Here is a 57,671-nt window from a genome sequence, read left to right on the forward strand (position 1 = left end):
ATGGTTGAAAATTCTTTGTGTGATTGGATGTGCCCTAAAATGTTTCCCAACTGTTCATATTCATCCAGTTTTCTGCGGGGCACGTAGCCTCCTATGTCATCATCATAATAGGATTCAACCATATCGATTCTGCGATCCAGGTTAAAATCACCATAAAAAATTCGCAATGGATGATCTTTTGATTTTACCTGGTTGGGACTGTTTTTACCAATATTCGCAACGACCAGATCCGGATAACCATCATTGTTAAAATCTCCGGCAGAAATTCCCTGCCATAATCCTTTGTACTGATGTAAACCCAAATCGCTTGTTTTTTCTGTGAAAATACCTTGCTGATTTTGGAAAACTTTCAGTGTCCCCCATTCCGTAGATATTATCAAATCTTGTTGGCCATCCAGGTTATAATCCATAAAGATGGCACCGGTCACAAGCCCAATGTTTTTTAAGATGTCTGAATTGGCTGAATCCTCTTTTAATTGCCCATTTTGCATGGTAAAAAGTCGCGAGGTAGCATCTGAGGGGTATTGACCCGGTAAAAACCTTCCGCCAATAAAAAGGTCAGGAGAACCATCACCGCTATAATCTGCCGCAGCCAATGGTCCCGATGTAGATAAAATTCCCGGAATACTATCAACTCGAACAGTTTGATTTTTATCTATTTGAATGTGAAGCGCAGACGGAGCACGTGAAGTACCAATCTCGTAATTGGCTATTCCGATAATCAGATGTGAGCGATCTTCTTCATTCCAGCCAATAATTCCGGTTTGATCCCCCTCAGCCCCAATTTTTAAAAAATCATTGGAGACCGGTTGAAATTGTCCCTCATTCAGATCATAATTAAAAATTCCTGTTTCTCCACCCTTTCCAGACCCAACGATCAATTCTTCCACACCATCAAAATCAATATCCACCCAGGCGAGCCCCGGTCCATATTGACTAAGTTTTTGTGGAAGTAAAGGTTGAACCCGGAAATCATCATATTCATCTTCATGATGACGATGCTTCAACGATTCACTTTCATCTCTAAAGTATGTAGTTGAATCTTGGTTATTTTGAGCATCATCCGTAAAAATAGGTGTTTCGGTTTTCACTATTGTTTTTTGATCGATCTCGTAAATTTTATTTGCGGAAAGCGTGTCTAACTTACTCTGAGTTCCATCCGGCCAGGTAATTGTTAATTGATGCTTACTCTCAGGAGTTGCGGCAAAGACCATCATTGGATCTGAACCAGAGAGATAATCCCCGCCACTCATAATTTCACTTGTCTGATCACCGCCGGGTCCGCCTGAAAGTTTAACTTTTGCGCCGATAGCTTGTGTATTCGGTGATTCCCCCCTCAGTCGAATAGCAATTCGGGAGTTTATTGTTTTATTCTTAAAGATCGCCGGTTCATCATTTAACCGACTTATAATCACATCAAGAACTCCATCATTATTTAAGTCTGCCGTAGCCATCCCCATGGAGATATCTTGCTCATTGAACCCCCAATCGCTGCTTACATCCGTAAATGTAAGATCTCCGTTATTTCTAAAAATCTTGTTGTTTTGCCGCAAGCGTGGAAATTGATCGATATAAGGAATCGTAATTTGACCCTGGGTCTCAATCAACCGGTTTAATCTTTCTTCCTGGGCATCCAGGTTTTGAAAATCATGGGCAAAACCATTCGCTATGAGGAGATCTTCATGGCCGTCCAGATCCAGATCCAAAAACCGGATCGCCCACGACCAATCACTTGCTTCCAGTCCACTGTAGTAAGAAATTTCAGCATATGTATTATCTCCTCTGTTCAGATACATCGAGTTGCGATTATACCTGGGGCGTAATTTATTCACACCATTTTGTAAAGGATAAGGTTCAATTGGAAGACGAGTGATGAGACGTTCGCTGTGATTACTATTCAGCATTTCCACCGTAAAAATATCCGTATGGCTGTCTTTATTGATATCAGAAAAATCCACAGTCATAGAATAGAAACTGGAATTTCGGATGGCTAGGCTGTCAATTGCTTTAAAAATTCCGTCTCCCTGATTTATCCAAATTCTGTCGGGGGTCCAAAAATCATTGTTTACATATAAATCCGGCAGGGAATTTCCATCCAGATCCTGGAATTTTGCACTTAATCCCCAATCAGGAGAAAGCCCCAAAGGAGTTCCGTCAGATGCAAGAAATCTATTTTCTAAATCGTCCACCTTTTTAAAGGTTCCATCTCCATTATTTAAATAAAGTTCATCCTGTCTGCCAATTTCGTGCCTCTCGGGATGATGCCCTTCTCCCCTGTCGATAATTGTAAAATAATCATCGTAGGGAGGAATGAGCTGACCATTCTTGATCGTATTTTCCCATGTAATCTCCTGGGCCTCAAAAACATCCAAAACATTCGTTTCCCTGTAATTGGTGATATACAGATCTAAAAATCCATCCCTATCAACATCTGCCAATGCCATGGTCATGCTTCCTTTGGCGGATTCCAATCCACTATTTTCCTGCAAAGTAAATTTCCCGGTTCCATCATTCAGATAAAGCGCATTCGCTGTGTTTACCGTTGTTATCAGCAGATCTAAATCCTCATCCCCATCCACATCTGCAAAGACGGCGCCGCTGGAGAGATGTTCTTCATGGGCTACACCGGCTTCATCGGTAACATCTGTAAACAGAAATCCTCCCACATTCAAATAAAGTCGATTAGGTCCGTCGATTCGGGTAAAATACAAATCCACGTGTCCGTCACCGTTTACATCTCCTGCGGCCACTCCGGATCCATTCATCAAAATTCGGTTCTCAGACATGCGATTATCAGCCAAATCATTTCGAAAGGTTATTCCGGTTATATTTGATGGAATTTGTTCAAGCCCAACGGGCGAAGATTGATCCATTTCCAGTTCAGCCCATCGATACCCTTTTTCCTGATTCCATGAAAATTCACGAATTGGTTCGGATTTTCTGCAACTGGCTAATAAAAGCAAGAGCAGAGCAAAACAGAAAAGATTTAAATGGTTTGGTTGTATTGAGAACAATTTTTGACTCGATAGAGAGTGGCACTGGTTTATTTCTTCATGCATCACAATGGTTTAAAGAAGACAGGTGAGGAACATTCATTCAGATCACCCGATACTTTTTAGTATATCAGGCCCAGCTCATGCTTTGTTTTTCATATTTCTTAACATAATCGCTGGGGCAAAGACCCGTTATTTTTTTGAACTGACGGTTAAAATTCGACACATTATTAAAACCGCATTCGTAGCAAATCTGGGAGATATTAAAATCTGAATTGCGGAGCATTTTGCAGGCATTCGATACACGAAGTTCAATTAAGAACTGAACAAATGTTTTTTGAGTATGTTGTTTAAAGAAATGGCAAAATGCCGCCTGGCTATAATTTGCAACTTTAGCTACATCTTCGAGCTTGATGTCTTTATGGAAGTTATCGAGGATATAATTGATAACTCTATTAACTTTTTTGTTTTTCTGGTCGCTGGCGGGAACCTGATTGCTGATCGTTGCGAGGTATTCAAAATCTTTACTTGCAGACAAATCATTTAGGATGGACAAAATCTCAAGTAAGCGGGCAAGTCCGTTCAGGTCTAATAAATCAAAAATTCTGTCACTAACCGATTCAACTACATGAGGATTAAACTGAATACCTCGTCCGGATCTTTCAAGCAGAGATCTGATTTCAGATGTTTCTTCAATGCTAAAAAAGCCCTTTCCTAAAGACTTCTCATGAAAGAATATGGAAATTGTTTTACATTCAAGTTGTTTTGCACTATCAAAATACATGGGATCGCTTTTAAAAACGTGCGATTGGTTGGGGCCAATCAAAAATAAATTTCCTGGTTGATAGGAAACAAAAGAATCCCCGGCAAACAAATCCCCAGTACCTTCTACGATATAAATGAGTTGCATTTCGGGATGATAATGTAGTTTATCATACATATGAGGACGTTCTTCAAATTCAACAATAAAGCCCTCTTTTCCAGTTTTAGGCAATCGGAAGAAAATTGATTTGTCTTGCATAGTTAACTCCATTTGTAAAATTTCTACACATATCTTATCTCAAAGAATCGATTTTTCAGCAGATTTGCATAAAATTGTATCAATATTGTAAAATAGTAATAGAATTCATGAAGATTGTACAACCTTCGGCCATTGAGATTTGATCAGCTATTTGATGTTTATCATTCTCAATTTGGAAAGCTTTGCAAAATTTTTTGTTGATTTAGAGAATATTGTCTGAATAAGTTAAAATCGTATAAGATTTAAATGTTTTTATTCATTTCTTTTCAAAAGCTTTTAATTCTTTCTAATAGGAAAACATCAAAAGACGAAATTTTACAGTACAACAAGAATTTCAAGATTCTTGAATTTTTTAAACCAAATCAGATATATAAATGAAAGTAAACTGGAAAGGAGTCTATCCCGCAATTACCACAAAATTCTTTAAAGACGGTTCGATAGATATAGACACATTTAAAAAAAATATTAATACTCAAGTTAAAGCAGGCGTACATGGAATTATTCTGGGTGGCTCATTAGGAGAAGCCAGTACATTAAGAAAGGAAGAAAAATTTGACCTGGTTGATAAAACACTGGAAATTGTTGATGAAAAAATTCCGGTGATTATGAATATAGCTGAGAAATCAACACCGGAAGCTGTAACTGCAGCGAAAGGCGCAGAAAAGCTTGGAGCCTCAGGGCTTATGCTACTCCCCCCTATGCAGTATAAAGCTGATGACCGGGAAACTGTAGAGTTCTTTAAATCCGTCGCCTCATCAACGGATTTACCCATTATGATTTATAATAACCCTGTTGATTACGGTATTGAAGTTACGCTCGACATGTTTGAAGAACTTATTGAGTTTGATAACATTCAGGCTGTAAAAGAATCTACCCGTGATACAACGAACATCACACGATTTATCAATCGATTCGGAGATAGAATTAAGGTACTCTCCGGTGTGGATACGATTGCCCTGGAATCTATGGTATTAGGCGCTTCCGGATGGGTAGCAGGACTTGTCTGTGCATTTCCAAGAGAAACGGTTGCTATCTACCAACTTGTTAAAGAGAATAAAATTGAAGAAGCATTGAAAATTTACCGATGGTTTATGCCGCTTCTGGAACTGGACATCCATCCAAAGCTTGTACAGTATATTAAACTTGCTGAAGTTGCTACAGGAATTGGTACTGAATACGTCAGACAGCCACGTCTTCCACTTGTGGGCGAAGAGCGGGATCGGGTACAAAATATTATCCAAACTTCTCTCGAGAAAAGATCCTCTATTGAGGAACTGGTTTATAATAATTCAGAGCTAATTGGCCAAAGCTAATCTTAAAATGTTCTCGAAGAGTTATTTCATGAAAAAATCTTTTGAACATTTTGTATTTAATAGAATGAATTTATAAAAAACAGCATGATGGCAGATATAAAGCGTTTTTTCTGTATTGATGCGCATACTTGTGGCAACCCGGTTAGGCTTGTGGCAGGCGGCGGACCTATCTTGCAAGGGAACTCGATGAGTGAAAAACGCCAGCATTTTCTCGCTGAATTTGATTGGATCCGAAAAGGATTGATGTTTGAGCCCAGAGGGCATGATATGATGTCCGGCAGTATTCTTTATCCACCTGTGGATCCCGCAAATGATATCGGCATTCTGTTCATAGAAACCAGCGGATGCTTACCGATGTGTGGCCATGGAACGATTGGAACAGTTACCATTATGCTTCAGGAAGGACTGGTACATCCAAAAACTCCCGGAGAAGTAAGACTGGAAACTCCCGCGGGACTTGTTCAGGCAACCTATCAAAAAGACGGCGATAAAGTTACCTCAGTCAGATTAACGAATGTAACCAGTTTTTTGGAAGCTGTTGATCTGGAGGTAGATTGCCCGGATTTGGGAAAACTTCATGTAGATGTAGCTTATGGTGGTAACTTTTATGCGATTGTAGATCCCCAGGATAATTTTAGGGGCATACAAGATTACAAGGCTGATCAACTCATTAGCTGGAGCCGCGAATTACGTAAACAACTCAACCAAAAGTATGAGTTCGTCCATCCCGAAGATGCCACAATAAATGGTTTAAGTCACCTTCTTTGGACCGGTGAAACATTAGACAAAGATTCAACAGCCCGAAATGCTGTTTTTTATGGAGATAAAGCTATTGACCGTTCTCCCTGCGGAACCGGAACTTCAGCCCGCATGGCTCAATGGTATTCCAAAGATAAACTGAAAAAAGGAGATGAGTTTATTCACGAAAGTTATATCGGAAGTAAATTCACAGGCCGCATTGAAAAGGAGATCAATTTTTTCGGAAAGAAAGCGATTATCCCCAGTATTGAAGGATGGGCTAAAATTACAGGTTATAACACCATCACTATTGATGATGACGATCCTTATGCTCATGGATTTCAGGTTATTTGAAAAATCTCTGCACCTGAAGTGAAGAACTCTATGGTGTGGTATCAAAAAAATCATGGATTATTTTCACTTATAATAAATGAATAACCAACGGGTCATTATTATCGGTGCAGGAATTGCCGGGCTTTTTTCAGCCTATTATCTCAATAAAATGGGAGCAGAAGTTACTGTAATTGATAAAGAATCCGGTAAGGATAATTGCTCCTACGGAAATGCCGGCATGATCGTACCCAGCCATATTATACCTCTCTCCTCTCCCGGAGTTATCAGTAAAGGCTTAAAATGGATGCTCGATGCTGAAAGTCCCTTTTATATCCGGCCACGCCTCAGCCTGGAACTTTTGTCTTGGTTATGGACCTTTAAAAAGTTCTCAACAGCTCAGCATGTAAAAAATTCAGGTCCGGTGCTGAGAGATCTTCTTCTGGAAAGCAGGCAATTGCTCATTGACCTTGAATCCAATGAAAAGCTCAACTTTGGCTTTGAAAAAAAGGGTCTTTTTATGTTTTGTAATACGGAGTACGGGCTCAAAAAAGAGATTGAAGCAGCTCAAAAAGCTCAGGAATTAGGCGTTCCCGCAAAAATACTTTCCGCTGAAGAAGTACGCAAAATGGAGCCAAATATAAAACTCGATATAATCGGAGCTACATATTATCCAAAAGATGCTCACCTGCACCCTGGAAGCCTGATGAATGAACTAAAGGCCTTATTGATCAATAATGGGGTAAAATTGGAGTTTGATACGGAAGTGGTAAGTGCTTCATCCGATCATAAGAAAGTTGCCTCTGTAAAAAGCAAAGATGGAAGAGAATGGCCTGGAGATTCTTTTTTGATTTGTAGTGGAGCTTATTCTGCAGAAACAGCACAAATATTTGGGAAAAATTTAAAGCTACTTGCAGGTAAAGGCTACAGCATCACTTTAAAAAAGCCAAAGAAAAGTCCACAAAATTGTGGAATCCTGTCAGAGAAAAAAGTCACTATAACACCTATGTTTAATTTGCTTCGTTTTGCAGGTACAATGGAACTGACAGGTACGGATAAATCAATAAACCCTAAAAGAATTAATGGATTAAAGAAATCCGTTTGTGAATACCTGCCGGATTTTACAATGAATGATTTCGCTGGCAAAGAAGTGTGGACAGGATTACGCCCCTGCTCGCCCGATGGATTACCATATGTAGGAGCATTTGATGGATATTCAAACCTTTTTGCCTCAACCGGCCATGCAATGATGGGTATGAGCCTTGCCCCCTCCTGTGGTAAAATGGTAACGGATTTAATCCTTCACGGAAAATCTGAATTTGACACTCCATTGATCAATCCAAACAGGTTTGGGTGATAGATAAAATTCATTTTCAAAAAACTTATCTCCTAGTGTAAACCATAACTAAATTCATCGATTATAATGTCTTTATTGATCTCAAATAAACATCTCGTCTATTTTCTACTTCTTTCATCTTTTTGTTTGATTCTCCCTAGTCAATCATTTGCCTTTTCAGATGATGAAAGCATTGAAAACCTCATTCGAATATTTGATCAGGATGAGGATGTATTAAATAGAAAATATTCTGTCAGACATTCAGACGAGTATTTTAATCGCTTTGAAAAATTTTATAACGACTGGCAGAATCGGCTGGATGAATTAAATTATGAGGAGCTTTCCCAACCCGGCAAAGTCGACTATCATCTACTCGTGAGTCATATCAACCGGAGAGTTTATTTTCTGAACAGAGACAAAGAACAGTTTGAGAATGTGAAACAATGGCTTCCCGATTTGAATGGAATCATGCAGTATATCAATACAAGAAGAGTTGGTACAAAACCGGATGCCCAAAATTTGGCAAACGAGATGAATCAATGGGCAATTGAAGTTGAAACGTTACAAAGCAAGCTTCAGGAATCTCCGATGCTCTTGAAAAAGGATGCCAATGCTGCGCATGATGCTTTGGAAGATATCCGTAATGCCCTGGAAGATGCATTTCTATTCTACAATGGTTATGATCCTGATTTTACCTGGTGGATGGAGGAACCTTATCGAAAGTTAGATGAAGTTTTAAAAACGTATTCTGAGTTCATCAATGAATATTTTGATGCTGAAAAAGAGCAAATGGATAACAGCGGTATTGTCGGAAATCCTATTGGAGAGGAAGAGATTCTTAAACGTTTAGAGTTTGAAATGATCTCATACACTCCGGAAGAACTAATTGAAATTGCTGAGTATCAGTTTGCGAAATCGGAAGAAGAAATGCTGAAAGCCTCCCGGGAATTAGGGTATGGTGATGATTGGCACGCAGCTTTAGAGCATGTAAAAGAAGCTTATGTTGAACCTGGCAGAAAGCCGGAACTTATCATGAGGTTATACAACGAGTCTATTGATTTTATTGAAGACCGCGACCTGATCACCATCCCGGATCTGGCCAAAGAAGTCTGGCGCATGCAAATGATGAGTCCTGAACGGCAACTTATAAATCCCTTTTTTACAGGTGGTGAGGTTATTAGTATTTCATATCCAACGAATACTATGGGGCATGAGCAAAAAATGATGAGTTTACGGGGAAATAATCCTCATTTTAATCGTGCTACTGTTCAGCATGAGTTGATTCCTGGACATCATCTACAAGGGTTTATGAATCGCCGTTACAACACGTATCGTTATCCGTTCCGCACTTCATTCTGGGGAGAAGGTTGGGCGCTATACTGGGAGCTTCTGCTTTGGGATCTTGATTTCCCGAAGAGCCCTGAAGACCGGATTGGAATGCTTTTTTGGAGAACTCACCGGTATGCCAGAATTATCTTTTCACTTAATTACCACTTGGGAAATTGGACACCCCAGCAGTGTATTGACTATCTGGTAGAGCGTGTGGGCCATGAATATGCAAATGCTGAAGCGGAGGTACGACGTTCATTTACCGGGAATTACGGGCCCCTTTACCAAATTGCTTATATGATTGGAGGTATGGAAATTTACTCTCTTTATAAAGATTTGGTGGACACTGACCAGATGAGTCCGATAGAGTTTCATGATACTATTTTAAAAGGAGGAAGTATCCCCATTCGCATGGTAAAAGCACTTTTAACCGATGAAGAATTAGAGAAAAATCAAACTTTGAATTGGAATTTTGCTGACTATATTTATGATGAATAATTTTTCTAACTAACTAACCAGAAATAAAAGCACCATGGAAAACACAAATCAACTACAAAATATTAATCGAAAAAAAATCTTCAGGGGGATTTGTCTCGCCCTTTTCCCTACGGGTTTTTCCTTTGTTCTTGTCAGCAACATTCTCTTTCAACTTAAAAGTGAATTTATTCTTACAAATGCCCAGGTTGGGTATATTGGTGGAGCAGCTTTATGGGGAATGGCCGCTTCACTGTTAATTATTGGCCCATTTCTTGAAAAATTTGGTTTAAAAAAGGCCACTATCGGAGCTTTTGTTTGCCATCTTTCAGGTGTTACATTTTTCTTATTCGGGGCATTCTTTGCCGGCGATCCAAATGCTTTCTGGATTTTGTTTTTGGGTGCCATTGGCTTTGGAGCTGGCAATGGTTTTATCGAAGTAGCTGGAAATCCACTTACAGCAGCGCTTTTTCCTGATAATAAAACCACGAAGCTAAACCATTTTCATGCCTTCTTTCCCGGGTCTATGGTTATCGGTGGTTTATTAGGTTGGTTAATGACTCAGGCTGGGTACATTGGCTCTATTAATATTGCTCATTGGACCTGGCAAATAGGGATTATTTATATACCAGTTATCGTCTATGGTTTTTTACTATTACCCGAAAAATTTCCAAAAACCGAAACTGCAGAAGCTGGTATTTCCATGAGCGAACTGTTTAAATATACATTTACTCATCCGTTGGTTTTGGGGCTCATCTTCCTCAAAATGATTACACTTTCTCTTGAAATGGGACCGAGCCGCTGGATTCCTGAAGTGCTGAAATCTGCCGGAGTTCACGGAATGCTTGTTTTTGTGTGGATCAGTGGATTAATGGCTGTTTTGAGGCTTTCTGCAGGCAAATTTGTGGAAACGCTTTCACCAACGGGAATGCTTTTAGGATCTTCCGTTCTTACCGGAATAGGGCTTTTAATGTTTGCGTTTATTGAAACCGGATTGTTTGCACTTATGATTGCTGCAACAATTTTTGCCTGTGGCGTGGCTTTTTATTTCCCAACCATGGTTGGATTGATGAGTGAACGGTTTCCTAAAGCCGGTTCTTTAGGGCTTCTTCTAATGATTGGAATGGGATTTTTTGCTGCAGGTGGAGCAAATGCTATTATGGGAGGAATTTCCGATCAATATCTTCCAGATGCTCTGGACGAACAACAAACTATAGCCATTCTCCAGCAAGTTGAAGAACAATATCCGGAATATATTCAACGTGCAGAAGAAGCTTCAGGAAATACTGACAGGCTCGCAGAGCTCGGATATCGCGAAGTTGACGTTCGAAATGTCTTATTCCATACAGAAGAAGCATTGGCATATTACAGAGATAATGGGGAACTCAGTGGTAATTTAACCGGAAATGCTTTAAGAGCCATCTCAGATTCCAGTATTCCAGGAGAAGAAGAATTGGTTCAACAGGCACTCGGTATCTTACGGCCAGCGGATAATTACGGTGGCAGAATGTCATTTCTTTGGGTAGGTCCAATTGCATTTCTGGTAGCTTTGGTATTTCTGATATTATATATTAATGACAAAAAGAAAGGCGGATATCAGGTTGTGAAACTGGAAAAAAGAGATCTTACGGCCTAAAAAACTCCTGACCAAAAATTTTCTTTTAAAAAAAGCGTCATATTTTCATTATATATGACGCTTTTTTATTTAAGACGAATCTTTTCTTATTCTACCATAAACTCCAGTAATACCATAAATTCGCAAATCAGATATGATTGCTCTCTAATATTTGAACAGATTAAAATAGAATATTCAATCATTCGATCTATCATCCAGAAATAACAGACCAGAACTCCAGCGCAAACAGAAATAAGTACAAACCAAGAGCCACAAAACCAGCAATATTCCAATATCTTTGAACGGATTTGAAATGCTCAATACTTTCCCACTCTTTATTTTTCCAGGCCATTTTATTGCCTTTGAAACCCAAAACAAACATCATAACAACATTAATGACCGGCACAAATGCAAGTAGCGCGATGTATGTTTTGTTCCCAATACCCCAAATGCCGTTAAGGAAAAAAGCTCCCCAATTCCACTGATTGATTTCGGAAGGTACGCTGTCTGAAATGTCCTGATTTGATTTACTTTCCATCAATTTGTCACCCAATGATTGTTTTTATTGTAGATATCTAAAAATTTCTTTCAATTAAACAAATGAGGTCGTTAAAGTAAATGCTCTGAATATTTTATTTATGTGAAGGATTTAACAAGTCGTATCCAAATAGTTCTAATTGAGATGCGGCAATCCGATTGTAAGAATCTATCTGGGATGATGTCAACCGCCCAATCTGTTTTTGATTTATCTGTAAATCCAGCATTTTGGTAATCGCATTCCTGTCAAACCAATATTTCTGGTTAACTTCTCCAAAACTGGGTTTTTCGTTCGCCTTCTCATTTATAATCATTTTTGATTTAAAACGAAGTTTCTGGATTTTAACCGGTTCCACTTCCGTAAACTTATAAAGCTGTTCAGAAACCGAAAACGGATTTTTTAATACCTCCTCAAAACTGACGTAAATAGTGCGGGGATGGACCTGATGTATCTGGCGCATTTTTTGCCCTACTTCTGAATAGAGAGTTGCAGACTTTTCGATATCCATTCCTCTTCTCATGTGCCCGTTTGCTACTGCATAGCCGTTTCGGATTAAAAAAATAATGTAGATGCCGGGATATATTTTACGCAGAAAATTTGCTTCATCAATATCATAATCAACAGATTTCAGGCATAGCGCCGATTGAGAAACTTCTTTACGGGTATAAAGTTCGGTTTCAGTTTTATACTTGTTATCGGACATTTTCAGTGTATCCATTTTGTATCTATAAAGCTGAAGATCAATAATGGAATAACTAAGAGAAGTTTCCAAAACCCCTAACCTTCTGGCAATTGAGATGTACCGATTAAACTTCAGATGCTTATTTTTTTTAAAAATTGTACCCGTCTCATATTTCGGGGAGCATATTGCCGGGTGAGATTGTAAAATATTCCAGAGAATATTCGTGCCTCCCCGGCTGTATCCACATATAAGAATTACCTTTTTATTTAACATTGCCGTTTTTTGTAGACAAATTTTTCTTAAAAGGATTCAGATCTGAGTCCAACATCTGTGCAAATAATTGAGGTTAAATCACCTATTCAGCTAAAGCAGACGAATTCTTGAGTGACTTTTAAAGGAGAAAAGTAGCTTCCAATATAATTCAGAGTGCAAATGATAATATGATTGCTCCAAAAACAAATAGTAACACATTTCCACTATCATCTCCAAAACCTGACCAGTTAAAAATCACTTGATCAATCATGGCCCAAAGTGTCATAAACAACAGAAAAATGAGTGGAACCAATGTATATATATAATTTTTTCCTTTTTGTTTCAGACAGGAATTACGAGTAATATCGATACCCGACAAAAAAGAGAACCAGAGAAATAGCTGCAACAATACTTCCTGACATTAACATAACTCCTTAAATTCATTGATCAACGGAATATCGAACAAGGAATCCAGAATACCGAATTTTCTTTTTGGCTACTTCCCTACTATCTGAACCACAACATGTCGTTTCCGGGATCGGTTATCATGATCTATAACAACAATTTGTTGCCAGGTTCCAACAATACATTTTCCATCTCTGATTGGAACCGTGATTCCCGGCCCCATAAACGTTGCACGAATATGAGAAAAGCCGTTATCATCTCCCCAGGTTTCTGAGTGATGGGATTTCATATTCTTCGAAGCAAAATCCTCAAGCTTTTCTTTGATGTCTTTCACCAGGGCCGGTTCAAATTCCATCGTTGAAATGGACGCCGTAGAACCAACAGCAAAAATGTGGCAAAATCCATCAGAAAAGCCTGTTTCACTGACGATTGAATCTATTTTTGGGGTAAGATTGATGATGTCTGAAAAGCCATTTGTTTGCAAATGTATGTCTTTTGTGATGATGTCCATGTGGATAGAATTACACTTAATATTTCTGTTGAGCCGGTTTAAATAACATTTTCTCAAATGCTTGGCTGATTCGTAACTATCAAGTTTAAGTTATTTAAAATTCTTCTTCTAAGAGGAAAATGAATCAGCTGGATAGATACAAGAAAATGTCGATGGTTTGGCAATCCCACTTTCGACATAGCGCCTGATATTTTGGACAAGAATAATATTACGGTTTATGCAAATCTTTAATTTTACACGTACTCACAAATTTAATGGCGTGGTTGGCTTTCATTTTACGCATTTCTATATGATATCCTTAATCAAAAATAAAATCAGATAGAAAAATGAAAACTTCGAAGCTACTACTATTAATGCTATGGGGACTAACTCTCATAGTTATTTCGAGCTGTGAAGGCCCAACGGGCGAAACCGGACCAGAAGGCCCCGAAGGACCTAAAGGTGAACAGGGTGATCAGGGACCACAAGGGCCCATGGGAAATGCAAATGTAAAACAATACATTTTTGACGGCCATGATTTTACCTTAAGCACAGATATGGTGTTGGAATTCACTGATATCCCTTTTGAAGAGTTTGAAGAAAGCATGTGGCTTGTATATATAAATGTACAGTATTTCGACGGTAAAGAATTTTATGCTGTTCCCGGATTTGGTGAGTTGGGCTTAAGTTATTACCAGGTAATGTATAGCTCCTTTGAAACAGCCTCACAAACGATTCGGGTCCAGTTGATTTCGGGGCCGGGAGAAATCTATAATGGTGTTTTTGTATTTCAGATTCCGAGCAGCAGCACGATGGATATGCAATCAAAAAGCCTGCCTGAGGGTTTAGACCTGTCCGACTATCATGCTGTATTGAATTACTTTGGTGATTCTGTAGAGACTATTGAATACTGACTTTTTAAAAAGCCGGATTTAGGAATATTTTTTTTCAAAATCTGGCTTTTCTTTGAATGTGTTAACAGTAATCTTCTTTTGGTGTGGCTGATTTAATTTGTTTTTATAGAAAAAATTAACGTTCGTTTTTAAAACTAACCCCAAATAAAAAAACGAAGATGAAAAAAAATAATACGAGAGGTTTAGCAGTACTAATAGTAAGCGTTGCAATGATAATTGCAGCGGGATGTGAAGGCCCTGAAGGACCTCAAGGCGATCAAGGCCCTCAGGGACTCCAGGGAGAACAAGGAGCTGAAGGTCCACAAGGACCTGCTGGCGAAGATGGAGAAGATGGAAATGCTAATGTGGTATCAATATCTCTTAATGGTGCTGAAATAACCTGGACCGCGGGAACATATCTTGGAAGAACTGCCAATGTTTACACACATACAGACGAGGCTGTGAACCAAAACATAATTGATCATGGCACCGTTCTAGGATACTTTTCACTCATTGGAGACTGGTATCCGATGCCTTTTTCGTGGGAAAACAATGCCGGTTCTGATACACAGTATTTAACGTTTACCTACACGCTTAATGAAATTACTGTTTATGCGTACAGAACCTCAGGTGTACTAGAGCCAGGTATAACTGAGTACCGGTTTTTACTAATCACAGATAGCACCGTGATGGGAAAATCAACAGGAACAAATATTATCAGTGAACTTGAATCGTCTGGTGTTGATGTAAATAACTATTATGATGTAATGGATTACTTTGGCTTAGAATACTAAACAGTATTTTTAATCAATATCAAAACCTGTCGGAATAAATCTATTTAATGTTCGACAGGTTTTTTTTGTTAAGAATTCGCCATTATCCCACCGTCAATTGTAAATGCACTGCCGGTAATCCATGAAGAATCATCACTGACCAAGAACAGAACAAGTTGAGCAATATCTTTGGGTTGACCCAGTCTTTTCATCAATGTTGCATTTTCAGAATCAGAAACTGCTGTTTCCGGATTTGGAAAAGCAATTGCCGAATCATGCAGAAGAGGAGTATCTACCGGTCCGGGACAAATAGCATTAATCCTGATTTGAGGCCCATAATCTACCGCTGCTTGTTTTGCCAAAGCTAAAACGCCAGCCTTTGAAGCACTATAAGCAGCATGATTGGGAAATGATTTGTATGCTGCAATTGAAGTGTTAATCACCGCAACTCCTTTCCCGGTTTTCTGCATTTCAGAAATGGCATATTTTAGCAAAAAGAAAACTGAATCGAGATTGACGGCCAATGTTTTACGCCATGTTTTCGTGTCCAGCTCGGTGAGTTTTCCCAATCCTAAAAAACCGGCGTTTGTCACAACTCCGTCCAGGTTACCAAATCTTTCAACTGCAAAATCAACCAACTTTTTATTTGTTGATTCTTCGCCAACATCGCCTGCAAGAAATTCCGCTTCTCCAGCTATAGAGCGAATCTTATCAACCGTATCATCTCCCCTTTTTTGATCTCGTCCGCTTAAGACTAACTTTGCTCCCTCCTTTGCAAACTCCAAAGCAATTTCCCTTCCCATTCCACTTGTTGCTCCGGTAATGATGAAGGTTTTCTCCTTTAGTTTCATACTTGCTCAGCTTAAATATTCCACCAATAAGTGAGCTTGAATAACAATGCCCGGCTTTTTACATCAAACGAACCGGGAACATAATTATCGGTGTAAACGATGAACAGGTCTGATGCCGGCTGAAATCTCCATTGCAGCCGGGTATTAATATTTACATTATCAAACTGTTCGTTGTACTGAGTAAAACTGGTAAAGTAGAGGTTCTTGTTGAAGGTGATGTCAAGCCGGGACCCGACAAGCCAAAAATCCAAATCGCCCCACGGTTCCGGGAGGCCAAGATCATTATAGCTTGTACTGAGAACAATATTTACAAATGGCTGAAACCGATACCCGACTTCCGTTTCAATACTCAAGAGAGTTCCATTTGCATAAAATCCGCCATTTTCTACGGCAAAACCATACGTGAAAGCACTCTGGGCTTTAGAATTGAATTCCAATGCATAGCGATAGCCATCATGAACAGAACCTGTTTCCAGGAACAGATCCGAAATTCCGGAGGGATCAAACGGTTCTAGTAGTTCAATGTATGTTCTGCCAAACCAGGCATACATAGAACTCCCGCTTCGAAAATTCACATTATACTCCAGCCTTCCTTCATACTCCGTTGTATTGAATGATTCATCAAAATATATGGATGGATCAAAGCCGGGCCCATGATTTAAAACAATTCCTCTTTTTGGATAAAAAAGATAGTTGATAGCTGGATCCCACCGGATGTAGCCTTTTCTGGGAACGTATCCAACTTTTGCTGTATAATCTTCTCCAACATATTCATGAGCCCACTCTGCTGTTAAATTGCCATCGGAGTAGAGCAGACTTGCAAGATGGCTAACGCTCTTGCCATCATCTCCGGGTGAGAACGATTTCAGAAGCATAAAATCACCCGTCCAGAGATTGTTGGATGTTGCAAGATTGTACTCGATTCCCACATTTCTGTCAAAACCGGGAGTAGTAGAATTACCATCATTTCCTGTATAATCGTCTCCGGTTGATTCCATATTCACAAAAAGAAAACCGAGATTCGATCTTGAGGCAACTCTTCGTTTAAGAGCTACAACTGAAAAGTTTTGAGAGGGCAATTGCTGATTATCAACGGAGCCGGTTTGCATGTTCATGACTCCTAAACGCCAGTCACGATTTAACTGGCCGCTTAGTCTGCCACCAAAATGGATGGGTGCATCCAATCCAATTCTTCTTGAGAAAAATGGACGAATATTCTGATTACCGAAACTGGCAAACAGATCTTCATTTTCAAGAAAAAACTGGCGTTTTTCAGGAAAGAAAAGCTCAAAGCGATCCAGGTCAATAATCTGCTCATCCACTTCTACCTGCGAAAAATCAGGGTTTACCGTAAGGTCAAGATTCATGGATGAACTGAGGCCAATTTTAGCGTTTAACCCGGCATCCCGTTCATAAGATCTTGCATCCTCCTCTTCAAAATCGTGATTGATACCTCCCAGCACATGCGGAATAATTGAAATGTTCGACCCCGCTGGAGGCGGCGGCTCATCCCAGATCAAATAACCGGTAAAAGCAAGAGACACCGAAGGAAATTGCCGGGGAACGGGTGCCCAGCTTGATTTTTCAAACTCCGTGAGATCATACCGGCTGAAATTGATGCCCCACTTTGTATTTTCATCGTTATACCGAATGGATTTAAACGGAATAGCGGCTTCAAAAACCCACTTGTCTTCATAATTGGTAACTTTGGAAATCCACTTGTTGTCCCAACTGAGGTTCATACTTCCTCCGTTGTACATCATGCCGTCCCATTCCGCTCCACCTGCATTTGCGCCGAATGAAAATCCATTTGTTTTATCATCAAATGTATCCATCGCCAGGAGAAAGTTGTCATTCCTCGAAAAGTTAAAATCCCTTCTGAGCGATTCTACAACATTCGGGGGATTGTCCCCGGCCCTGTAATTCTCAACGAGAATGTAGAGATGTTCATCATCGTAAGTCATGCGGACATCCGTACGAAGCTCTGCATAACTGGTATCCATTGGGGTAATCATGTAGAAATTGGAAGCAATCTCCGCATCATCCCATGCCTGTTCACTAATGGCTCCATCAATGCGGATTGCAGATGATGCTTTTTTTATATGAAGCTGATAACCTTCATTGATTTTCTGGGCGTGCAACGGTCCAATCAAACAAAAAAGTAAAAACGTAGCCAGAATTGATTTTGAAATATTCACCCTGCAGACGATAACGTAATTATGGAAAACTCATTCAACAATACTCACTCTTTGTAATGTACTCTTGTAATTGAATGAAATCCAATACATTTAAATACGATGCGAAAATATTGGTTGAAAGTTCAATATTGATTGTGGATATACCACAATATTTTTTCCATCTCTTCCTTTACCACCGATGAAGATGTGACGTAATGATTATTCATAAAGCTGAACAGAAGTTTCCGTCCACTTTTCGTTACAACAAATCCCGACAGACAGTGATTGTTTCTCAACGTTCCGGTTTTGGCAAATACGTATGGTTTACCGCCATTCCGGTGCCCATACCAACTGCTGATGGTGCCCGATTCACCGCCGGTCGGAAACAGTTCAAACATTTTTTCATCACTTGAAAACTCATCGTCAATTTTTTTGAGTAAATGAATGATCGATCTTGGAGTAAACATGTTATACCGCGACAAACCGGAACCATCAACCCATTGAGGTTCGTCCGGAAAATCCTCCATGAATTCAGATTTCACAAACTCAATTACCGTTTCTGAGTTTAACGGTTGTCCCCGTTCAGAGGCAATCATTAACAATAATTGTTCCGCAATAAAATTGTCGCTTGGCTGCAGCATTCTTTTGTAAGCCGTATCGGAAGAGACGCTATACAAAACTTCAGTGTTGGCCGGCTTTATCATATCAATATATTTTACGGGCTTTCCGAGAGTATCCGCCAGCATTTCAGTTACCAATTCCGGTGTGTAATGAAACGGTTTGAGGATATTGTACGAAGTTGTATCAGCATACGAAGCATATTCAAATTGATTTCCGGCCCGATCCCTGATTAAACTCATTTGGCCTTGATTCTCCTGTTCTTCTACCCTCTCCTGGAATACTTTTGGGGTGATTTGATACTCGCCATTTTTTGTTTTGATACGATGGATCTCAATCTCCTCAACCGTAAATTCTACCATATTTCCATACATCGGGAAGGGTGATTTTTCAGCAGAATAATAAGAGTTGTAATCATCCCAGGACCAACCCGGGCCAAGATTTTCATCATTATAATGAGAATCGGAATAGTAGAGGTTTTCGGAGCGGTTTTTTAGAAAATTGTATACCTGATCCGAGCCATATTCCGAATGCAAAAAAGAGGGGTCACCCGTACCCCAGAAAATCAGAGAATCTCCCTGCATTATATATTCCAACGCTCTGAGATTATCCGGCAGCGTTTTCAATCCTGCATAAAATGTAAACAGTTTGGTGTTGGAGGCCGGCGTGAAATATTTATCGTCATTGAGTGCGTAAATCGTTGAGTCAGCAGCGGGATCGTAAAGAGCAAAACCCGTCACATTTGAATTGAACACTTGTGAACTGTCGAACATCATTTCCAGCGGAGAAAGTTGTTGAGGTTTTGAATCTGAGAACTGTTCAGTTGATCGACAGGCTGTTTGAATAAGAACAACAGCAATAAGAAGAGACAACAATTTTGGAGTAAATAGTTTCATCAAAAAAGTAATTGATTCTCGAAAAGTTTACGTAGAGATAAGCAAATAGATCTGAATTTAAAACTTTTCTTTCGTGATGAATTGGTTCTGATTCTGAGAAGAGAGCAATCTTTCGAAATTCACAGATTTTATTAACTTGAAAGAACAGGACTTTGATTTCAGCTACGGTATTTCAGAATCTACCATCCATGAGTCCTCAACCTAACTCCAGAGCTAAATAACAGAATACTATGATCCATAAACTTTCACCTTTTTTGGGAGTATTGCTTGCCTTTTTATGTATGAATGAAGCATCTGCACAACTTCAGGGGACTGATATTTTAAATGAACCAACCGATATTGCCTCCGACTTTGCAGATTTCACGAATACCTATTACCTGGCAGAAGAACTCGCTTCCTTCGACCCAGAAACTGCAAACGGAACCATCAAATATAACCGGTATGAATACAGTACAAGAATGGCATTTAATAATATGCTTGCACGGCTTGTTCCTGTTGAAGCGAATGAATTCCCGGGAACAGAATATGCTGCAAGTCCCGAACTTCCGTTTTCTCTCCAGTTTGTTTCATCAAGAACCATTCGATTGAAAGCGACATCAGGACCACAATTTGCAAACCATGAATCGCTGATGCTGGTCAATGGAGAAGCACCTGATGCCCGGGATGATTGGGAATACTCAGCTGTAGAAGGCGGACATCAGTATAAAAGTGAACACGGCAAAGTGGTAATAACTGAAAATCCCTGGCATGTCTATCTGTATGATGAAGAGGGAAAGTTACTGACGAGTACTGTACACATGTCGGATGTGACCAATACGTTTACCCCTGTTTTGCCTTTTTCTTATGTCCGCAGAGCCAGTGATTATTCACGAAGTATGGCGGCTGTGATGTCTCTTCAGCCCGGTGAGAAAATTTATGGTTTTGGTGAATCATTCACTCAATTCGACAAACGCGGAGAAAAAGTGGTTCTTTGGGTAGATGACGCCAACGGTACGCAAAATGAAACGATGTATAAACCCGTTCCTTTCTACATGAGCAATCGCGGATATGGGGTTTTTATGCATCACTCCACTCCCATTAGCGTTGATGTTGGCAAATATTATAATGCCGTCAACTCAATGATGATCGGCGATGATGAGGCGGACCTGTTTTTCTTCCTTGGCGAACCAAAAGATATTTTGGATGAATACACAGAATTAACCGGAAAAGCATCCATGCCGCCGCTTTGGTCATTCGGATTCTGGATGAGCCGGATTACCTATTTCTCTGAAGAAGACGGACGCCAGGTCATCAACCAGTTACGAGATCTTGAAATCCCCGCCGATGTCCTTCATTTTGACACTGGATGGTTTGGCGTGGACTGGAGAGCTGATTATCAGTTTCCTGAAGACCGATTTCCAAATCCGGAGCAGATGATTCAGGATTTCAAAGATCGTGGATTTCATATCTCCCTTTGGCAATTGCCATACATGACTCCGAAGAATGAATTATATAACGAGCTGATCCAAAACGATCTCGCGATCAAAGACAGAAAAGGAAATATTCCTGTTGAGGATGCCATCATCGATTTCTCCAATCCCGATGCCGTTCAGTGGTATCAGGATAAACTGGAGCCGCTTCTCGAAATGGGAGTTGGAGCCATTAAAGTGGATTTCGGCGAGGCTGCTCCCGAAAACGGACTCTATCACTCCGGCAGAACCGGTTGGTACGAGCACAACCTCTATCCTCTTCGATATAACAAAGCTGTTGCAGACATCACCAAAGATATTAGTGGAAATGGATTTATCTGGGCACGAAGTACCTGGGCCGGGAGTCAGCGTTATCCTGTTCACTGGGGCGGTGATCCGGCTACTACAATCTCAGCGATGTCGGCTACACTTCGTGCAGGACTTTCCATTGGGTTGACTGGATTCACATTCTGGAGTCATGATATCGGTGGATTTACGACAGCAACTCCCGAAGATGTTTATCGCCGATGGACGCCGTTTGGAATGCTGACTTCGCACGTTCGATCACATGGAAATCCTCCAACGGAACCGTGGGAATACAGCGACGAATTTCTTGAAGGATTCCGCAAGGCTGATAATATGCGATATCGCTTAATGGCGTACATTTATTCGCAAGGAAAATACAGCTCGGATCGAGGACTACCGATGCTTCGTGCACTTTTTGTAGAGTATCCGGATGATCCCGGTTCGTGGTTGATTGATGATCAGTATCTCTTTGGCTCCGATATGCTTGTAGCTCCTCTCTTCGAAAATGCTGAAGAGCGAGATGTCTACCTTCCGCCCGGAAACTGGATTGATTATCAAACCGGAGAAACCTACGAAAGCGGTTGGCATACCATTAGGGCTGGTGAAATTCCCATAGTTGTTTTGGTTAAAAGCGGAACCGTTTTACCGCATATTGAATTGGCCCAATCAACAAAAGACATGGACTGGTCGAACCTGGAGCTTCGTGTTTTTTCTGTGGATGGAGAACCAGCTACGGGAAAAATCTATCTGCCGGATAGTGATGAAGTTCAAACCGTTTCTGTGTCTTCGGAAAATGGGGAATGGAGGCTTGTTGATGATCCGTTTGACGGAAATATAGACTGGGAAATTACCTCTAATCAATAATCTTTCTCATGAGCTGAACTCTGTGAGATTTTCAGTGTCTCACAGGTTCATGATAACTTTAGTCAACGTGTTGAACGGATTTGAGTAATTGAGTTGGCGGGTGACCAAATCGTTTTTTGAATGCGTATGAAAAGTGAGAAAAATCTTCAAAGCCGAGATCCAGGTAAATCTCTGAAGGTTTTTCCATTTTTTCTGTGATAAGAAAATAGGCTTGCTGCAGACGTTTTTTAACCAGCCACCGACCGGGAGTTTCATTAAAAATCTTCTTAAAGTCCCTTTTAAAAGCTGATAAGCTTCGACCGGTCAGATAAGCGAATCGTTCCAAGTTTACATTAAAGGCATAATTTTGGTTCATAAACGCTTTGAGATCAATTTTCTCAGGCGTGCCGAAATCAAATAAAATATCAGACAAATCCGGATTAGTTTTCAGTAGAATCAATAATAATTCTTCCCTTTTAATCTTCGAAAACGCTTCATCAATTTCTCCGTGCCCTTCGTAATATGGCATGAGAGATTGGATGTAATTTGGGATTAAATCCGTTTCTTTCAGAGATAAAAAAGCTTTATCTGGAATGGATGAGTTGTGAAGATTCACTTCATGATTTTTTTGGAAATCACGCAAGAAAAGTTCATCCAGCACAATCACCACTTTTTCGATGGTTCCACCCTCAGGCATTTTTTTATACCTGGCGAGATGATTTTTTCTGATGATGCAATATTCCCCCGTTTTCATGTGATACGCCTGATGGCCATCGTAACCGGTTATGGAACCTTTGCCCATATAAAAAAAGTAATGCTCTGAAATAAATTGTTCAGGTGAGATTTCAGGGCCCACATAACATGACTTTATTCGATCCGTTCCGTTCATCATTCGTTATGATTCTGCGAGTTTATTAATGTCTTTTACTTCCAGAATATTCGAGGAATATCCCTTTGAAACGGCTTTAATCATGGCTTGAGCCACTTGTTTTAGCGTACTCACTCCTTTGGGATATACAGCTTTAAAAAACGGATACGTCCACCCGATAAGTTTATAAGCCGTGGGAAGATGTTGCTGGCCGGGCATCGCCTTCATAAACGCCGGACGAAAATTATATACGCCTTTAAAATCCAATTTTATGAGATCATTCTCTGTTTTTCCTTTCACTCTCGCCCACCTCAACCGGCCAGATTCAGTACTATCTGTTCCCGCTCCGGTTATGTAAATAAAAACAGAATCGGGATTTTGTTTTAAAACAACTTTAGCAAAATGGATGGTTGTATCGTATGTAATTCGTTGATAAACTTCCGGATCCGTTCCCACGCTGCTCACGCCGGCACAGTAAAAACAAGCATCATAACCTTTCATTTGTTCATCTTCCGGCGTTAAATCCAGAAATTCGGGTACGATATACTCGTTCAGTTTTGGATGGGTATGGCCAGTCGGTTTTCGGCTGACACTCAAAACCTCATCTACATTTGGGTTTTGAAGGCATTCCAGCAGAACGCCTTCTCCCACCATTCCGGTTGTACCTGTGATAATTACTTTCATTTTGAAATATGATGATTATTCTTGTTCAATATCTGAGTATTTCTTCAAACTTTCAGCCGTGGCTAAAATGGCTTCTTCTTTACTCCGGGGATTCCAGCCCAATACTTTCCTCGCTTTTTGATTGGAAATATGAACAGGCTTCGGAGGTGTGCCAGAATAATCTTCAGGTTTAACATCCAGCAATTCAGCAATTTCTATAAACGACATCGATCCGTCTGCCACTGCCAAAAATCGTTCTCCCTTTGCATCAGGATGAAGCATCGCTTTGAGATGAAGATCCGCGACATCCCGCACATCCACAATGCCAAAAGAAAAGTCATTTTCAAAAGGAATCACTCCTGTTATGATATGTTCAACAAACTGAATAGACGTTGAATAATTGTCGCTTAACACCGGACCAGCAATGGCTACAGGGTTGATCACGGTCAGTTCTGTATTACTTTCTGCTTGATCCATAAAATTCCATGCAGCTTTTTCAGCAATCGTTTTTGATTTTATATAAGGAGTAATATCAGTTTCAGGATCTGTCCAGTCCTCTTCTGTGAAAACATAATCTTCACGAGATATACTGTATCCTACAGCCGCAAAAGATGAGGTCATAACAACCCGCTTAATATTGTTTTTTTGAGCCGCTTTTAACACTCGAAGCGTTCCCTCTTTCGCGGGAATAATTAATTCATTTTCATCCTCCGGCTCAATCATTGGAAAAGGTGAAGCTACGTGCAGAACATACTCACAACCTTCCATGGCGTCATTCCAGTTTTTATCATTCAACAGATCTGCTTCTACAAATTCAAGATTCTCAAACGAGGTGATTCCTACATTCTTCAGCATTTCTTTTACCTGTTCTGCTTTGGCTGATGTACGAACGGTTGTTTTTACGGTATAGCCTTGTTGCAGCAATTGGAGAATGCAATGGATTCCCACAAAGCCGTTTCCACCGGTTACCAACACACGTTTTTTAAATTGATTCATAATGACTCTTAATTTTTTGTTTATTCAAATTATACCTAATGATAAGAGGTCAACAAGAATCAATTTTTGTTCAAAAGCCCAAATTTCTTTGTTGAAAAGTTCAAAATATAATTGAGTGCACGAAGAATTAATTATTTAAAAGTTTATTACAGTTCTGTTATATAAAAAGTATTACACTATTAGTGTTTTATTTTCTGATTTGTTTGAATGAAACCATATTAAGGCCGGTTGTTTTGATGTCTTTCTAAATTGAACACTGACTAACGGATACTATCTTTGGTTAACTCCAATCGCTCTGAACATAAAGTCTCAAAGCAAACCGGTGAAATTTCTCACCACGGTTTGCTTCTTCTTTTTACTTTTTTTTGGGGAGCGAATTTCATTCTAGCCGAAGTAGCATTACGAGAAATGGCTCCTATTTCATTCAGTGTTTCCAGGTTTGCAATGGGAGGAATTGCCATGCTGCTGCTGCTCTACGGACAGTGTTATTCCGATGCCAAACGTACGGGGTCAAGCTTTCAGTTTTTTCCAAAAATCGAAAAAAAAGACTGGATGAGGCTACTTTGGGTTTCTGTTTTGGGAGCCACTCTTGCGCCTTGGCTAGGAATTGAAGGCCTTGGGCTTACACACGGAGCGCGAGCTTCCATTTGGCTGGCTTTAGGGCCTGCGGTCAGTACCGGTTTTGGATATTTCCTCAGTACCGAAAAAATGGGCCGAGCCGGATATTTTGGGGTTTTTCTGGCCGGACTTGGAACCCTGACACTCGCATACGACGGCTTATTCGTCGATAAAGGTTATTGGATTGGCGATCTGTTACTTCTCATCGCATTGGTGCTGACTGTAGTAGAACTTCACCTCATCAAGCCGCTCGCCAGAAAATATGGTTCCATCAGTATGGTGGCATTGAGAACGGTTATCGGAGGAACACTTTATTTTATGATCGCCTCTCCTTCTCTCATCCAGGAAAATTGGCTGACACTTGGCATGTGGACCTGGATTGCCATTCTGGCCGGCGGCGCAATTGGTGTCGGAGTTGGCCAATGGGTTAAAGTGCGCGCGTTACGATCTCTCGGGCCAACTCAGGTTGTTATTTATGGAAACCTGGTTCCTATTGCAGCTTTACTGATTGGCTGGCTCTCCATTGGTCAGAATCCTTCTTCGTATGAAATCGTAGCGGGACTCCTTGTGATCGCCGGGGCAATCTTTATACAAGTAATAGACGATTCGCGTGAAGGTCATGTGCACTCTGTGGAGGATGATGAGCTCTCTGTAGTTTCCAGTGCAAAACAAGATTAATATATTTTACTGACTAAATTCAGGTTGCCGTATTTGGCCGTTTTCAATCCATCTTTCAACTCCCAAAAGACTCCCCCACTATCTTTCATGATTAAATGTCTTGGTTGGTAGTTTTGGAAGGGATGGATATCCCATCAATGAAATGAATTATTAGTTGAAGTCGATTCATTCATCATTTAAAAATCTTTATTCAATCTTCTTTTTTTGACCCGCTATTCGTACCTCTTAGCTAATCGTTCAAAAATTGAATTCGTGTCAAAGTGAGCGTTTTTATTGAATTTTTCCCTACGCATTTTTTCATGCCACAAATGGATTGCGTAGGAATCTGATATCAAGGATTCAATTTCGTTGGCCGGCTCAAAAAAAATCTTTTTCCACTCCTTCAATTTTATGGGATAGAACTTGTTTTCTCGTAGGGAATACTCTTCTAACCCAAGTTTCTTCACATAACCCGTTAAAGCCCTGGGCCCCGTTAATCCCCAGGGAATATGTTCGGTATTATTTTTTCTTACCACCGACCTCAATAACTTTCTTACTGAAAGCTTCCAGCCATCCCAGTGTTTTATTTTAAAGGGATCTTCGCAATATGTGATTAATTCATCGAAGAGATTGTGTTTTTGTTTTCTTGTCCCGATAACAGCATTATTGATGTAGTATTCATCTTGCCACCCGAATACTAAATCCTGATCAAATTCAAATGGTTTGAGGCATAACACGTCCATATCAACCCAAAATGCATCTTCAGAATGATACAACATTTGATACCTGAAGTAATTTGCAAAACCGGCGACACTCCCTCTGCCTGCTCCGATTTTATCCCCGTATACGAATACTTTTGATTGATCAAGAACTTCATTGGCATCCATAAGTGTAACCCCGTCAGGCACATCTGGTATATCCTCATATGTATAAAGTTCAACTTTATGGCCATGGTACAAAAAGGATTTCAAGCAAATTTTCTCAATTCTTGATAACCTTCCGATCCATAATGATTTAATGACAGGTAACACTCTTCTGAACTTAACTTACATCTGCTGTTTTCCCATTCACATATTCTTGTTGATAATAACATTTAAGACAAAAAGATGAGTCTAATATTTTTAAAACTTTCTGATAAAATCAGTTTAGAAGATTAAGGGCCTGACGAGTTGTTAGCTAGATTAATAAAACAGATCAAGAGATATACTTCCTCCGCAAGAATAGCATAAGCATACCATCATCGATTACCAGATTTTACTTAGTGAGGTTGATACAATCAGAAGATTGAAGAAGAAAAAAAGACGTGTGTTAAACTTGCACGAATTCAAAAATCAACATTCAACATTCTCTACTTCACAACCAGATTCACAATCCTCCCCGGCACAAAAATCTCCTTCACGATTGTGGTATCATCCAGGTAGCGCTCTACATTCTCCTGTTGTTTGGCGAGACCCAAAACGAAATCTTTATCTTTCGCTTTGTCTGCCGGAACGGTAATGTTGGCGCGCACTTTCCCATTCACCTGAACAGGCATGTCAATTGTGTCACTTTTCAGGTATTCTTCAACAAGTTCCGGCCACGGTTCGTATGCCAGGCTTTCATTATGACCAAACCGATTCCAAATTTCTTCGGCAATATGAGGTGCAAATGGCGACAGCAATTTCACAAACGGTTCAGCAACAGAGCGAGGAACTCCTCCCTCCCATTGATTGGCTTCATTGACAAAAATCATTAATGCAGAAATAGCTGTGTTAAACCGAAGAGCCTCAATATCTTCCGATACTTTCTTAATAGCTTCATGAAGAACTTTCAATTGTTCTTTGGACGCTTCTTTGTCTGAGATATTAAAAATATCTTCCTGCTCTTCCCCAAAAAACAGTCTCCAGGAGCGGTTCAGGAATCGGTTCACACCTTCAACACCTTTTGTACTCCACGGTTTCACCTGCTCCAGCGGCCCCATAAACATTTCGTACAAGCGCAGGGAATCAGCTCCATAATTGTTTACAACGTCATCAGGATTAATCACATTACCGCGAGATTTCGACATTTTGTGAGCCTTGGCATCCACCACAATCTCGGTGCCTTTCATCACGTGGCGATCACCTTTTTTCTCGACATCTAATTCGGAGAGAGGTTTTCTTATGACATCATCACCACCCTCAACTTCATCAGCACTAATGATTTTTCCGTCTTTTTCGTACGCCGTGTATTCCAGTTCACCCAAAATCATTCCCTGGTGCACCAGTTTCTGAAAAGGTTCTTCCGTTGAAACCACACCGCAATCATACAAGACTTTGTGCCAAAACCTTGCATACAACAAGTGAAGAACAGAGTGTTCTGATCCACCCACGTACAAGTCCACAGGCATCCAGTATTTCTCTTCATTGGGATCAACAGGAGAGCCATCAAATTCAGGACTGATGTATCTCAGGTAATACCAACAAGATCCGGCCCATTGAGGCATGGTATTGGTTTCTCTTTTTGCCGGTTTTCCAGTCTCAGGATCTGTTGTTTCTACCCAATAACTGGCTTTAGCCAATGGAGGTTCACCATCTTTTGTAGGTTGATAATCATCCACTTCGGGCAGCTCAACAGGCAAATCTTCATCACGAACAGCTTTGGGTTTTCCGTCCACATGAATAATCGGAAATGGTTCGCCCCAATACCGCTGGCGCGAGAAAAGCCAGTCGCGCAGTTTAAAATTCACACTTTTTGTACCAACTCCATTTTCCTCTAACCATTTGATGATCTTGGTTTTGGCGTCGGTTACATTCAGTCCGTTCAAAAAATCACTGTTGATGGCAGGACCATCTTCGGTATACGCTTTTCCATCATAATCTTCAGGTGTTTCAACGGTTCGGATAATCGGCAGATCGAATTTCTCAGCGAACTCCCAGTCCCGTTCATCCTGCCCCGGAACGGCCATAATGGCACCGGTTCCGTAATGAGCCAATACATAATCAGCAATCCATATCGGAATTTCTTTGTTATTGGCCGGATTGATGGCATATGCACCGGTAAACACTCCGGTTTTCTCTTTTGTCAACTCCTGCCGTTCTAAATCCGATTTTTGAGCTGCATATTCCTTGTATTCTTCAACTTTTCCTTTTTGATCATCTGTTGTAATTTTCTCCACCAAATGGTGTTCAGGAGCTAAAACCATATATGTTGCGCCAAACAGCGTATCCGGACGCGTGGTAAATACACGGATTTTCTCATCGTATTCATGAACCTGAAAATCGATTTCTGCACCGATGGATTTCCCAATCCAGTTGCGCTGCATTTCTTTGGTTGATTCCGGCCAGTCCAGATCGTCCAGATCATTCAGTAATCGCTCGGCGTATTCAGTGATTTTCAACACCCACTGGCGCATTGGTTTTCGGACGACAGGGAATCCACCTACCTCACTTTTGCCGTCAATTACTTCTTCGTTGGCCAAAACGGTTCCCAATTCCGGACACCAGTTCACAGGCTGCTCATCTTCATAAGCCAATCCCTTTTCAAATAATCGCAAGAAAATCCACTGCGTCCATTTGTAATAATCAGGATCCGTCGTATTCACTTCACGATCCCAATCATAAGAGAAACCGAGCATTTGTAATTGCTCGCGGAAACGCGTCACATTCTTCTCGGTAGTTTCACGCGGATGAGTTCCCGTTTTTACCGCATATTGCTCGGCCGGCAAACCAAAAGCATCATAACCGATGGGATGCAACACATTGAATCCCTTCATCCTTTTATAGCGGGCAAGAATATCCGTAGCAGTATACCCCTCCGGATGACCAACGTGTAAACCCGAACCGCTTGGATATGGAAACATATCCAGAACATAATATTTTGGTTTATTGTGATCGGTTTGGGTCTTAAACGTCTTATTTGTTTGCCAGTACTCCTGCCACTTTTTTTCTATGACTGATGGATCGTAGGAACTCATTAAAATCGGTTGCTAATAGGGTTTATAATTCTTCTTTTTGATAACGGAATAGCTTAATAATATAACGAAATTTGAAGTGAGTACCCACTTGTTCCAATCTTCATTCTTCTTTTGAAGATTTTACCGGTTAGAAATCCTGACATTCGAATGATACACCTTGAAAATTGACAGATACCATCTGTAATTATATCATTGAATTCAATACTTTCATGTTTGTACAAATCAGTTAATGATCATCTTTATAGATAATAATTTTTGAATAGATTCACCGTCTAAGCAGTAAGCCCGTGATGGAAAAAGCCAACACCACTCAATTATTGATTCGCCTGAAAAAAGGCGAAGAAGGCATTTACGACAAGTTATATCCTCTGATCTACGATGAGTTACGCCGGATGGCCTATTCTCATATGAAACGTCAGTCGCCCGACCATACCCTTTCCAGGACTGAATTGGTTCACGAAACCTATTTAAAGATGATTGATCAGGATGTAATCGACTTTAATGACAAAAGTCATTTTTTGGCGATTGCATCTCGTTGCATGAGGCAAATTCTTATCGATTATGCAAGAAAAAAACATGCGGATAAACGAGGCGGAAAGGAAAAAGATCAAACTTACATCGATGAAATCTTCAGCAGATCACAACATAAAACGGCTGAATTAATTGATATTGATTCTGCTCTGGACAGATTAGCCAATATGAATGAACGCCTTTCTGATGTTGTCGTGATGCGATTCTTTGGAAAAATGACCATTCATGAAGTGGCTGAAGCTCTGGAAATATCCGAAAGCACAGTTAAACGCGACTGGTCAAAAGCCAGGGGTTGGCTGTACAAAGAATTGAAAGGACGTTTCAAAGTTTAGTGATAGATTTCTTCAATTATTACGCATTATATAAGGACGCTTCATCTTTATAAACTTCTGCATTTTTTATGAATACATCGAATTGGAAAAGGGTTGAAACCATTGTTGATCAGGTTTTAGAAATGCCCGAAAGTGAACGAAAAACCTTCATTGATAGCAAATGTGGCGATGATGCTGAACTCAAAGGAGAAGTTACTCAGTTTCTACAGTCGATTTATGAATCTGAGGGCTGGCTTGAGGAACAGGACGTTTACAGACAAGAGATGTTAAATGAAATTGCCGAAGAAATTGAGCAGATTTCTGCTGAAAATGTATTCATTGGCAAAAAAGTAGGCTCCTACACAATCCGTGAAAAAATTGCTGAAGGTGGAATGGGAGCTGTTTATTTGGCGGAACGGTCCGATGATGAACTGGATCATCGTGTTGCCATTAAAATTATTCAGCATGGCCGTGCAAGCCGGGAAAATTTGCGGCGCTTCAAACGAGAGCAACAGATTCTTGCCGGCATGAACCACCCTTCTATTGCCCGGTTTTTTGATAGTGGTACTACGGCAAACGGTGTCCCGTATATTATCATGGAGTACATTGACGGAATGCCCATCACCGATTACTGCGAGAAACATCAATGCTCAACACAGGAAAAAATCACCTTGTTTGAGGAGGTTCTTGAAGCCGTCCGATACGCTCATGAAAACTTAGTCATTCATCGGGATCTTAAACCGGGTAACATTTTTATCGACAAAAGCGGAAATGTCAAAATCCTTGACTTCGGTATCTCAAAACTGATTGAAGATGATTCTGAAATTATCACACAAACCGGCGCACGCCTGTTGACACTCCGGTATGCTGCTCCCGAACAAATCCGTCAGGAGAATATCACAACGGCTACAGACTTGTATGCACTCGGTATAATTTTTTATCAACTGCTGGCCGGAATAGGTCCGTTTGATATTGATGAACTATCACGGTTTGAAACCGAACAAGTCATATTGAATGAGGAAGCTCCGCGTCCTTCTTCCCGAATGGATTCACCTTCATTAAAAAGAGAGCTTTACGGTGATTTGGATGCCATTGCTCTTAAATCAATTCGAAAAGAACCGGATCAGCGATACCGCGTAGCCAATGAATTTTTAAGTGATCTGGAAAACTACAAGTATGGCCTTCCGGTTTCCGCTCATGCCGATTCGCTAAAATACCGCAGTAAAAAATTCATTCGTCGCCATCAAAAGGCAATGTATATCGCCTCCGGAGTTTTGACCCTTGTCATTCTACTCACCGCGTATTACACAAACCAGATTGCACAACAGCGCGATTTCGCTCAACTTGAAGCCGAACGGGCTGAAGAGGTCACGAATTTTCTGATTTCGATGCTGGAATTAAACAATCCCAGTGAAAATTCCGGAGATGAAATAACCATTAACGATGCCTTAAACCGGGGCATTCAGCTGTTGGAACAGGATAACCTATCCGCATTGAACAGGGCCACTATTTTGGGTACGATTGGGTCCATTCAATTCAATAATGGTGAGATCGAACAGGCAGGAATCAATTTGCAGAAAGCAATGGCTTTTGTAACTGACTCCCTTCCCCGCCAAACAGAAAAAAGTTTGGCTATTGGAACACAATACTCCGAGTGGCTGGAAACGGTTGGAAATATGGAAGAATCGGACCGTTATTTCCAACTAACCGATTCTCTTTTCCGGGTGCACAAGCTGGATCATTCAATGAGCTATATTGAACATGAATTGAATTACAGCGACTATTTAATGGAAGTTGGCAGGCACGAACAAGCTCTTTCCGTTTTATCTGATTTGGATAACGTACTTGTTCAGAACTTCAACCTGAATTCTCCTGATGAAATCGACATTCTGGCAAATGTCTACAACAATCGGGGGCGCGCTTATAAAAATATTGGGCAAAACCAGGCCGCTCTTGACAATCTTGAACAGGCACTGACACTTAAGCTCAGAGTTTTTGATGAAAATAATACACGAATTGCCACTCTCTACCACAATATGGGAGTTGTTTATGCTACCGTTGCGGATTTTCCAAAGGCCTATGAAATGACTCAAAAAGCGTATGAAATTCGGTTAAAAGTGTATAGCCCTACCCACCAACTTGTTGGCTCTTCATTGCAAGCTTTGGGAAATATTGCTCTGGAACTGGGTAACTACGAAGAAGCGTATAACTATATTCAAAAATCCGTGGAAATCAACAAACAGCAACACGGCGCCACACATTTCAGATATGCTTTAGCCTTACGCGAATATGCAAAAGTTTTAAGCGAAACCGGGCGACATGATGAAGCCAGAGAACAAATTGCCGAAGCCTCTTCCATCATAGAAAACAACTATGGTGCAGCTCATCCCTATTTTGGTTATATGATGATTACCTATGGCGAAGTAGAGTACAACGACGGGGAGTATAAGAAAGCCGGTGAATTTGGAGAAAAAGCCATCACTAATTTTCAACAAAACTTTGATGCTCAACATCCCAATATCGGAAGAGTGTATGCAGCACAGGGAAAATATGCTTTGAAGAATGAGGATTATGAAGAAGCAGATTCACTACTCAAAAAATCTGTTGAGATCCTGAAACAACATTATGATGCATCCAATCCTTTTTTAATAGAGGCGGACTCACTTTTGCTCGTAAACAGACAACTTTTAGAAGATTAGTTTCAATCCCAAACGTTGCATTCCATTTTTCACCTCCAATCTCATCTCCTACCTGCACACGATATAAAATTCGAGGGCCAATAAAGCTATATCCGGTTTGTTGATGATGACTCACTCGCATCTCCAGGATTTCATTCTCTGTATCCTGGCATGCCCCAAATGAAAAAGCAGCGAAATGAACAGAATAAATTTTATCGATTTCATAATTTTCCCATACTTATTAACTCTCCAATCCAACTAATATAATCATTCCATTTTCTTTGTTTTGGAAAATGGCGATGATAGACTTCTCCTTTTCTTTTACCTCTGCTAATTCTTCACAGAAGTTCCCACAATCAATTTTTTTTGAGTTAAGTAAACTATAGCCATCACTTTGGCTGCCTGTCAAAATGGGAGTACATCCACTACAGGTAGTATATATTGGTATCTTAAAAGTTACATCATCAACTTTTGTTTTAGAGACCACTTTAATCAACTCGTAAAAGAATGGAGGGGAATCAATTATTGGAGGATCATATTTTTTCTTCTTTACAATCAGATGATATCTATATCCCCATTCATAGTCGAAGTTTTCAACAGGGGAATAATTACGGGTCCATTTCTTAGTACCGATCTCTGATCCTTCCTGAGTGAAATACTTAAAATGAAATCCTTCGAACCCTCCTATCCACCGGTAATGATCTACATACATTTCCATCAACCCGGTCCCATCTGAACGAAAATTTATAGTTTCTAAAGATCCAACTCTGTTATCCTCACACGAACTCAGAAATAAAAGAGATGTGATTAAAAAAAGACTAATGAAAAAATTTCTCATGATAAAGACGTAAATGAATTTATTGATCGATTCTACCTGATATACACGGCAAGATTGATGAATGCCTATTTCTTTCTGATAATTTCAAAACTTTTTGTTATAAGTTCAGGGATTGAATCACTTTCTCTCAGCGTCTATAATCCGTACATTAAGGTCAAATAAAACCAATAAAGATTATGAGTTCTGCAACAGTACCCGACTTTCATCAAACCATTCCGATTGACCAGATTGGCGTCGAAGAAAGGGTTTCGAGACTGAATAAGCGAAGTATCAAAAAAGAGTCGAAAGTTCAGGGTTTAAAATTGGCGTTGAGTATGATTGACCTCACCACGCTGGAAGGAAAAGATTCCGAAGGGAAAGTTATGCAGCTCTGCAGTAAAGCAAAACAGCCGTATGCTGCCATGCCTGATTTACCCACTGTTGCTGCAATTTGTGTGTATCCGAATATGGTATCCACTGCAAAAAAGGCTCTGAAAGGTACGGATATCAATGTAGCCAGCGTGGCAACAGCGTTTCCCAGCGGAATGGCAACCCTGCAAGTAAAACTGGACGATACAAAATTTGCCGTTGATCAAGGCGCCGATGAGGTTGATATGGTGATTTCCCGCGGAGAATTTCTGAAAGGCAATTACAATTTTATTTTTGATGAGATCTCCGCCATTAAAGAAGCCTGTGGCAATGCCCACCTGAAAGTAATTTTAGAAACCGGCGAGCTGGAAACGTATGAGAACGTCCGTAAAGCCAGCGATATCGCGATGTATGCTGGAGCCGATTTCATTAAGACATCCACCGGGAAAATTTCCCCCGCAGCAACTCAACCCGTTACCCTTGTAATGCTGGAAGCAATCCGTGATTTCTATCGTGAAACCGGGCGAATGGTTGGTATGAAACCGGCTGGAGGAATCCGGAAAGCAAAAGAAGCGTTGCAGTATCTCGTTATTGTAAAAGAAACATTGGGTTCAGCGTGGCTGACTCCCTCCTATTTTCGATTTGGAGCCAGCTCGTTAGCGAATGACCTGTTGATGCAAATCGTTAAACAGGAAACGGGTGTGTACCAAAGCAGTTATTATTTTTCAAATGATTAAATCGCTCGGCGCTAAGCGCTGTGCCTGTGGTGAAATAAACAGTTGACCACTAACAACTATCAAATTTTATGTCTAAGACAAAAGACAAAATATCTACCGAAACGACGAATGGTGCTCCAAAACCGACCTCTCCGAATGCCGATTTGAAATTGGATTTTGCTTCGTTTTGGGAATACAGTTCGGCTCCTGAAAGTAGTGATTTTGTTGAGATCAAAGAAAAATACAATCATTATATAGATGGAGAATTTGTAGAACCGGAGAAAGGGCGCTACATGAAATCCATCAATCCGGCCAACGAAGAAGTTCTTACAGAATTTGCTGAAGGAACCACCGAAGATGTTGATAAAGCTGTTAAGGCTGCGCGAAAAGCGTATGACAAAACCTGGTCGAAAATTTCGGCAAAAGAGCGTGGCAAGTTTGTCTATCGTATTGCAAGAATGATCCAGGAACGATCTCGTGAGCTTGCCATCACTGAAACGCTAGACGGCGGGAAACCGATTCGTGAATCCCGTGATGTGGATGTACCGTTAGCCGCCGCCCACTTCTTTTACTATGCAGGCTGGGCCGACAAATTGGAATATGCTTTTCCCGGACGTAAACCGGAACCGCTTGGTGTATGCGGACAAATCATTCCCTGGAATTTTCCCCTGTTGATGTTAGCCTGGAAAATTGCTCCTGCTCTTGCAACCGGAAATACGGTTGTGCTAAAACCGGCAGAAACCACTCCTGTCACCGCACTTAAATTTGCCGAGATTTGCAGTGATGCCGGCCTTCCGGACGGAGTTGTAAATATTGTAACGGGAGCGGGTCAGACAGGATCAGCTATTGTCAATCATCCCGATGTAAATAAAATTGCTTTTACTGGTTCAACCGAAATTGGAAAAATCATCCAAAAAGCTTTGGCCGGAACGGAGAAGAAATACTCACTTGAACTGGGCGGTAAGGGACCGAATATTGTTTTTGAAGATGCTCCTTTAGATCAGACTGTTGAGGGAATTATCAATGCGATTTTCTTTAACCAGGGCCATGTTTGCTGCGCTGGTTCGCGTCTCTTGGTTCAGGAAGGAATTGCAGAACGTTTGATTGATAAACTGAAAGACCGAATGGAAACATTGATCGTCGGCGATCCTTTGGATAAAAATATCGACATCGGTGCCATCAATTCAAAATCTCAGTTTGAAAAAATAAACGAATATTTAGATATCGGAGTGAACGAAGGCGCAGAAATGTATCAAAGTAAATGCGAACTTCCGGAAACCGGATATTTCTGCAGGCCCACAATTTTTACGGGAGTTGCCCAGAGTAACCGAATTGTTCAGGAAGAGATTTTTGGACCGGTTCTCACCATTCAAACCTTCCGAACTCCGGACGAAGCCATTGAAAAAGCCAATAACACACCGTACGGTTTAGCCAGCGGAATCTGGACAGATAAGGGATCTAAAATTTTCAAAATCGGCCAACAAGTTCGCTCCGGTGTAATGTGGTCGAACACGTACAATAAATTCGATCCAACATCTCCTTTTGGCGGTTACAAAGAAAGTGGAATCGGGAGTGAGGGCGGACTTCAAGGATTGTATCCATACGTAAAGCTGAATTGAAATCTATTTATTGATAACTGTTAACTGATCACTGAAAATGTCTGACAGACTCGAAATTCTAAAAACTTATAAAACATATGTTGGCGGAAAATTCCCCCGGAGTGAATCCGAACGGATCTATCGGGTAGAAGATTCAAAGGGAAATCATATTGCCAATGCCTGCCGTTGTACCAGAAAAGATGTGCGAGATTCCGTTGTAGCGGCACGATCGGCTTTTGGCGGATGGAGTGGTCGGTCGGCCTACAATCGCGGACAGATTCTTTATCGGATTGCAGAAATGCTTGAGGGACGTAAAAACCAATTTGTTAACGAACTGGAACTCCTCGGAGAGAAAAAGAAAAATGCACGCGCGGAGGTTGAACTGGCTATTGACCGCCTGATCTATTTTGCCGGCTGGACAGACAAAGTCAGCCAGGTATTTGGAACGGTGAATCCTGTTGCCAGCTCACACTTTAATTTCAGTATGCCTGAGCCAACCGGAGTGGTTGGGATTTTGGGGTCCGATGAATCACCACTTCTCTCTATCATTTCTCTCATCGCTCCTGTCATAGCCAGTGGAAATACTTGTGTTGTAATAGCTTCTACAAAAAATCCATTATCGGCTGTGAGCTTGGGCGAAGTTTTACATTCCTCGGATGTTCCCGGCGGAGTCATCAATATTCTGACAGGTTATCGGAATGAAATGGTTGAAAATCTTACTTCTCACATGGATGTGAATGCTATTTTTAATGCTGTTGATAATCCCGAAACGCGGAAACAAATCGATGAGAATGCATCTATCAGTGTGAAACGAGTTAAGCATTATGCCCAATCGGACTGGAGTGACAAAAAGCACGAAACACCATATTTGATTCTCGATTTTATGGAAACGAAAACTACATGGCACCCCGTTGGTACGTGATAACAATATGCATTTTATGAATAGATTTATTTCACTTTTTATCATCCTTCTGATTGTTTCTGCCGGTTGCAGTACAACCGAGAAAACAACAAAAGAAAATGGGGATGAAGGCTCAACATCGACTGATCAACCCATCTTTAATCTTGATCCGGATTTAGTAGAAGATTACCTGATGGACGAAATGACCGAGTCGGAAAGAGAACTCTTTGAAACCCGAAGCGCCCTCGCCGATCAGTTTGTAACGGTAGAACAGGACATGCCGGAAATATTTCTTAAAGACGTTGAACAAGACAACGATCTGGTTGATCAATATGCCGGATTCCGGGTGCAGCTATTATCCACAAGAAGTGTTGCCGATGCTGATTCAACCAAAGATAATTTCCGGCTGTGGGCTGATGAAAATATTGAAGGTTATTCTCCTGAAGTATATGTCATTTTTCGTCAACCCTATTACAAAGTGCGGACTGGTGATTTCAGAAATCAGCGAAGAGCCAATCAATTTTCGCGCCTGCTAAAGAATGATTTCCCAAATGCGTGGGTGGTTCATGACCGTATTGAACCGCAGTTTCTTCCGGCAGACACGACTGAAATCAGAAAGGTCAGTTCGCGCTGATCAATCACTATACATTAAAACGGAACAGCATCACATCACCGTCTTGTACGATATACTCTTTACCTTCCTGGCGCATTTTTCCAGCTTCACGAGCTGCTTTCTCTGAACCAAGAGATACGTAATCATTATACGCTATCGTTTCCGCACGGATAAAACCTTTTTCAAAATCCGTATGAATGACACCTGCGGCCTGTGGTGCCTTTGTTCCTTTGGTTATGGTCCAAGCCCTCACTTCTTTTGGCCCGGCAGTGAAATATGTGATCAAACCAAGATTTTGATACGCTGATCGGATGAGACGGTCCAAACCGGATTTATCAAGCCCCATTTCTTCAAGAAACATCTCTTTTTCTTCGGGTTCCAGTTCAGCAATTTCAGCCTCGATTTTAGCGCAAAACATCACAACGGTATCGTCAAATTCACTGGCAATTTTCTTAACCGTTTCAACCCAATCATTCCCATCATTTACATCTTCTTCCGATACATTACAGGCGTATAAAACGGGTTTCTCAGTCAAAAGAAACAGATCTTTGTATGCTTCGCGTTCTTCAGTATCCGCTTCAAATGTTCTTGCAGTTTTACCGTCTGAAAGATGCTCTGACAGTCTTTCAACAATATTCAGATTGGCAACCATTTTTTTGTCACCACCTTTTGCATCTTTCTTAAGTTTTTCAACTCGTTTCTCGACCGATTCAAGATCTTTCAGAATCAATTCATCTTCAATAATTCTGATATCGCGCTCGGGATCTACAGAACCTTCTACATGGATGATGTCATCATCATCAAAACACCGAACTACGTGTACAATCAAGTCCACTTCCCGGATATGAGAAAGAAAGGCATTCCCCTTCCCTTTTCCTTCGGAAGCACCTTTTACCAAACCGGCAATATCCACAAATTCGATAGTGGCCGGAACAGTCTGCTTGGGTTCAACAAGATCAGCCAACGTATCCTGTCTCGCGTCGGGTACGTGAACAAGTCCCACATTCGGATCAATTGTACAAAATGGAAAGTTAGCAGACTCGGCACCTGCGTTGCTCAGTGCATTGAAAAGAGTGGACTTACCAACATTTGGCAAGCCAACAATACCACATTTTAAACTCATTTTATATTCTCAAAAATTTGTATTCAATTTATGATGTCAATCTGTACATCTTCCAGAATGAACGATATAGGAAAATCCATCAATCCAGCGATTTTTGCTGTATAAATTCTTTTTCGGGAAGTACCAGAGCGGTAAGTTTTCCATAACCCAATTCGCTGTAAACGCATCCCGTATCAATTCCAATCATTCCATTTTTCTGGATAGGATAAGGACGGGGAGTATGCCCAAAAATCACCAATTTTTCCCACGGAACTTCGAAAGCATTCAGGTGTTCTCGTCCCCACAAAAAATAACGCATGGCTTTGGCGTCTTCTTTACTTTTTTCCAGGGTTTGATGAGGCGGCACCCCGGCGTGAACAAAAAAGTAATCGTCTGTTTCAAAATAAAGTTTCGTGTTTCTGTAGAACTCGATGTGTTCAGCAGGAATATCCGATATATGCCGCGCATGATTATAAGATTTCAGTGTAACCTCACCACCGTTGTACATCCAGAGGTCCATTTCATCTTTATTTAAGGCGTTCAACAACATTTGTTCGTGATTTCCCCTTAAAAACACACATTTGCGGTCATATTGAACATCCAGAAGAAAATCTACAACCCCTTTTGAATCAGGACCTCTGTCAATATAATCTCCAATAAAAACATGGATAGCATCCTTGTGAGGTTTCAATTGATTCCACAAAGTTTTTAAGGATCGTACACATCCATGAATATCTCCAATAGCTACAATCTTCTGACTCATTTAATGATTTGACTCTTCGATTAAACCTCTTCCTTTTTTTTCGATTTTATTCTCATTCTTTAAATACGTAAGAGCAGCATCCAAAATGCCATTTACAAAATTCCCACTTTTTCTGGTAGAATACTTTTTAGCCAGTTCAATGGCTTCATTGATCGAAACTTTGGTAGGAACTTCTTTAAAAAAAAGTAATTCAGTCAGGGCCATTCTCAAAATCAATTTATCGATGATGGCTAACCTGTCTACTTCCCAATTTTTGATATGCTTGTCGATAATTCTATCGTGCTCCTCCGCATTATCGACTGTAATTAATAATAATTTTTCTGCAAATTTAACGGAATCTGTATCGTCTTTAAGTGCTGTTTTTATAATAACGTTGGTAACTTGCTGAGTCGAATTATTCCCGACTTCCACGGCATACAATGACTTCAACGCAGCTTCTCTGGCAACTCTTCTATTAGACATAATTATTTTAAAATTTCAAAGAACAGTAAAGATACAAAGCTTAGTCATTAGCTGAAAGAAACATCCGGTATTTCTATTGCGTTTCAGTTAAAACGATTGGTATATTTGGAGTCTTGCCCGGGTTCATAGCTCAGTTGGTTAGAGCGCTACGTTGACATCGTAGAGGTCGGCAGTTCGAATCTGCCTGAACCCACTTTTACTTCGAAAATCTTTGTATCACAATCAGTTCTTTTTGGGTACAAACAGATCTCTGTTTTCCATACTGTTTCCGAATTATCATCACAAAGAACTGTCCTAAAAAACGATCTCCGTTTTAGATTGATAAATGATTTGCCATCCTACGAGACACTTGGAGCACTAATCTGGAAAAGAATAAGATTAGATTAAGCATGCTATAAATTGGAATATTAAAACTAAAGATTCAGCTTTTGATTGCTGGTACTTCCCCGTTTATCTTCCAGTTTGAACCGAATTCGATAGAGAATCGAATCATCTTTATTTACTTTTTCAAACGATGCATTTAACTGATTCAAAAGAACTTCATTCAGTTTATTTACAACGATTTTGTCGGCCTGAGTATGGGCAGACCGGGTAAAGATTTTTAAATCTGTAATTAACTCATCTTCTGATTTTTCTACCTGAACGTCAACAATACATTTTTCAATATTATCCGATTTTAAAATTCTGGTCATCAGTTCATTTAAAAGCAATGCGTATGTTAATGCCTGATTTACATTGATAACCGTCTCTCTGATCTGAGTCTTCAGTTCACAAATATTATTATGCAGTTCAAGTATTTCCGGCACAAAATCCTTTACACTTACCCGGCTCATGTTGTCTGATTTATACAATATTTCATGAACGGAGGACATCGACTGAATTCTTTTTTGAGTTCTGGAAAGCACCTGCTGCACAGCTTTTTTTTCACTTTGCATGGACTCAATGTTAATCAATGCAGAAATGATGGCCAGGTTGTTCTTTACGCGATGGTGTACTTCAGAGAAAAGCAGTTGCTTTTGGTGCTCAATAACTTTGTTAGTGTCATTCAACTTGTTACTCAACACTCTCAACTTGTTGTAATTTCTTACAAGCAGTATTGAAATGAGAAAAATGATCAAAAACCCAATAATAACTGCGTTTCTTGTGCTGTTGATTTTTGAAGAAAAGTCACTCTCAGGCACAATCACTGCCAGTAAAAGTTCTTGCGATGAGTTGATCGAGTATGGTTTTATGATTCCCCACCAACGTTCATTTTGGCTATCGAAATGAACAATCTGGTTCTCAGGATGTTCGAGAAGTGCTACCAATGGAGGATACTCAAATTCATCGGGCGGAGTCATCAACATTTCTGCTAATTCTTCGGGAGTAATATCATTATAACTCTGAGGCAACCCTACAATCTTTTTTTCGGGACTCGTTAATATGAAATTTTGATTGTTTTCAGTAAGCCTGATCTTTTGCGAAAATTTCGACAAATCTTTGAGAGTAACATCAATAGCAATTATGTGATGGAGTGTATCTGTTTCCGAGTACGTCCATTCTGAAGCGGCTGTCAAACCAAGATCTCCGGTTATGTATAAATAGGGCTCGGTCCAGTACGTTTCATTCACATGATTCAAAGCTCCGGTAAACCATGGGCGTGTACGCGGATCATTTTCCAACTCTTGCTGCCAGCTACGGATGTGATGGAGTGAATCACTTTGATAGGTCCATGAATCCCATTTTTCAATCATCCCCCATTGATCTACATGCACTTCCCTGTTTAACCAAATATCAGCGGTGCTGTCGGGTATAATGTTAAATTCATATCCACGGTTATTGGCTATAGCAACTGAAGAGACTTGCGGATACTGGTCTATGATGGGGATATAATAATTATTGAGAGATAAGGTATCGAAGTTCTGGAAAAACCTGTTTCGTTGTTGATGCTTGAGTGTCATCATTAAATTTTCGACAGGCAGAAAGAACTCATCCAGATCACTCTGGAGTTGGGTAGAAGATTGAGTGATTAATTGGGTAGCAAAATCATGTTTAGTGTTTGAGAGTTCATAAATGATAAATCCCATAATCAAAGTGGATACAATGATTACACCAAACGCAAAATATTGCGCAACCCTCGTTTTTAAAAAAGCCATACGTTATATCAATAGGCAAACAACAACAATTGCCTATCTCCCCGGAGAATCTCGTGAATATTAAACGTTACACTTAGAGGATGCATTTTAAATCCACTTGTTACAGAAATATTTTAAAAGTGGTTTATTTTTTTTTGAATAGAAAAGAGACCGCAGTGTTTCAGTATGAACTATTGACCAGGAATTCGTTTAAATCCCTTTTCTACATTCTCCAGGAAAGCCGGCATTTCCTTTGCTGAACCTTCCTCGATTGATCCCCTCCATTCCCAGGTGAACCATGTCAGGCCAATGATATCTTCATTTTCAGAGATGAAATCTACATACCAAATTGGTGCTTCATCAGGCGGCTGTCTCCACTTGTCATTGTAAAATGCCTGGCCGGTGATAACCCACTTTATATCCGGTGCCTTCCGTCGGCCAGCTTCGATCACCGATTGAAAATCTTCATAAAACTGCTCTTCGGTTTGAATATTTGCGTATGTACGGCCTGTAATCTCTTCCCGGTAAAACGGATAGTAATTGATAATTGCCACATCGAGATTTCGCGGATATTCCGAGTTTCGCCGGCGTTCGGTATGTGTTCGGGTAAATGAAAACGTGTAGCTAAATCTGTCATCAGTTTCTTTGGCGAAATCAATAATTGCTTCCATTTCCGGGCGTTTCCACCCTTTCGAAATGGGTTCATCAAGCAAAATGATAAACGGAATGCGCTTCGGGTCCACATCTTTCAGGCGACTGAGTTTGTTTCGCATCCGCTTTTCCCAGTTTCCATCGGGTTTAAAGTTGCCGATATATGGGATAATCTGGACACCGTCTGGTACATCACGAACATCATCTATATCAATTTTTACAGTATTTACGTGTGGGAAAATATCCGGTGAAACATAATCCCAAAATCCATACAAAATGGAACGAGGTTTTTCATTGGATTTCACTACTTTTTCTCCGGCCTCTGATCCTGACTCGTAACTTGTCTCCGGAGCCTGGCTATAAATAACAGCAGATGTAATCAAGAGTAATAATACTACCAGTAATTTCTTCATATATTTTCATTATTTCTTGATTGAGCACACTTCATAATACGGGCTTTTTCGCCATACCTGGCATGCACGTCTTCACTTTCCCGGATACCGAGACATATGTACCAAATATTATCATACATCCATAAAACAGTCTCCCGATGATTTCCGTTTAAACCGGTTGTAAATAAAGGGCCGTCATAAATATTTTCATAGGGTCCCAAAATATCATCACTTACGGCAATAGTGGCTCCTCGTCCCTCCTTTCCGTAAATCTTAAAGGATGTATAGTAATGGTCGCCATATTTCACAATTGGATCTTCCGGAATGCGCCCTTTGAAATCAACCCGCTCCCAGTTGGATTTTCCATCCCTTGATTTTATTACCACCCATTCATATTCGGCTGATGACCTCTGATTAGAAACAGAAATCGTAAGAACAAGGTAGGTTTCACCGTTGTATTTAAATGCATTTCTGGGATAAATTCTTCCGTGCACTTTAGGTGTAGAATTCTCAAAATCTATGAGATCACTATACATCACATGAAAATCATTGTGTGTGAGAAGTGGCTTATCTTTTTTATAATGCCACTCTACCATATCCTTACTCCACGCATATCCAACCGCCCGCATTCCATAGTAGCCTTTATCCCAGGCGGGTTCGGCGTCAGTGTAATAACAGATAAACTTCTCGCCATCCCAAAGTACTGCTCCCGGTGAAACTCTCCAGACATACTGCCATGGCTGGAAATTATCCATGACGGGATTTAAAGGAAAATCCTGCCAGTGAATACCATCTGAACTGGAAGCCAGGCTGCCGCGAACAGCTCCGCTCCACATCGAAGAATAGATCATTCCAACGCCAGTTTCCGTTTTAAACACATTGATTGGCGCCACTGCATTTCCCCAAATATCTTCTGGAAGCAGTAAATCATCATCAATTACCATCCAGTCATCCGGATTAGATGGCGGTGGATTCCCTTGATAATTGGTCGGAATACCTAAAAGTCCAGCACTTTGGACTTCACTTTGAAAGACAGCTTTATAGTTGAGAGCCTCCATCTGGAGAAATGAAGCAGGTACAGTAGTAAATGTGGTACAGAAAATCGTGAAGGTCAGAAGAAAGAATAGAGCTCCGATAAACCTTTTCATGTTGCTTACTTACACTGGTATCATTGAATCATCAAAACAACACAAAAATAACGACTATCCTGAAGTTTTTTTATACCGATTTAATGCAATGGTATAAAAAAGAATTCCCATTCCCACCAGAATAATCACCATATGTGAAATCTCCTGCCAGCCGGCTCCCTTCAACAATACCATTCTCATCATTTTGATGAACCAGGCCACTGGATTTGCCAGTGTAAGCTCCTGTGCCCAAACCGGCATGCTTTCAATGGGTGTAAACAGTCCGCCCATCAAAATAAACACGACCATAATAAACCAAGCAATAAACATGGCCTGTTGCTGGGTACTCGTAACTGTTGAAATAAATAGTCCAAGAGCTTGTATCACAATGAGATAAACTCCTGAAACAAATAAAATTAGCAAGAGACTTCCAAGGAATGGAATATTAAAACCATATCGGGCCAGGCCAAGGCCAATCAGTAAATCAACCATTCCAATAATCCAAAATGGAATGATTTTCCCCGTAATAAAATGGCTTTTTTTGATGGGCGTCACATTTAATTGTTCGATGGTTCCTATTTCCTGTTCCCGAACAATATTCATCCCGGAAAGGAACAATCCGATCATGGAAACCAGCACGACCAAAATTCCCGGCACCATATAGGTAATATAATCCAGATCGGGATTGTACCAGTTGATGGAGATGAGTTCTATTTGAGCGGGTGGTTGTAAAACATCAGACGAAATAAGCTGAACTTCCTGAACATGATTTTCATTAAAATCCCTGATGATGGATGAACTGTATGATTGAATCATTCCGGCTTTGGTTCCGTCCACAGCGTCAATCAGCATTTGAACGGGTGCAGGTTTGCCAGATAGAAAATCAGAATCAAAGTCTTTCGGGATCGTAAGAATCATATTCACGTCTCCACTTTGCAGTTTACTGAGTGCGTCCTTCTCACTGAACGTTTTATATTCAAGACGGAAATACCCGGTTGCCTGCAATTGTGCCGTTAATTCCCGCGAAAGAGATGACTGATCGTAATCCACCAATGCAAATGAAGCTTCTTTCAATTCGTAGGTTGCCGCAAAAGAGAGAACTAAAAGCTGAACAATCGGCATGGCAAAAAGAATTGGCAGCATCGCTTTATTGCGGAAAATCTGCAGAAACTCTTTCTGTAATATGAATTGAATGGTTCTCATTGCAGCCTCACTTTAAATCGTTTCATACTCAAACCCATAAACAACAAGGTAATTCCGAGCAAAATGAGAGTTTGGAACCAGAGAATATCTATGCCTCCACCCTTCAGCATAATGCTTCTCACGATGATCAGAAACCATTTTGCGGGAATAATGTGGCTGATTAACTGCAAGGGATACGGCATGCTGGAAACCGGAAAAATAAATCCGGAGAGAAGAACGGTTGGAAGCAAAAGGCCGGCCAGCGAAACCATCATTGCTGTCTGCTGATTATTTGAGACAGCAGAAATAAATACTCCAAGTGATAATGCCGTAAGAATAAAAAGAATCGCTTCGGCAAAGAAGAAAATGTATGAACCTTCAAAAGGTACATCAAAAACAAAGGTTGCAAGAATTAAAATGGTAAAAACATTTACAATTGATAAGACTAAGTACGGCAACACTTTACCAATAATAATCTGATAAGGTTTTAGAGGAGAAACAAGCAGGATTTCCATGTTCCCCATTTCCTTCTCGCGTGTGATGGAGATGGAGGTCATCAGTGTAGAAATCAGCATCAAAATAACAGCGATGAGTCCGGGCACAAATAGATTCACACTTCTGAGCTCAGGGTTATACATCATTCGAATTGTGGGGGAAATTCCAGCTCGCTCAACCGATCTGTCGGGAGATAAATCTCTGCTGAAATCCTGAACTATTTGAGAAGTATATGCCTGAAGAAGCCTGGCCAGATTTGGATCGGTAGCATCGGTAATCATCTGAATTTTTGCTGAGTTTGACCGAATCATTTTCTCGGTGAAATCATCCTCAAAAATTAAAACAGCTTTTACATTTCCCTGTTGAAAGAGCGGTTCAATTTCGCTGTAAGCATTCAGATAACCCGCAATATTAAAGGAAGGATTGGCCCCAATCTTTTGAATTAGCTGTTCCGTCACCGTATCTCTGGAAAAATCAAGAATGGCTACTTCCGCTTTTTGAATTTCATTACGAATCGCAAATCCAAACAAAACCATCATAATAACCGGCATCCCAAAAAGCACCAGCAGCGTCCGTTTATCGCGGTAAATCTGTTTAAACTCCTTCGTGATAAATCCCTTAAATGCGTTCATTTATATTTGGACCTACGTATTTGGTTGGGATTATTCTCCAGCAAAAAGGATTTGTTACTCGACATTTTCTGCACTCCTTGCAAGTTGAATAAAAACTTCTTCAATAGAGTCTGTCGAAAATGATTTCTTCAGCTCTTCGGGCGAATCGAGGGCTTCAATTTTCCCATCAACCATAATTGAAACCCGATCACAGTACTCAGCTTCGTCCATATAATGTGTGGTTACAAAAACAGTAATACCATCTTCCGAAGCCTTATAGATCATTTCCCAAAATTGCCGCCGTGTAACTGGATCAACACCTCCCGTTGGTTCATCCAAAAAAACAATGGTTGGTTCATGCAAAAGAGAGACCGAAAACGCCAATTTTTGCTTCCAGCCAAGGGGTAACGAACCAACCCGGATGTTTAAGGCTTCTTCAAGCCCTACTTTTTCCAATATTTCCAAGGATTTATCCTGAAGTGTCTTTTTCTCCAATCCGTAAACACCGCCATAAAAGCGGATGTTTTCTTTCACGGTAAGATCGTCATACAATGAAAACCGCTGACTCATATAACCGATTTTCTTTTTGATGGTTTCGGATTCTGAATAGATATCATGGCCGGATACCGATCCTTTTCCTGATGTTGGAGAAAGCAGGCCGGTCAGCATTTTCATTGCCGTTGTTTTTCCCGCTCCATTTGCTCCAAGAAAACCAAAAATCTCACCCCGGTTCACTTCAAAACTGATATGATCCACCGCCGTGAAATCGCCGAACATTTTTGTCAAATCACTGGTTTTAATTGCGGCTTCAGCCATTGTTTCCCTCCTTCTCCATCAGATCCATAAATGTATCTTCTATGCCGGGTTCAATTTTTTGGATGGATGCATCGGCAATTCCCTGATTTTTCAGATACTGTTCAATTTCGTTGGTATCGGGATTTTCACGTTCATCCGAATAATGAACCGACTCCCCGAACGGATGAACCGATTTCGTATGTTCAAACTGCTTTAAAGCCTGAATCAGACGAAATCGTTTTTTTGATTTTATTCCAAAAAGTGGCGCAGAAAATGATTTGGCAACTGCAGCCGGAGTACTGATTTTGAGAATTTTTCCATCCTGAACCAGCGCAACCCTGTCACATTGATCCGCTTCATCCATATAAGGCGTGGAAGCAATGATAGTGATTCCCTCATTTTTCAGACCATGAAGCATCTCCCAAAATTCTTTTCTTGAGACAGCATCCACACCGGTTGTCGGCTCGTCGAGAACCAACAATTTTGGCTTATGAATAAGTGCACAGCTTAAAGCCAGCTTCTGTTTCATCCCACCGGACAAAGCTCCCGCCAGTCTATTTTTAAACGGTTCGAGTTGCTTATAAATCGGCTCTACCAATGCATAATTATCCTCGAGAGTGGTTCCAAAAACTGAGGCGAAAAAACGGATATTCTCTTCTACACTTAAATCCTGATAGAGCGAAAAACGCCCCGGCATATATCCTAAAATGGGTCGGATTTTTCTGTAATCATCAACCACATCCATGCCGAAAACCCTGGCAACACCTGAATCAGGTTTTAACAGCGTAGTGATAATTCGAAACAGTGTGGTTTTTCCGGCACCGTCCGGTCCAATCACTCCAAATAACTCGCCCTCACCCAGCTGGAATGAAACATCTCGAAGAGCCTGAACATCGCCGTAAGCCTTTTCCACATCCGATATTTCAACAACAGGTGCCACTTATTCTTGTTGATGGATTTCTTCAAGTTCATCTATGGTCTGCTGAACAAACTTCTCTATCGCATGATCAATCTGTTTCCATAATTCTAAAAACTTTAGCCAAATCATATGTATAAACTCATGGTTATTTGGATTCATATCTCTTTACACATTTTGTTATTCTTGATTTTCATTTTCTTCAAACCGAATTTCTCCGGGCATACCGATTTTAATTCTTCCTTCAGGATTATCAACATGTACTTTTACAGCATATACCTGTGTCACCCTTTCTTCTTTTGTCTGGATCATTCTCGGAGTGAATTCGGCTTCGGATGCAATCCAGCTCACCTGGCCGGATACCAGATAGTTTTCCGTTTCATTTTCATCAAAAAGAACTTCTACCGTTTGACCGAGTTGAACATTTCCGAGCTGTGCACCTGAGATGTATACACGAAGAATCATCTCATCGAGATTTGCAATTCTGTATAAGGGCCGCCCCATTAAAACGAGTTCATGTTCTTCAGCAAAAGTACTCAGAACAGTTCCATTTACAGGGTTTAAAATCGCAGCCTGTTTAATTTGATGGTTGATTTGCGCAATTCTCGCTTCCGTTCGGGTTCTTTCTTTGGTTACGGACTGCTTGTCCACTTCTATCGCTTCAATCTGTCGTTGCAGCGTGCTGACACGACCTTCAGCGGACTCTAATTGCTGTTGTGTAGCTGCCTGATCTTGTCTCAGCGCCTGAATGCGATCCAACTCTTTTTGAGCGGTTTCAAGCTGAGATTGCAAAACTCGTTTCTGGGCATCCAGCTTGTCTGTGTTACTCCGGATTGATTCTACCGCAGCCTCCAATTCAACTTTTTGGAGATGAAGGCTTGTGGTATCAACAACACCAACCTGTTCACCTTGCAGCAGTTCATCTCCCTCTTCCACATCAAACTGAACCAACCTGCCGTTTGTCTCTGCCGAAATTACAATTTCCTCCGCTTCAAACTGTCCAAATGCATCAGATTCATCCCCATTTGAGCAGGAAACCACTAAAAGTAATCCTGATGCAATGAGTATCCACTGTTTTAATTCCATGTCCAACCCTGTTCTGTTTCGTAGTTAATGATTGCCTGAACTCTCATAATTTTTCGGAGTTCCAGTTGAAGTTCTGCCCTGTACTGATCGTTAAGCGCAGAGATATAATCGGTTACGGTATTCGACCCTTCATCTACAAGACTCCGCTTTTCTTCGGCCACCTGTCGTAGTAATTCAAGGATTTCCTGATCTTTTTGTATCTGTTCTTCAATTGATTGAATTTCTTTTTTTAGCCGGTTCAGCGCAGCATTCTGTTGGCGGTTGAACAGTGTTCGATCTTCGGAGAGCTGTTTTTGTTGAAGATCAAATACATCCGTTTTAACAGAAGCATTCCGTGCACTTTTCAGGCTCCAACGCGCCTGGACTCCAACAATCCAGTTAAACTGCAAGTCATCTTCAAACATGTTGAATCCCGGACGGCCATAGGAAGGACGGACAAAAACTGAAACTGTAGGAAGTTTATTGGCATCAGAAAGGTTTTTTTGAGTTCCAAGAAATTCCTGTCTTGCTTCGATCATTGCCAATTCGGGCCTCAGAATATCCTGATTTTGAAGCTCCCAATTTTCTTTTTCCGGGAGTTCCAGTTTATAAGTCAGAAATTCGTCCGTTCCCAGAATTTCTGCCAGTGATTCCAACCCCACCATTATATCATAGTGAATTTTTGTAAGGTCTTGTTCTCTCTTCAAAATCTCCGCCCGAAGAGAAGATTCATTTCCCGGAAGTAAAACTCCGTTCTCAACCCGGCTTTTGACAAGTTCAAGCTGCTCTTCCAGGTCAGAAATAACAGTTTCATGGATTTTCATCTGTACCTGCAAAATCAGTATCCCAAAATAAACCCGATCAACCTGTTCTTTAATCGTTAATAGATCCGATTCCATGGAAGCTTCGTTCATCTCTCCTGAATCCTGCTCCAGTTGTTTTGCCGCACTTGTCCGGCCTCCATCAAAGATGGGTTGAGTAATGTTCAATGCAATGTTGTAATGATCCTTGCTGAAATTTGGGATATCCAGGTTTGGCATATCCAACGGAAAATTCACCACATCCGATTGATAACTGGCACTGGCTTCCAACTGAACATCCGGATACCACCCGGATTGAGCAATTCTCTGATTCAAATTCGTAATCTGGCGATTCATTCGGATCTTATCAGTCACAGGGTTTTCTGTGTATAAAATGTCGTAGCATTTTTCCAGGCTCAGAATTTTCATTTCTGATTGAGCAAACACATTCATAAACATCCATGCGGAGATAGATAGTAAAGTCAGAAATCGCTTCATGGCTGAACTCCATTGAAAATGATTTCAGGAACAAGATCTTTCCTCTCCTCCAGAAATTGATCGAACTGCTCATCATCCAAAGAAAAAAGAGTCTGAACCATTGTTCTGGCGATAACCGGCATCAGGCAAAGAGATACAATATTGATGAGAAAATGGATTGGTTTCATCGGTAAGATCTTTCCCTGATCAATCTCATCCTGAAGCTGGTTGGCAAATTTGGATGGAATTTCGATCTCCAGAGATGAAATAAACTCCTTAAACCGTTTTGGGTGTTGATTCATCTCATGAATAACAAACGATGGCAGGTATGGATTTTTTCTAAACATGGTGTAATAAAACTCAACTACCCTCTTCACCTTGGCTTGGAGCTCATCATCAGATGAAAGAATGGATACCAATCCAGGAAAAATTTTCTTCACGCTTGACTGGAATACTTCCAGAAATAATTTCTCTTTGCTTCGGTAATAATAATGAAGCATGGATTTGTTAATATCGGCTTCGTCTGCAATTTCCTGCATCCGCGCTCCGGCAAATCCCTTCTCCTGGAATACTCGCTGTGCTGCTAAAAAGATTTGTTCTTCGGTCTGTTTCTCTAAAGGCATAACTTTTTTTATTAATTCTTTTGCAATTTAAAACCTTTAACTAAATAATTCAACCATTTGGTTAAACTATATAGTTACAAATCAGAAATTCTTAATTGTGGTACTTGATAAAAATTTTTTTAGCTTAAAAAATTCTTAAATCAAATCGTTTATTTTGTCGCAGACAACCCTCCTGTTCCATCGAATCAGTTATTTGCAATATCCGTGTATGATTGCGGCCAACATCATCATCCTTTACTCTTTACTTACTGACCTTCAAAGCCTCTTCTACTTTTTCAATCAGGCGTTAGTTTTAATGGGATTGGGAATTAGCTTTTCCACTTTGCAGGATACCACAACAACTCAGAATGAATCTTCTAAACGTATTTGGCAGGACCCCGTTAAAGGCAAAAGATTCATCACGGCGAGTACTACCGTTACATTTCTTATTATTTTTATAGGAATAATTGGTTTGTTTTTACCTTTTGAATCCGTTTTCAAACAGATATCAATAGGATTAATTGCTTTGGGAATTGGCCTGATAGGCATGGTAAAAGCAATGATTGAAATGTTTGAGAACCATCGGCTGGATAAAAATCCAAAACATGCAGATTAATTTGAAGACTTACTATTAAATGAAGGAAACCACAGAACACGATTCAATCTTTCATAAAGAAGACGGGTTAACCAGAACTATCGGGGTTTGGGGACTTAGCGCCAACATGGTAAATATTATTGTCGGGGCGGGAATTTTTGTATTACCGGCAATTGTAGCCGCCGGATTAGGTTCTGCAAGTATCACAGCCTACCTGTTTTGTGGAATTTTAATTGCCCTTGTAATGCTTTGTTTTGCTGAGGCCGGCAGTGAAGTAACGGATTCAGGCGGCCCGTACACCTATATAGAATCGGCATTTGGCCCATATATTGGTTTTTTAACGGCCATCCTTTTTTTGGTATCAACCCTTAGTGCTGATGCCGCAGTAGCCAATGCCGTAGCGGATATACTTTCGGGCTGGTTTCCTCAGCTCCAGGAACAATGGCTGCGAATTCTGTTCTTCTTTTTGGTTTTTGGTTCACTCACGTGGATTAATATCCGGGGAGCAAAACAGGGAATTGGATTGGTTGCAATTTCCACAATTGCAAAACTCGCTCCACTACTTGTATTGGTTTTATTTGGCTGGAAGGATGTAACGATGGCTAATCTTACATGGGAGTCAATTCCGGAAATAAGCGATATCGGGCAAATGTCTTTAATTCTCTTCTTTGCATTTATGGGAGCCGAAAGTGGCCTCTCGGTGGGTGGTGAAATTAAGAATCCCCAAAAAACTGTACCGAAAGCTATCTTTATCGCAATTTCAGGGGTTTTGCTTTTGTATATATTTTTGCAAACCGTATCCCAAGGAATTCTTGGAGATTCATTGGCTTCATTCCAGGAAAATCCCCTGGCAGAAGTTGGCAATCAACTATTTGGTCCGATTGGATTAACTCTAATTTCCATTGGAGCTGCCGTATCCATGTTTGGAAATTTAAGTGGTGAAATCTTAAGCGTTCCCCGGGTTCTTTTTGGTGCTGCCCGTGATAAAGTGATTCCGATCCCGGTTTTAACCCAAATCCATCCAAAATTTTCTACACCTTATATTTCAATTATCGTGTATGCTTCAATTGGATTTTTACTTGCAACTTTTGGAGGATTTGAAGCTCTTGCGATCGTCTCCAGTGCAGCAATTTTACTTGTTTATTTAGGAGTGGCCCTTGCTGTTATCAAATTACGAAATGAAGTCCCTGGTGATTTAGAAACCTTTCGAATCCCAGGCGGTTATACAGTTCCGATTCTGGCTTCAATGATTATCATTTGGTTTTTATCAAACCTGACGGGACAGGAACGAAATTCGATGCTCATCCTTCTGTCCATTTTAACCGTCATCTATTTCGGAATCCGATGGGTTCGCAACCATAATACTGCTAAATAAATAACCGGCTCATATACAGCCACTTAATCTGGAAGAGATCCATATTCTCAATAAAATAATCTTAAAAGCACGATGCTATTCACAAATCCCCATTTCAGGGCGAAGTGATTTTTTCCAACGTGAGAAAAAAAATAATGGCAGAGTTATCAAAATAATAGCAAGTTACAGGCTTGGCATGCAGTTTGTTTAATCCATTCTTGCAACCAAGTGCCTGTTTAGGTATCATCACTTATTTGAGGTAACATCAGAAATTGTAATCAAATCATCTTGAAATATGGCGAACGGTACGCAAGTTGCCCAGCATGACTTTTTCGGTCATCCGCGGGGTCTATCTACTCTATTTTTTACCGAACTATGGGAACGTTTCAGCTATTATGGAATGCGGGCTCTCCTGGTTCTTTTTATGACGGCAGAAGCTATTGGCAATAATCCCGGGCTTGGCTTTAGTGTTGGCAAAGCTACAGCTGTTTATGGCCTCTATACTTTTTTTGTTTATGTATTGTCACTTCCAGGCGGTTGGATAGCTGATAAAATGTGGGGCCAACGAAAAGCAGTGTTTGTAGGTGGTTGTATTATTGCCGCCGGTCACTTCAGTATGGCGCTTCCAAATATTGAGTTTTTCTACGTTGGACTTGGTTTAATTGTACTCGGTACCGGACTGCTGAAACCAAACGTCAGCTCAATGGTTGGCGACTTATATCCGGAAGGTGGTGCACGACGCGATGCCGGTTTCTCAATTTTCTATATGGGGATTAACTTCGGTGCTATTTTGGGTCCCCTGCTCTGCGGCCTTTTAGGAGAAGGTTACAACTGGCACTACGGGTTTTCCCTGGCGGGTATCGGAATGGTTTTTGGATTGATCTCTTACAAAATTGGCGGAAAATATTTAGGTACAGCTGGTGACTTAAAAACAGGAGAATCCGATGAAGTAATTAATAAAAGAAGTCGTCGCTTTTATGTGACGATATCTGTTATAGCTGCCATTCTTGTATTGTTTGGCTTCATGTGGAGTTCAGGAGCTCTGACTATAACGCTTGAGTCTTTGGCCGCTTATCTTGGATACGCTGCTGTGGCAATTACCATAGGCTTCTTTGCTTATATCATTTTCTTTGGCGGCCATACCAAAGACGAAAAGAAAAAACTGGGCGTCATTTTCTGGCTGTTTATTTTAGCTGCCCTTTTCTGGAGTGGGTTTGAACAAGCTGGTTCTTCGTTGAACCTTTTTGCAGCAGATTTAACTGATCGTTCATTTGGCCCAAGTCCTTTTCTTGCTGACTGGGGAGCTTTTTTGATCACACTTTTACTTGCAATCCCCACTTTTTATGTAGCTTATCGTGTTATTAAAAGAAATGATATATGGAGTGTTGCCAAGATTGTTGTGGGCATCTCTTCGGCTGCTGTAATCATACTGCTTTTCTGGTTATTTCACAGAATCGGTATTGGTTGGGAAATTCCGGCTAGCACACTTCAGTTGATAAATCCGACCTTCATTGTGATTTTTGCACCCATCTTCGGTTTTATGTGGACGTGGCTGGCTGCGCGAAATGCGAACCCATCCATTCCCGTAAAATTTGGAATGGGACTTTTGGGATTGTCCGCCGGATTCTTTGTTCTTTCCTGGGGTGCTGCAAATGCCTCCACCACGAATTTGGTATCACCGGCATGGCTGGTGGTTACCTACTTTCTTCATACTGCTGGTGAGCTCTGCCTCTCTCCTGTTGGCCTTTCGTCCATGACCAAGCTTGCACCAAAATCACGAGTCAGCCAGATGATGGGAATTTGGTTTGTAGCTGCGGCTCTCGGCAATCTATTTGCAGGATTGATCGCCGGTCAGCTCGAAACACTCGCCCCTGACAGCCTCTTTTGGAGTGTTGCGCTGATTGTAGGCGGCGGCGGTATAGTAGCTCTGCTTGCAGCACCTCCTATCAAGAAACTTATGGGAGATGTTGAATAGGTTTAAAAGGCAGGAATAAATCAGAAATAAAAAAAGGCTTCCCAGCTACAAGGAAGCCTTTTGTCTGACAGTTTAGTTGAGCAAAAAGAACGGGTCTTCCGCTAAGTTTCGGAAAACCGAGGTCATTGTTCTTTCTTTGATGTCAGACTTAATACACTATCACTGGGATTCGCCTCCAAAATCCGGACAATTGATTTATGCCCATTTTGTTTGGCCCATTTTAAGGCATTTTCTCCATCTCTGTTAACAAGATCTTGCGCATCATTTTTCAATAATAAATTAACCACATCAAAATGACCTTTTGCAGCTGCAAGCATTAATGGAGTAACACCCGTTTCACTCATTATATTTATATCTGTTCTATTGGCAATGAGAGAAACCATCACATCATAATTCCCGGTTAATGCAGCAACGTGTGCGGAGTTCATACGATCAGAATTCTCAAAATTGGGATTTGCCCCGGCTTTTAAAAGAATATCCACAACTGCATTTTTACCTTTAATAATGGCGATATTCAATGAAGTATTGTTGTTGTCATTCACTTGGTTAACATCTGCACCAGAATGAATCAATTGTTGCACCATCTCTTCATTGCCAATGCTTACCGCGTAATGAAGCAGGTTATTTCCATTGCCATTCTTAATATTAATATCACCACCGTCTTTTACGAATTGTTCAACTTTGGCGGGCTGGTTATTTTTTACCGCTTCAAACAACTGCGCAGTGTCTTGTGCTTTAACAACTACATGCGAAGTCATCAATAAAATCAAGAGTGAAAGAGTCCGAAAAGCTTTTTGTTTTCTCATGTGCAATCTCCGTCTAATTTTGGGGTTTGTTTAGTTTTTATAATTGAGCAAAATCATTTCCTGATCTGTTTCGGGGTACGCCACATCTAAAAAAAAGGTTTCAAAAAAGATTTATGAAAAAGCGATTTTTTAAAATCTTGAGGTGTACCCTTTCTTCAGACGATTCATTTCTGAAAAAAGTTTTTAACTACTTCGATAGGGAGACGGATAAAAAAATGAAACGTTACCGAATTTTTTTCCAATACCTGAAAACGGCAATATTTTGGGGAGATAGTTTATAAGAAATACAAACCTCTTCTCTTTTGTTTGATGCAAAAAGATCAATTATCATAAAGAGAGATTGAATCAAAAATTATCGCCTAAAGAATGTTCGACTTAATCTTTGACCACTACACCATAAAAGTTAGGAATCTTGATGCCAGCGCCACGTTTTACAAAAAGGTGTTGGGGCTGAAAGAAATTACAAACCGAACTCAAAAATCGTATATACGGTGGTTTTCGATGGGTGACGGCAGCGAATTACATATTGTTGAGGGAGATTCCGACAGGATAAAAACCAATGTTGGTGTACACCTTGCTCTTCGGCTTAAAAATTTTGATGAATTTCTCTCGCATCTCAGTCGGCATAATATCAATCAACATAATTCAAAAGGAATTCGGGATAGCATAACTACTCGAGCCGATGGCATTCGTCAAGTCTATTTCCAGGATCCTGATGGGTATTGGATCGAGGTGAATGAAGCAGGTACACTTTCAAATGAGTAAATCGAATCCTCAATTAGTGAGTCGTATTTAA

Annotated in this window: 47 protein-coding genes and 1 tRNA gene (1 of these 48 only partly in view); 20 read left to right on the forward strand and 28 right to left on the reverse strand. The window is 40.5% G+C overall.

From position 1 onward, the window contains the following. Together L0B18_RS12950 and L0B18_RS12955 are read right to left on the reverse strand one after the other, a co-directional pair. Positions 1-2,963, reverse strand: partial view of an FG-GAP-like repeat-containing protein gene (locus L0B18_RS12950; protein WP_234572209.1) — the 5' portion only. 718 nt of this gene lie to the left of the window's left edge; 2,963 of the gene's 3,681 nt are visible here — the first part of the coding sequence; the start codon lies at positions 2,961-2,963; its stop codon lies off the left edge, out of view. 160 nt (positions 2,964-3,123) lie between these two features. Further along, positions 3,124-4,014, reverse strand: coding sequence for an AraC family transcriptional regulator (locus L0B18_RS12955; RefSeq protein ID WP_234572210.1), 891 nt, complete (start codon positions 4,012-4,014; stop codon positions 3,124-3,126). 374 nt (positions 4,015-4,388) lie between these two features. On the opposite strand from L0B18_RS12955, the gene L0B18_RS12960 reads away from it, so the two are divergent. From L0B18_RS12960 to L0B18_RS12980, 5 genes are all read left to right on the forward strand, one after another. Beyond that, on the forward strand, positions 4,389-5,327 hold the full coding sequence (locus tag L0B18_RS12960; protein ID WP_234572211.1) for a dihydrodipicolinate synthase family protein: 939 nt from the start codon (positions 4,389-4,391) through the stop codon (positions 5,325-5,327). 84 nt (positions 5,328-5,411) lie between these two features. After that, on the forward strand, positions 5,412-6,419 hold the full coding sequence (locus tag L0B18_RS12965; protein ID WP_234572212.1) for a 4-hydroxyproline epimerase: 1,008 nt from the start codon (positions 5,412-5,414) through the stop codon (positions 6,417-6,419). Between the two features lie 76 nt (positions 6,420-6,495). Next, the gene (locus tag L0B18_RS12970; protein ID WP_234572213.1) at positions 6,496-7,752 is read left to right on the forward strand and encodes an NAD(P)/FAD-dependent oxidoreductase; all 1,257 of its coding nucleotides are present in this window, start codon (positions 6,496-6,498) and stop codon (positions 7,750-7,752) included. Between the two features lie 126 nt (positions 7,753-7,878). Then, positions 7,879-9,558, forward strand: a complete 1,680-nt coding sequence (locus L0B18_RS12975) for a DUF885 family protein (RefSeq protein ID WP_234572214.1) — start codon at positions 7,879-7,881, stop codon at positions 9,556-9,558. Positions 9,559-9,592: 34 nt separating this feature from the next. Then, on the forward strand, positions 9,593-11,170 hold the full coding sequence (locus L0B18_RS12980; protein WP_234572215.1) for an MFS transporter: 1,578 nt from the start codon (positions 9,593-9,595) through the stop codon (positions 11,168-11,170). A gap of 190 nt (positions 11,171-11,360) precedes the next feature. On the opposite strand, the gene L0B18_RS12985 is transcribed toward L0B18_RS12980, so the two are convergent. The 3 genes from L0B18_RS12985 to L0B18_RS12995 form a co-directional block, all read right to left on the reverse strand. Beyond that, on the reverse strand, positions 11,361-11,687 hold the full coding sequence (locus L0B18_RS12985; protein WP_234572216.1) for a hypothetical protein: 327 nt from the start codon (positions 11,685-11,687) through the stop codon (positions 11,361-11,363). 94 nt (positions 11,688-11,781) lie between these two features. Then, positions 11,782-12,642 carry a sulfotransferase gene (locus L0B18_RS12990; RefSeq protein WP_234572217.1) on the reverse strand — a complete coding sequence of 287 codons (861 nt, stop codon included), beginning with the start codon at positions 12,640-12,642 and terminating at the stop codon, positions 11,782-11,784. 475 nt (positions 12,643-13,117) lie between these two features. After that, on the reverse strand, positions 13,118-13,537 hold the full coding sequence (locus L0B18_RS12995) for a secondary thiamine-phosphate synthase enzyme YjbQ (protein ID WP_234572218.1): 420 nt from the start codon (positions 13,535-13,537) through the stop codon (positions 13,118-13,120). A gap of 326 nt (positions 13,538-13,863) precedes the next feature. Here L0B18_RS12995 and L0B18_RS13000 point away from each other — a divergent pair, with 326 nt between their 5' ends. Beyond that, on the forward strand, positions 13,864-14,430 hold the full coding sequence (locus L0B18_RS13000) for a collagen-like protein (protein ID WP_234572219.1): 567 nt from the start codon (positions 13,864-13,866) through the stop codon (positions 14,428-14,430). A 209-nt stretch (positions 14,431-14,639) separates the two neighbouring features. After that, entirely contained in the window at positions 14,640-15,203 is a 564-nt protein-coding gene (locus L0B18_RS19780; protein ID WP_304622020.1) for a hypothetical protein, read from the forward strand. A 68-nt stretch (positions 15,204-15,271) separates the two neighbouring features. On the opposite strand, the gene L0B18_RS13010 is transcribed toward L0B18_RS19780, so the two are convergent. The 3 genes from L0B18_RS13010 to dacB form a co-directional block, all read right to left on the reverse strand. Beyond that, a complete protein-coding gene (locus L0B18_RS13010) occupies positions 15,272-16,033 on the reverse strand; it encodes an SDR family NAD(P)-dependent oxidoreductase (RefSeq protein WP_234572220.1) in 762 nt (253 codons plus the stop codon). 11 nt (positions 16,034-16,044) lie between these two features. Continuing rightward, positions 16,045-18,231 carry a carbohydrate binding family 9 domain-containing protein gene (locus L0B18_RS13015; RefSeq protein ID WP_234572221.1) on the reverse strand — a complete coding sequence of 729 codons (2,187 nt, stop codon included), beginning with the start codon at positions 18,229-18,231 and terminating at the stop codon, positions 16,045-16,047. A gap of 122 nt (positions 18,232-18,353) precedes the next feature. Further along, positions 18,354-19,724: a D-alanyl-D-alanine carboxypeptidase/D-alanyl-D-alanine endopeptidase gene (dacB, locus tag L0B18_RS13020; RefSeq protein WP_234572222.1), complete on the reverse strand. Its 1,371-nt coding sequence runs from the start codon at positions 19,722-19,724 to the stop codon at positions 18,354-18,356. 230 nt (positions 19,725-19,954) lie between these two features. On the opposite strand from dacB, the gene L0B18_RS13025 reads away from it, so the two are divergent. Next, entirely contained in the window at positions 19,955-22,342 is a 2,388-nt protein-coding gene (locus L0B18_RS13025) for a glycoside hydrolase family 31 protein (protein ID WP_234572223.1), read from the forward strand. Between the two features lie 58 nt (positions 22,343-22,400). Here L0B18_RS13025 and L0B18_RS13030 read toward each other — a convergent pair whose 3' ends face one another. From L0B18_RS13030 to L0B18_RS13040, 3 genes are read right to left on the reverse strand one after another with little or no spacing between them, the layout of a single operon-like run. Then, entirely contained in the window at positions 22,401-23,213 is an 813-nt protein-coding gene (locus L0B18_RS13030) for a helix-turn-helix domain-containing protein (RefSeq protein WP_234572224.1), read from the reverse strand. Between the two features lie 3 nt (positions 23,214-23,216). After that, positions 23,217-23,873 carry an NAD-dependent epimerase/dehydratase family protein gene (locus L0B18_RS13035; RefSeq protein ID WP_234572225.1) on the reverse strand — a complete coding sequence of 219 codons (657 nt, stop codon included), beginning with the start codon at positions 23,871-23,873 and terminating at the stop codon, positions 23,217-23,219. 15 nt (positions 23,874-23,888) lie between these two features. Further along, a complete protein-coding gene (locus L0B18_RS13040; protein WP_234572226.1) occupies positions 23,889-24,848 on the reverse strand; it encodes an SDR family oxidoreductase in 960 nt (319 codons plus the stop codon). A gap of 276 nt (positions 24,849-25,124) precedes the next feature. Here L0B18_RS13040 and L0B18_RS13045 point away from each other — a divergent pair, with 276 nt between their 5' ends. Beyond that, complete coding sequence (locus L0B18_RS13045; protein ID WP_234572227.1) at positions 25,125-26,144, forward strand: DMT family transporter; 1,020 nt, start codon at positions 25,125-25,127, stop codon at positions 26,142-26,144. Positions 26,145-26,356: 212 nt separating this feature from the next. Here L0B18_RS13045 and L0B18_RS13050 read toward each other — a convergent pair whose 3' ends face one another. After that, on the reverse strand, positions 26,357-27,094 hold the full coding sequence (locus L0B18_RS13050) for a hypothetical protein (RefSeq protein WP_234572228.1): 738 nt from the start codon (positions 27,092-27,094) through the stop codon (positions 26,357-26,359). Between the two features lie 377 nt (positions 27,095-27,471). Continuing rightward, entirely contained in the window at positions 27,472-30,057 is a 2,586-nt protein-coding gene (leuS, locus tag L0B18_RS13055) for a leucine--tRNA ligase (RefSeq protein WP_234572229.1), read from the reverse strand. Between the two features lie 290 nt (positions 30,058-30,347). Between leuS and L0B18_RS13060 the strand changes: the two genes are divergently transcribed. Further along, a complete protein-coding gene (locus tag L0B18_RS13060; protein WP_234572230.1) occupies positions 30,348-30,920 on the forward strand; it encodes a sigma-70 family RNA polymerase sigma factor in 573 nt (190 codons plus the stop codon). A 68-nt stretch (positions 30,921-30,988) separates the two neighbouring features. Next, entirely contained in the window at positions 30,989-33,598 is a 2,610-nt protein-coding gene (locus L0B18_RS13065) for a serine/threonine-protein kinase (protein WP_234572231.1), read from the forward strand. Positions 33,599-33,818: 220 nt separating this feature from the next. Here the strand turns inward: L0B18_RS13065 and L0B18_RS13070 are convergent, their stop codons facing one another. Then, positions 33,819-34,295, reverse strand: a complete 477-nt coding sequence (locus L0B18_RS13070) for a DUF4377 domain-containing protein (RefSeq protein WP_234572232.1) — start codon at positions 34,293-34,295, stop codon at positions 33,819-33,821. A 296-nt stretch (positions 34,296-34,591) separates the two neighbouring features. Here L0B18_RS13070 and deoC point away from each other — a divergent pair, with 296 nt between their 5' ends. From deoC to L0B18_RS13090, 4 genes are all read left to right on the forward strand, one after another. Next, entirely contained in the window at positions 34,592-35,500 is a 909-nt protein-coding gene (gene deoC, locus L0B18_RS13075; protein ID WP_234572233.1) for a deoxyribose-phosphate aldolase, read from the forward strand. 68 nt (positions 35,501-35,568) lie between these two features. Beyond that, positions 35,569-37,098: an aldehyde dehydrogenase family protein gene (locus L0B18_RS13080; RefSeq protein WP_234572234.1), complete on the forward strand. Its 1,530-nt coding sequence runs from the start codon at positions 35,569-35,571 to the stop codon at positions 37,096-37,098. Positions 37,099-37,135: 37 nt separating this feature from the next. Continuing rightward, entirely contained in the window at positions 37,136-37,999 is an 864-nt protein-coding gene (locus L0B18_RS13085) for an aldehyde dehydrogenase family protein (RefSeq protein ID WP_234572235.1), read from the forward strand. Positions 38,000-38,015: 16 nt separating this feature from the next. After that, positions 38,016-38,612, forward strand: coding sequence for an SPOR domain-containing protein (locus L0B18_RS13090; protein ID WP_234572236.1), 597 nt, complete (start codon positions 38,016-38,018; stop codon positions 38,610-38,612). Between the two features lie 7 nt (positions 38,613-38,619). Here the strand turns inward: L0B18_RS13090 and ychF are convergent, their stop codons facing one another. The 3 genes from ychF to nusB all read right to left on the reverse strand — a co-directional run bounded on the left by ychF (position 38,620) and on the right by nusB (position 40,918). Then, positions 38,620-39,714: a redox-regulated ATPase YchF gene (gene ychF, locus L0B18_RS13095; RefSeq protein WP_234572237.1), complete on the reverse strand. Its 1,095-nt coding sequence runs from the start codon at positions 39,712-39,714 to the stop codon at positions 38,620-38,622. Positions 39,715-39,793: 79 nt separating this feature from the next. Continuing rightward, positions 39,794-40,456 (reverse strand): metallophosphoesterase family protein, encoded by a 663-nt coding sequence (locus L0B18_RS13100; RefSeq protein ID WP_234572238.1) that lies wholly within the window; start codon positions 40,454-40,456, stop codon positions 39,794-39,796. Next, entirely contained in the window at positions 40,457-40,918 is a 462-nt protein-coding gene (gene nusB, locus L0B18_RS13105) for a transcription antitermination factor NusB (protein WP_234572239.1), read from the reverse strand. 119 nt (positions 40,919-41,037) lie between these two features. On the opposite strand from nusB, the gene L0B18_RS13110 reads away from it, so the two are divergent. Continuing rightward, positions 41,038-41,111: transfer RNA gene (locus L0B18_RS13110), tRNA-Val, on the forward strand. Positions 41,112-41,331: 220 nt separating this feature from the next. On the opposite strand, the gene L0B18_RS13115 is transcribed toward L0B18_RS13110, so the two are convergent. The 10 genes from L0B18_RS13115 to L0B18_RS13160 all read right to left on the reverse strand — a co-directional run bounded on the left by L0B18_RS13115 (position 41,332) and on the right by L0B18_RS13160 (position 52,166). Next, positions 41,332-43,053, reverse strand: a complete 1,722-nt coding sequence (locus L0B18_RS13115) for a sensor histidine kinase (RefSeq protein ID WP_234572240.1) — start codon at positions 43,051-43,053, stop codon at positions 41,332-41,334. Between the two features lie 170 nt (positions 43,054-43,223). Further along, entirely contained in the window at positions 43,224-44,096 is an 873-nt protein-coding gene (locus L0B18_RS13120) for a hypothetical protein (protein WP_234572241.1), read from the reverse strand. Beyond that, positions 44,093-45,223 carry a hypothetical protein gene (locus L0B18_RS13125; protein WP_234572242.1) on the reverse strand — a complete coding sequence of 377 codons (1,131 nt, stop codon included), beginning with the start codon at positions 45,221-45,223 and terminating at the stop codon, positions 44,093-44,095. The genes L0B18_RS13120 and L0B18_RS13125 overlap by 4 nt, the downstream gene beginning before the upstream one ends. 54 nt (positions 45,224-45,277) lie before the next feature. After that, entirely contained in the window at positions 45,278-46,405 is a 1,128-nt protein-coding gene (locus L0B18_RS13130) for an ABC transporter permease (protein WP_234572243.1), read from the reverse strand. Beyond that, complete coding sequence (locus tag L0B18_RS13135) at positions 46,402-47,511, reverse strand: ABC transporter permease (protein ID WP_234572244.1); 1,110 nt, start codon at positions 47,509-47,511, stop codon at positions 46,402-46,404. Before L0B18_RS13135 ends, L0B18_RS13130 begins: the two co-directional genes overlap by 4 nt. A 54-nt stretch (positions 47,512-47,565) precedes the next feature. Next, the gene (locus L0B18_RS13140) at positions 47,566-48,306 is read right to left on the reverse strand and encodes an ABC transporter ATP-binding protein (protein WP_234572245.1); all 741 of its coding nucleotides are present in this window, start codon (positions 48,304-48,306) and stop codon (positions 47,566-47,568) included. Next, positions 48,299-49,225, reverse strand: a complete 927-nt coding sequence (locus L0B18_RS13145; RefSeq protein WP_234572246.1) for an ABC transporter ATP-binding protein — start codon at positions 49,223-49,225, stop codon at positions 48,299-48,301. The genes L0B18_RS13140 and L0B18_RS13145 overlap by 8 nt, the downstream gene beginning before the upstream one ends. Before the next feature lie 156 nt (positions 49,226-49,381). After that, positions 49,382-50,287 carry an HlyD family secretion protein gene (locus L0B18_RS13150; RefSeq protein WP_234572247.1) on the reverse strand — a complete coding sequence of 302 codons (906 nt, stop codon included), beginning with the start codon at positions 50,285-50,287 and terminating at the stop codon, positions 49,382-49,384. Further along, positions 50,278-51,564: a TolC family protein gene (locus L0B18_RS13155; RefSeq protein ID WP_234572248.1), complete on the reverse strand. Its 1,287-nt coding sequence runs from the start codon at positions 51,562-51,564 to the stop codon at positions 50,278-50,280. Before L0B18_RS13155 ends, L0B18_RS13150 begins: the two co-directional genes overlap by 10 nt. Continuing rightward, positions 51,561-52,166, reverse strand: coding sequence for a TetR/AcrR family transcriptional regulator (locus L0B18_RS13160; protein WP_234572249.1), 606 nt, complete (start codon positions 52,164-52,166; stop codon positions 51,561-51,563). Before L0B18_RS13160 ends, L0B18_RS13155 begins: the two co-directional genes overlap by 4 nt. 154 nt (positions 52,167-52,320) lie before the next feature. Between L0B18_RS13160 and L0B18_RS13165 the strand changes: the two genes are divergently transcribed. The 3 genes from L0B18_RS13165 (at position 52,321) to L0B18_RS13175 (ending at position 56,069) form a co-directional block, all read left to right on the forward strand. Then, entirely contained in the window at positions 52,321-52,761 is a 441-nt protein-coding gene (locus L0B18_RS13165) for a hypothetical protein (protein ID WP_234572250.1), read from the forward strand. Positions 52,762-52,780: 19 nt separating this feature from the next. After that, a complete protein-coding gene (locus L0B18_RS13170) occupies positions 52,781-54,115 on the forward strand; it encodes an APC family permease (protein ID WP_234572251.1) in 1,335 nt (444 codons plus the stop codon). Positions 54,116-54,389: 274 nt separating this feature from the next. Further along, entirely contained in the window at positions 54,390-56,069 is a 1,680-nt protein-coding gene (locus L0B18_RS13175) for a peptide MFS transporter (protein WP_234572252.1), read from the forward strand. Between the two features lie 122 nt (positions 56,070-56,191). Here L0B18_RS13175 and L0B18_RS13180 read toward each other — a convergent pair whose 3' ends face one another. After that, the gene (locus tag L0B18_RS13180; RefSeq protein WP_234572253.1) at positions 56,192-56,875 is read right to left on the reverse strand and encodes an ankyrin repeat domain-containing protein; all 684 of its coding nucleotides are present in this window, start codon (positions 56,873-56,875) and stop codon (positions 56,192-56,194) included. A 366-nt stretch (positions 56,876-57,241) separates the two neighbouring features. Between L0B18_RS13180 and L0B18_RS13185 the strand changes: the two genes are divergently transcribed. Continuing rightward, positions 57,242-57,640, forward strand: a complete 399-nt coding sequence (locus tag L0B18_RS13185) for a VOC family protein (RefSeq protein WP_234572254.1) — start codon at positions 57,242-57,244, stop codon at positions 57,638-57,640. Positions 57,641-57,671: the final 31 nt, after the last annotated feature.

This window comes from Rhodohalobacter sp. 614A (assembly GCF_021462415.1).
Taxonomy (GTDB): domain Bacteria; phylum Bacteroidota; class Rhodothermia; order Balneolales; family Balneolaceae; genus Rhodohalobacter.

Bases quoted from the DNA above. Each gene is read 5' to 3' on its own strand.
- L0B18_RS19780 (WP_304622020.1), top strand. From the start codon at position 14,640: ATGATAATTGCAGCGGGATGTGAAGGCCCTGAAGGACCTCAAGGCGAT.
- L0B18_RS12960 (WP_234572211.1), top strand. From the start codon at position 4,389: ATGAAAGTAAACTGGAAAGGAGTCTATCCCGCAATTACCACAAAATTC.
- L0B18_RS12985 (WP_234572216.1), bottom strand. From the start codon at position 11,687: ATGGAAAGTAAATCAAATCAGGACATTTCAGACAGCGTACCTTCCGAA.
- L0B18_RS13030 (WP_234572224.1), bottom strand. From the start codon at position 23,213: ATGATGAACGGAACGGATCGAATAAAGTCATGTTATGTGGGCCCTGAA.
- deoC (WP_234572233.1), top strand. From the start codon at position 34,592: ATGAGTTCTGCAACAGTACCCGACTTTCATCAAACCATTCCGATTGAC.
- L0B18_RS13010 (WP_234572220.1), bottom strand. From the start codon at position 16,033: ATGAAACTAAAGGAGAAAACCTTCATCATTACCGGAGCAACAAGTGGA.
- dacB (WP_234572222.1), bottom strand. From the start codon at position 19,724: ATGAAACTATTTACTCCAAAATTGTTGTCTCTTCTTATTGCTGTTGTT.
- L0B18_RS13150 (WP_234572247.1), bottom strand. From the start codon at position 50,287: ATGGAATTAAAACAGTGGATACTCATTGCATCAGGATTACTTTTAGTG.
- L0B18_RS13130 (WP_234572243.1), bottom strand. From the start codon at position 46,405: ATGAGAACCATTCAATTCATATTACAGAAAGAGTTTCTGCAGATTTTC.
- L0B18_RS13090 (WP_234572236.1), top strand. From the start codon at position 38,016: ATGAATAGATTTATTTCACTTTTTATCATCCTTCTGATTGTTTCTGCC.
- L0B18_RS13080 (WP_234572234.1), top strand. From the start codon at position 35,569: ATGTCTAAGACAAAAGACAAAATATCTACCGAAACGACGAATGGTGCT.
- L0B18_RS13035 (WP_234572225.1), bottom strand. From the start codon at position 23,873: ATGAAAGTAATTATCACAGGTACAACCGGAATGGTGGGAGAAGGCGTT.
- L0B18_RS13025 (WP_234572223.1), top strand. From the start codon at position 19,955: ATGATCCATAAACTTTCACCTTTTTTGGGAGTATTGCTTGCCTTTTTA.
- L0B18_RS13060 (WP_234572230.1), top strand. From the start codon at position 30,348: ATGGAAAAAGCCAACACCACTCAATTATTGATTCGCCTGAAAAAAGGC.
- L0B18_RS13100 (WP_234572238.1), bottom strand. From the start codon at position 40,456: ATGAGTCAGAAGATTGTAGCTATTGGAGATATTCATGGATGTGTACGA.
- L0B18_RS12990 (WP_234572217.1), bottom strand. From the start codon at position 12,642: ATGTTAAATAAAAAGGTAATTCTTATATGTGGATACAGCCGGGGAGGC.
- L0B18_RS13175 (WP_234572252.1), top strand. From the start codon at position 54,390: ATGGCGAACGGTACGCAAGTTGCCCAGCATGACTTTTTCGGTCATCCG.
- L0B18_RS13140 (WP_234572245.1), bottom strand. From the start codon at position 48,306: ATGGCTGAAGCCGCAATTAAAACCAGTGATTTGACAAAAATGTTCGGC.
- L0B18_RS13185 (WP_234572254.1), top strand. From the start codon at position 57,242: ATGTTCGACTTAATCTTTGACCACTACACCATAAAAGTTAGGAATCTT.
- L0B18_RS13170 (WP_234572251.1), top strand. From the start codon at position 52,781: ATGAAGGAAACCACAGAACACGATTCAATCTTTCATAAAGAAGACGGG.
- L0B18_RS13125 (WP_234572242.1), bottom strand. From the start codon at position 45,223: ATGAAAAGGTTTATCGGAGCTCTATTCTTTCTTCTGACCTTCACGATT.
- ychF (WP_234572237.1), bottom strand. From the start codon at position 39,714: ATGAGTTTAAAATGTGGTATTGTTGGCTTGCCAAATGTTGGTAAGTCC.
- L0B18_RS13115 (WP_234572240.1), bottom strand. From the start codon at position 43,053: ATGGCTTTTTTAAAAACGAGGGTTGCGCAATATTTTGCGTTTGGTGTA.
- L0B18_RS12980 (WP_234572215.1), top strand. From the start codon at position 9,593: ATGGAAAACACAAATCAACTACAAAATATTAATCGAAAAAAAATCTTC.
- L0B18_RS12965 (WP_234572212.1), top strand. From the start codon at position 5,412: ATGATGGCAGATATAAAGCGTTTTTTCTGTATTGATGCGCATACTTGT.
- L0B18_RS13000 (WP_234572219.1), top strand. From the start codon at position 13,864: ATGAAAACTTCGAAGCTACTACTATTAATGCTATGGGGACTAACTCTC.
- nusB (WP_234572239.1), bottom strand. From the start codon at position 40,918: ATGTCTAATAGAAGAGTTGCCAGAGAAGCTGCGTTGAAGTCATTGTAT.
- L0B18_RS13070 (WP_234572232.1), bottom strand. From the start codon at position 34,295: ATGGAAATGTATGTAGATCATTACCGGTGGATAGGAGGGTTCGAAGGA.
- L0B18_RS13135 (WP_234572244.1), bottom strand. From the start codon at position 47,511: ATGAACGCATTTAAGGGATTTATCACGAAGGAGTTTAAACAGATTTAC.
- leuS (WP_234572229.1), bottom strand. From the start codon at position 30,057: ATGAGTTCCTACGATCCATCAGTCATAGAAAAAAAGTGGCAGGAGTAC.
- L0B18_RS12995 (WP_234572218.1), bottom strand. From the start codon at position 13,537: ATGGACATCATCACAAAAGACATACATTTGCAAACAAATGGCTTTTCA.
- L0B18_RS13085 (WP_234572235.1), top strand. From the start codon at position 37,136: ATGTCTGACAGACTCGAAATTCTAAAAACTTATAAAACATATGTTGGC.
- L0B18_RS13160 (WP_234572249.1), bottom strand. From the start codon at position 52,166: ATGCCTTTAGAGAAACAGACCGAAGAACAAATCTTTTTAGCAGCACAG.
- L0B18_RS13040 (WP_234572226.1), bottom strand. From the start codon at position 24,848: ATGAATCAATTTAAAAAACGTGTGTTGGTAACCGGTGGAAACGGCTTT.
- L0B18_RS13065 (WP_234572231.1), top strand. From the start codon at position 30,989: ATGAATACATCGAATTGGAAAAGGGTTGAAACCATTGTTGATCAGGTT.
- L0B18_RS13120 (WP_234572241.1), bottom strand. From the start codon at position 44,096: ATGAAGAAATTACTGGTAGTATTATTACTCTTGATTACATCTGCTGTT.
- L0B18_RS12970 (WP_234572213.1), top strand. From the start codon at position 6,496: ATGAATAACCAACGGGTCATTATTATCGGTGCAGGAATTGCCGGGCTT.
- L0B18_RS12955 (WP_234572210.1), bottom strand. From the start codon at position 4,014: ATGCAAGACAAATCAATTTTCTTCCGATTGCCTAAAACTGGAAAAGAG.
- L0B18_RS13180 (WP_234572253.1), bottom strand. From the start codon at position 56,875: ATGAGAAAACAAAAAGCTTTTCGGACTCTTTCACTCTTGATTTTATTG.
- L0B18_RS13155 (WP_234572248.1), bottom strand. From the start codon at position 51,564: ATGAAGCGATTTCTGACTTTACTATCTATCTCCGCATGGATGTTTATG.